This is a genomic window from Streptomyces sp. NPDC002463 (assembly GCF_042889835.1).
In the GTDB taxonomy this organism is placed as follows: Bacteria; Actinomycetota; Actinomycetes; order Streptomycetales; family Streptomycetaceae; genus Streptomyces; species Streptomyces nymphaeiformis.
Genome location: NZ_JBIARL010000003.1, coordinates 54,918 through 112,588 on the forward strand (window position 1 = coordinate 54,918; position 57,671 = coordinate 112,588).

Genomic DNA, 57,671 nt, shown 5'->3' on the forward strand with positions numbered 1-57,671 from the left:
GGGAGCGTTCGCCGAACAGGTCGCCCAGGGCCTCGGCCTCGTGGTCGTCGTAGCCGCGCCGGGCGGGTTCGACGCGGATCTGGCAGCGCAGGGCCATGGCGTGGACCCGGGTGCCGCCGGTGGCGGTGATCCGCAGCCGGAACACGAGCGTGGGTCCGGCCGCGTAGGCGTCGGCGCGGACGTCGGTGCAGCTGAAGGAGAACTCGGTCACGGCCGACTCCCCTGCGGCTCGCGGGCCAGACCGCGGACGCGGGCGAACAGGTCGTCGAGGTCCGCCCGCGCCTCCGCGCCTCCGTCGAAGCCCTGCCAGCGCAGGCGCATGCGGCCCACCAGTTCGTAGCAGAGGTCGACCGGGACGAGGAAGCACTCGGTGCGGCCCTCGTGGCGGCGCAGCAGCAGGGCCTCGACGTCGGGTTCGAGGAGGGCGCCGAGCCGAGTGGCGTCGAGTACCGACCGCCAGGCCCCTTCGTCCGGTTCGCTCTCGGTGGCGCCGGCGGGGCTCGGGTAGAACGCCACCGGCCGGTCGAGGGCGGAGTTGCGGAAGAAGAACGCGACCGAGACCGGGATCCGCAGCGACTCCCAGGCCCGGTCGTCGATCCGGTGGTCGGGGTCGCCGAGGAATCGGCCGGGGACCGCCCGGAACCGCCCCGGGGAGGCTGCGGAGCGGTCCATGAGCTGCGCGCACGGGCCGCAGGCGCAGACCAGGGCCCGCTTGTCCGTGTCGACGAGATGCGGGTGACGCTCCTCGGCCGCCAGCGGGGCGCCGCACAGTTCGCAGCGCTCCTCGCGGGGTGGGCGGGGAGTGGTGAACCGGCGCAGACCGGTGGTCGCCGGGGGCCGCACGGCGCTGTTCGGCGGCCCGTTCACAGGGCGGCCGACGAACGGCCGTCCGCGCCCGCGGGCGACGGACGGGTGCCGATCTGGAGCAGCGCCGGTTCACGCGGGGTGCGGCTCTCCAGCTCCACGCCGGTCACCTCGGGGGCGAAGCAGGCGAGGGCGTCCGCGGCCGCCTGCCGGACGGACTCCTGGGTGCCGGAGCAGCCGCAGCCGGTCGAGGCGGTGACCCGCAGCCGCAGCACGCCCGTCGCCGGATCGAATCCGGCGTTCTCCACGGGCTGCGGCAGGGCGGACAGGGCGCGGGCGATACGGGTCTGCGCGTCCTCGGGGTGCAGTCCGTGCAGGTTGAGGAGGCTCGCGACGAGTTCGTCCGCGAGCAGCGGGCCCAGCGGGTCGGCGGGCGGACGGGCGGCGGGGCGCCCGAGGAGCTCGACGACGCGGGCGATGCCGCTGCCGTAGAACTCCATGAGGACGCGGACGACTTCCTCGGCGGCGGCGCAGGCCTCGGCGTCGCCGCTCTCGGCCAGCCGGTCCAGGACCTCCTCGACCCGCCGGCCCGCCTGTTCGGCGGTGGTCGCGCTCATCCGGCCAGACCGCTCAGGCCGGTGGGCACGTGCATCTGCTTCACGGTCCTGCCGTTTCCCGTGTACATGTGGACGCCGCACGGCAGACAGGGGTCGAAGCTGCGCACGGCGCGCATGATGTCGATGCCCTTGAAGTTCTCGGGCGTGTTCTCCTCGAAGATCGGGGTGTTCTGCACCGCGTCCTCGTACGGACCGGGGGTCCCGAACGTGTCCCGCGTGGAGGCGTTCCACGGCGTCGGCGGGTAGGGGTGGTAGTTGGCGATCTTCCCGTCCCTGATGACCATGTGGTGCGAGAGGACACCCCGTACGGCCTCGGTGAAGCCGACGCCGATGGACTCGTCCGGCACGTCGAACTTCTCCCACGTCTGCGTGCGTCCGGCGCGGACCTCCTCCAGGCCCTTCTCGGCGCAGTGCAGGGCGACGGCGGCCGCGTACGCCTGGAAGTAGGTCCGGGCGCGGTTGCGCTCCAGGGCGTTGCTCCACTTCGGGATCTTCCACTCGAAGGTGGTCTCCGGCTTGGTCATCGTCCGCGGGAGGTTGATGACGACGCTGTGTCCGGTGGCCTTGACGTAGCCGATGTCGACGAGGCCGGAGAGCGCGGTGGACCACAGGCGGGCGATGGGGCCGCCACCGGTGTCCAGGGCCAGGTGGTCCTTGCCGTCGAACCAGCGCGGGGACATGACCCAGCTGTACTTGTCGTCGAAGTTGCGCTTCTGCGGGGCCGGGATCGTGTGCTGGTTCCACGGGTGGCGCGGGTCGACCGGGTTGCCCAGCGGATCGTGGGTGACGAACTGCTCCTGGCCCTGCCAGTCCTCGTAGTACGAGCTGCCGAGCAGGATGCGGATGCCGAGGTTGATCTCGGTGAGGTCGTTGGTCACCAGCTTGCCGTCGACGACGACACCGGGGGTGACGAACATCCGCCGGCCCCAGTCGGTCATGTTGGCGTAGGTGAAGTCGCAGTGCTCGGGGTCGTTGAGCGCTCCCCAGCAGCCGAGCAGCACACGGCGGCGGCCGACCTCCTCGTAGCCGGGCAGCGCCTCGTAGAAGAAGTCGAAGAGGTCGTCGTGGAGGGGGACGACCCTCTTCATGAACTCCACGTAGCGCATGAGGCGGCTCATGTAGTCGGTGAACAGCTGCACGGACGCGACCGTGCCGACACCGCCGGGGTAGAGGGTGGAGGGGTGGACGTGCCGCCCCTCCATGAGGCAGAACATCTCCCGGGTGTAGCGGCTGACCTGGAGCGCCTCGCGGTAGAACTCGCCTTCGAGGGGGTTGAGGGAGCGCATGATGTCCGCGATCGTGCGGTAGCCGTGCTCGGCGGCGTGCGGCGCCTCGGTGCGCTCGGCCAGCTCCAGGACGCCGGGGTTGGTCTCGCGGACCATCTTCTCGCAGTAGTCGACCCCGACCAGGTTCTCCTGGAAGATGTTGTGGTCGAACATGTACTCCGCGGACTCGCCGAGGTTGATGATCCACTCACCGAGGTGCGGCGGCTTCACGCCGTACGCCATGTTCTGCGCGTACACGGAGCAGGTGGCGTGGTTGTCACCGCAGATGCCGCAGATGCGGCTGGTGATGAAGTGCGCGTCGCGGGGGTCCTTGCCCCGCATGAAGACGCTGTAGCCGCGGAAGACGGAGGACGTGCTGTAGCACTCCGCGACGCGCTTCTGCTTGAAATCGATCTTCGTGTGGATGCCGAGGCTGCCCACGATCCGGGTGATGGGGTCCCAGGCCATCTCCACAAGGCCGGAGCCGTCACCCGTCGTCTTCGCAGGAGATGCCATGGTCGCTGTGGTGCCCTTCGTCAACTCTTCGACTACTCGAACAGTGGGATGGATGGGGGGTACTGCAGGGGTGGTGCGATGGCGTCACGGTCACCAGGGCGGCCGGTAGCCGGTGGTGATGCGCTCGCCGGTGTGCCGCCACTTGGGCTCCTTGTCCACGGTCCTGGCCGTGATGGTCCGCAGGCGGCGGATGACGGAGCCGTACACGCCGCTGGCGGTGCTGGAGACCTTGCCGCCGGGAGGTTCGTCCATGAACGGCATGAACTTGTCCGGGAATCCGGGCATCGTGCACGCGATGCAGATGCCGCCGACGTTCGGACAGCCTCCGACCCCGTTGATCCAGCCGCGCTTGGGGACGTTGCACTTGACGACGGGGCCCCAGCAGCCGAGCTTGACCAGGCACTTGGGCGAGTCGTACGTCGAGGCGAACTGGCCCTGCTCGTAGTAGCCGGCCCGGTCACAGCCCTCGTGCACGGTCGCGCCGAACAGCCAGGTCGGCCGGAGCTTGTCGTCCAGCGGGATCATGGGCGCGGAGCCGACGGCCTGATAGAGCAGGTAGGTCAGCGTCTCCGCGAAGTTGTCCGGCTGGATCGGGCAGCCGGGCACGCACACGATGGGGATGCCGGCATGCGACTTCCAGTCCCAGCCGAGATAGTCCGGGAGGCCCATCGCGCCGGTCGGGTTCCCCGCCATGGCGTGGATGCCGCCGTACGTGGCGCAGGTGCCGATCGCGACCACGGCGAGGGCCTTGGGTGCCAGCCGGTCGATCCATTCGCTGGTGGTGATGGGCTGACCGGTCTCCGGGTCGTCGCCGAAGCCGCTCCAGTAGCCCTCCTGCTTGATGGCCTCGTTCGGGATCGACCCCTCGACGACCAGTACGAACGGGTCGATCTCGCCCCGCTCACCCTTGAAGAACCACTCGATGAACGTGTCGGCGCCGCCCACCGGACCGCACTCGAAGTCGATCAGTGGCCAGTGGACCGCGATCCTGGGCAGCCCTGGCAGCCCCGCGAGGGCGATCTCCTCGATGCTGGGCTGCATGGCGGCGGTCAGGGCCACCGAGTCGCCGTCGCAGCTCAGACCCGCGTTGATCCAGAGGATGTGGATCGGCTTCTCTTCGCTGCCGGGTGCGGCACCCTGGTCCTCGACCGGGGCCGGCTCTACTGCGCTCATGGGTCGCCTCCTGAGGAGGGATGGGGCGAAGGCCTCATGTCGGGCCTGGGTCTTGCTTAACAGTCGGCCGATCCGGCCGCGCCCGCACCTGGGCCGTTCGGGAGCGGCGCTCGGGGGACCTCCTTCCGGACGAAGGCCCGGCGCCGTGCGTGGTAGCTCGCGGCGGGATCGTCGAAGATCGTCCGCATCCGGGAGAGCTCCCGCTCCCGGTGGGCCGCAAGGGGAGCGAGGGACTCCCGGCGCTCGTGCTCCGCCTTCTTCGCCGCGATCCGCGGCTGAAGACCGCCACGGGATGCCAGGCGGAGGGCCAATCGGGTGATCTCGGCGGCGAACTCCCCGGGTCCGCAGTCGACGACCCGGTCGACCAGACCCATGTCCAGCGATGCCGCCGCGGACACCGGCCGGGCCTCTTCGGTGAGGCGCGCGGCCAGGGCCTCGCCCACCTTCCCGGGCAGGGTGCGGGTCCAGTACTCCGATCCGTACAGCCCCATGCGCCGGTAGTGGGGATTGAGCACCGATCCCGCACGGCACCAGACCTCGTCGGCGGCGAGGGCGAGCATCACCCCGCCGGCGGCGGCGTTGCCGCCGATCGCGCTCACGACGAGCCGGTCGGTCGTGGTGAGAACCGCCTCGACCAGGTCGTTCATGGCGTTGATGTTGGCCCAGGACTCGGCGGCCGGGTCGGCGGCGGCCTCGATGACGTTCAGATGGATGCCGTTGGAGAAGAAGTCACGCTGCCCGCCGAGCACCAGTACGGAGGTGGGGCGCCCGCGGGCGGTCTCGTACGCGTCCAGCAGGCGGCGACACTGGTCGGTGCTCATCGCCCCGCCGGGGAACGCGAAGGACAGGACACCGACCGGTCCCTGCTCGCGGTACCGGATGTCGGACCAGGTCCGCCGGCCCGGCACCGGGTCGGCGGGGGCCGGCAGTTCGGGGAGCTCCGGCAGCCGGCCCGCGAGGGCAAGGGTGGCCGGGAGCTTGCAGGCACGCGGCCTGCCGGGGCCGGTGCGGGCGCGGAGCTCGGGGAGCCACACCGCGCCGTCCGCGGTGGCGCGGCAGACCGCACCCGCCCGGGTGGCAAGGAGGGCACCGGGCCGCCCGCGCAGACCGTCCTCCGCGTGGCCGCCGTGCAGGAACCACTCGGCCCCGAGCAGCCGGTCGGGTACACCGGGCTGCGAATCGGCGGCCCGCAGGGTGCGCAGAACGGTGTCGGTGGTGTCCTCGCCCCACGCGATCCGGCGCTCCTCCTGGCGGAGAGCGGGACGGACGCGGATCTCGCCGGTCTGGGAGCGCGGTGTCGCCCCGGCGGCGACCCTCTCGACGGCGAGGAGCACGGCGGCCACGGCGGCGTCGGACAGCTCGTTGCGGTACAGATCGCTCTTGCCGACCTCCGGAACGGGGAAGGTCGCGGACGCCCAGACGTCGCCCGCGTCCATCTCGTCGTCGGCCTGGAGGACCGTCACGCCCCACTCCTCGACCCCGTCGTGGATCGCGTGGTCCAGCGAGGACGGGCCCCGATCGCCCACGGGCCCCGGGTGCACGATCAGGCAGAGGTGCGCCGTCCACACGTCGCGGGGCACGACGGCCTTCAGCATGGGAGCCACGACCAGATCGGGCGAGTGGCGCGCCACGGCCTCGCGCACGGCCGCCCCGTCGGGGGTGACCTCGACGGGAACGGTGTGCCCGCGGTCGCGCAGCTCGACCAGGACGCGCTGGGTGAGGCTGTTGAAGCTGCTGGCGACGAGCAGGATGCGCATGGACGGGCCTTTCCGGGTTGTGGTCGGTGCGGCGCCGGGAACCGCGGTCCGCCAACCGCCTGCGATCATCGGGCAGCACGAGCCGGGCAGCGGCGTGACGGAGCCCGCACCTCACCCGTTCGAGGTGTGCGTCCGACCGATTGGCGGGCCCTGGCACGGCGAGCCGAGCCGCGACGGTACGGCCGGGCGGCAGGGACGGTCCCGATGCGGACGGGACGCCAGAGCAGGAGAGTCCGACACGCCGGAGGTCCTCCCCTGCCGAGCACGAGGTGCGACCACTCCCCGGGCACGGTGCTCATCCGACCGCCCGGCCTGGGAAGTTGTGACGGCGCTGGTGGCCGGGGGCTGCTCGCCGGCGCAGTGGAGGCACTTGCTCGCAGCCGCGGGCAGGTCCCTCCGAGAGGCAGGCCGGGCCCGCGTGCCCCGCACGTCTGCACAGCGGGAGCAGCGCTCGGCAGCTGAACGCAGGCCCTCCGGCTGGTAGCGGAGCCACGGCGCGATGACGCACGGACGGCCGCAGCCCGGGGCGTCGAGCTGTCGATCGCGCCCCATGCTCCGGTGCCGGGCGGTGACGGCCGGTCCTGACCGCTGCATACGGATGGGTGCGGACGGCCTGTCGTCGGGCGAGAGGGCGAGAAGGCGTGGATGTGTACGAGGCCGTGGACAGTCGCCGGGCCGGTTCCCAGGGAGGTGCTCGAACGAGTGCTGGCCGCGGCTGCACGAGCTCCGTCGAGCGGGAACCTCCAGCCATGGCACGTGTACGTCATGACCGGCGAGCCCTTGGCCGGACTGAAGCGGCGCGCGACGGCCAGAGCACTGGAGGTTCCGCGCGTCTTCGGACTGCGTCCGGTTCCGGAGGGCCGGAAGAGGCCCCGCCCGTTCGGGTGCGGGGCCTTCACGCGGTGCTCGGTCTCCGATCGCGGAGCCGATGCGGCGACCAAGTCAAGCGGGGCGGAATCCAGTCATCCGCAGACATGTCTGATTGCTGACGCAATCTCGACTGCAAGCCCCGTGGACAACTGCCCCCAATGGCCCGGTGCCCCCTAACTCGCCGCTACAGCACCGATTTAGGACACTATCTCCCATTCATGGGTAACGTGACGTTACTGGTGCGTCACCTAAAATGAGACTCCATGTGTGACCTACTTCACAATGAACTCACGCTCGACGGTGGATATTTGCAATATCGAACGCCCCATCCGCAGGCGCGACACAAGCGTCGACCTCCGTCAGCTCGCCGTTGGCCGTGCCGTCCAGGCACAGGCGCCCTCCCTTGTCACGGAGGTCGATGACGAACTTCGTGACCACGCCCGACCGCTTCAGTGCGTGGATGCGCCCGTCGATGTAGCCGAGGCCGTTCAGCACCTTCCTGACCTGGGCGGGATCAGGCTGCTTGAGCTGCAGGAGCACCTCGGCCACGCGCTGTTCGTGCTGGACGCCGGCGCACCAGTCGCGGGCGTCCAGCTCCGCCTCGGGACCCGCCGTGGGAGCGATGGGCTCGACCGCGCCGCCCGGCGGCGGCTTCACCGTGGCACCGGGCGGCGGCTCCACCGGAGCGGTCGGCGGCTCGCCCTCCGGAGTGGGCGGCGCCTCCCTCTTCGTGCCAGGCGGGGGGCACTCCCGCGCCACCTCGTCCAGCATCTTGATGAAGGCCGCGTCCTTCGTGGCCGAGACCGCATCGACGGACTCGGCCCGCCCTCCGGGGCGACCCGGCTGCTCGGAGCCACAGGCGGCCAGGGTCAGAGCGGCGAGAGCCGTCACCGCCAGAGTGCGCCGACGGCGGCGCATTACGGGGTCAACCGCCCTGATCCGGGCTCGGGTTCGCTTCATGTACCCAGTCTTGGGGCCGGGCCGCACGCGCCACATGAGTACGCGTACTCAACCTCGGGCGGCGGCCGGGGATCTTCACTGCTGCAAGGATGCGCAATCAACTACCTCTCGGTATAGGCCACTTGTGGTCGTGATCACGCCGGTCTACGGTCCGCAGCGATCAAGCAACACACCTACGACACGAGGGGGGAACTCGTGCGCAAGACAGCCCTGCCTGTCATGGCCGCGCTTTCCGTGGCGCTTCTGCTCCCGCAGCAGACCGCCGGAGCCGCCGTCATCCAGCAGCCGCAGGCCGCGGCCGCCACTGTCGATCCGCCGCTGGCCGACGGGGAGATCCAGCAGGTCGGTCCCGGCCTGTACTCCACCGCGGAGAAGTCCTTCGAGCTGTCCGAGACCGATGTGGCCGAGGGCCTCATGGGCCGTACCCACACGGTGACCGAAGGCGCGGACGGAGTCGCCAGGCCGGAGTCGGCACCCGCGACCCGTCCGGACCAGGGCGTCTTCGGCCCCGGCTGGGAAGCCGGGTTCCTGGGAGGCCAGCTCAACCGCAAGCTGGAGCAGAAGACCGACTCCGTCGTGGTCACCGACCTCGACGCGAAGGTCTCCGTCTCGTACGCCCTGAAGAGCAGCGTCGACTACCCGAGCGGCGGCGGCGTCAAGAAGTACGAGACGGCCACCGGCGACAAGATCACCGAGACCACCACGTACAACGAGGCGACCGGCACGCTGGTGACCACCGCGGTCGAGACCCTCGCCCCGGCCACCGGCACCCCGGACACCGACGTGACCGGCGACGAGGACGCCGGCGCGGCCATCGGGGTCGCCAACCTCACGGCCACCTACAACTGGAAGCAGGTCGCTCCGGGCACCGACAAGTGGCGTGTGACCAGCCTGGGCAACCTGGCCGACGGCGCCACCGACACGGTCTCCTACGACACCAAGGGTCGGGTCGCCACGGTCAGCGAGCCCGCCACCGCCGACGCTCCGGCGCAGTCGCTGACGGTCAAGTACTCGACCGCCACGACGGCCACCGGCACGGCGCTCGGCGAGTACACGGGCCGCGCCAAGGAGATCACCCTCACGTCGGGTGCCACCACGCAGACGCTGGCGCGCTACTCCTACGACGCCTCGGGCCTGCTGCGCAACGTGACCAACCCGGTCGAGGGCACCGACCCGGTCTCCTCGTACGCCTACGACTCCACGGGTCGCGTCTCCGACATGGCCTCGCCGACCAACGGCGAGTGGGACCTGACGTTCCCGGCCGAGTCCGCCGTCCCGAACGCCGCGCCCGTCGGCACCGACCTGCCGTCCTCCACCGAGCCCCTGCAGGGCCCGGCCGGCGACGGAACCGCGACCACGCCTCCGGCCGGGGACTTCACCACCGGTGAGATCAACGACCCGCAGGCCTACCCGCGCTACTGCAACCGCGCCACCGAGTGGATGTGGTACCTCAACCGCGGCTGCGTCGCGTGGGCCGCGCACTACGGCTGGCACTGGCCGTACTTCCGGTACACGCCGACCGGCTTCCGCGTGGCGGGCATCATCTACGACGGATGCAGCACCCCCGGCCCGAACATCAGCCGCCCCGGCGGCTTCAACTTCCGGGCCGCGTGCGACACCCACGACTACGGCTACGGCCTGATCGGCAACACGTACAAGGGCTACAAGTACTACCTGGACCGCAGCAAGAAGTCGAACGTCGACAACGCCTTCTACAGCACGATGAAGACGCACAGCTGCAAGGCGTACAACATCCTGGTCCGCTGGAAGTGCAACTCCTACGCGTACGTCTACCTCAAGGCCGTGGCCTGGAAGGGCAACCCGAAGAACGGTGCCAACAAGACCTGACCACAGGTCAGCGCACCTTCTGACGACGTACAGCACAACCTCCTGACGGAGCACGCCCCTTGGGCGTGAACGGGCCGGGCGGCGGACACCCCTCGCCGCCCGGCCCTTTCCGCCAGGGCCCTTCACCACATCGCCACCCCACATCTCCCCGGGCTGTGCCATGTCCGCTTCCCCACAGGCCTGCACATGACGCGCCCCCTGCTCACCGAGGCAATATGAAGAGAACGATCTGGGCGACGGTCGTCACCGCGATGACGGCCGTGACCCTCGGCGCCGCGATACCGGCCCACGCCGTCACCCCTGCGAGCACCGCGACAGCGGCCGAAGCCGCGGCCGACCCGGTCGACCCGCCGCTCTACGACCAGACCGCGGGCGGTGGCAAGGTCCGCGTCAACGTCGTCACGGAGACCCTCGCGGACGTCGCCGACGCGGCGACCGCCGGCGAGACGAAGCAGGCGTTCGAGACCGTGCCGGTGGTCACCCTCAAGGTCGACCGGGCCGGCCTCGACCAACTCGCCGCCAAGCCGGGCGTGGTCAGCGTCACCGAGGACAGGGTCGAACCGCCGACCCTGGACCAGAGCATCCCGCTCATCGGCGGTGACGACGCCGTCGCCGCGGGCAAGACCGGTGCGGGCCAGGCGATCGCCGTCCTGGACACCGGCGTCGAGGTCAGCCACCCGTTCCTGAAGAACCGGGTCGTGGCCGAGGCCTGCTTCTCGCCGAGCGATGCCGAGAGCGGCGTCGTCAGCCTGTGCCCGAACGGCGCCGACACGCAGGAGGGCACCGGTTCCGCCGACACCGCGGCCGGCCCCTGCGCGACCATGGCCGCCTGCGACCACGGCACCCACGTGGCCGGTATCGCCGCGGGCAACGGCGCCGGCATCACGGGCGCTCCCAAGCACGGTGTGGCCCCCGGCGCCAACATCGTCGCCATCCAGGTCTTCAGCGAGTTCACCACCGAGGAGTTCTGCGGTGGCATCGCCCCCTGCGTGGGCAGCTACCAGAGCGCACAGCTCAAGGGCCTTGAGCACGTGCTGAAGCTCAAGCAGGCCGGTACGCCGATCGTCGCGGCCAACCTCAGCCTCGGCAACGGCCGTTACACCACCGCCTGCGACACCGATCTGCGCAAGCCGATCGTGGACAGTCTGCTGACGGCCGGCGTGGCCACCGTGATCGCGGCCGGCAACAACGGGCACACCGACGCGGTGAGCATGCCCGGCTGCATCTCCTCCGCCGTCACGGTCGGCTCGACCACCGACGACGACGAGCTGTCCTCCTTCACCAACCGGGGCCCGCTGCTCGACCTGTTCGCCCCCGGCACGAGCATCGTCTCCTCCGTGCCCGGCGGCGCCTACGCCTCCAAGAACGGCACCTCCATGGCCGCGCCGCACGTGGCCGGCGCGTACGCGGTGCTCAAGCAGGCCTTCCCCACCAAGAGCATCGCCGACCTGACGGCCCTGCTGAAGAGCAGCGGCCGGGGCATCGTCTACACCGGCGCCACCACCCCGCGGATCGACCTCGGTGCCGCCGTCAGCGGCGGGGGCACCACCCCGAAGCCGGCCGGGATGACCGACTTCAACGGTGACGGCGCGGAGGACATCGCGATCTCCGACCCCCAGGCCACCGTCGGCACGGACGCGAAGGCCGGTCTGATCCGCATCGTGTACGGAGGCGGCAAGGGCACCGCGGAGATCAGCCAGGACCTGGACTGGGTGCCCGGCGGCTCCGAGGCGGACGACTACTTCGGCGAGACCCTGGCCACCATCGACTGGAACAAGGACGGCTTCACCGACCTCGTCGCCGGAACCCCGAGCGAGACCGTCGGCACCGCGACCGACGCCGGCTTCGTCGACATCCTGTACGGCGCGGCCGGAGGCCTGGGCACCGGCACTCTGAAGGCCACCCACCTCGAACAGGGCACCGGCACGGGTGCGATCGCGGCGTCGGCGTCCGAGGCGGGCGACCGGATGGGCCACAGGATCGCGGCCGCGGTGAACGACGCCGGCCGGCCGTACCTGGTCATCGGCCTGCCCGGCGAAGCCCTCGGCAGCGTCACGCAGGCGGGTTCCGCGTTCTACGTGTACGGCACGACCAGCCTGGCGTTGAGCCAGTCGACGGCCGGTGTTCCCGGTGACCCCGAGGCGGGCGACCTCTTCGGCTGGTCCGTGGCCGCCGACCAGAACTACATCGCCATCGGCGCCCCCAACGAGGCTCTCGGCACCACGGCGAAGGCCGGCGGCGTCGTCATCTTCGACGCCAACCGCTTCGACTCCACCGGCCACCCCCTGCCGCTTGCCGGACTCGACCAGGACAACGCGGCCATCTCCGGCGGTTCCGAGGCGGGCGACCAGTTCGGGTACGCGGTGGCCATGGCCCCGTTCCGGGCCAGCGGCGCCGCAGCCGCCACGGAGTCGATCCTGGCGATCGGCTCGCCCGGTGAGAGCGTGACGGTCGGCACCGAGGACCGTGCCAACGCGGGCCGTGTGGTGCAGATCCGCATCAAGCCCGACGGCACCTGGAGCTACCTGCGAGAGCTCAAGCAGGGCACGGCGGAGGACGATGTGTCCGGCACCTCCGAGACCGGCGACCGCATGGGCGAGTACCTCACCGCCGTCAACACCGCCCCCGGTTCGGTGAGCACCGTGGCGTCCATGCGGCTCGCCGTGGGAACGCCCGGTGAGGACATCGGCACCGTCGCCAACGCGGGCGCGATCCACACGTTCTCGCTGGCCGGCTCGGCCGGTCCGAACGACCGTTGGATCGAGGCCGGCGACGGCGACGGCATCCCCGGTCCCCCCGGCGCCAACCAGTCCCTGGGCAAGAGCATCCACTTCACGGCGACCAGGCTGTACGTGGGCATGCCCTCCGGGCCCCTGGCCACGGGCGCGCTGTACGCACTGCCGATGTCCAACGTGACGCAGGGCGGCACGGTCGCTGCCACCACCACGTACAAGCCCGGCTCCGGTGGCCTCCCGGCCAACGGCGTGGCCTTCGGCTACTCGGCACGGTAGACGGCGGCCGATGCGAGCAGCCCCCGAAGGCACCGGCCTTCGGGGGCTGTTCTTCGCCCGCAAGCACATCGTCCTCCTGGAGACGGAGAACGCGTGGCCGGCAGTCCGGTCGGCGCACTGCCCAGCGCCTGGTGCGCCACGACGAGGGGCGAACGCATGTGCCCCTTCCGGCGCGCCACCGCGGGGTTCGCCGGCTGCGTGAGCCGTCCCTCCCGCGTGTTCGTGGCGCCGGTGGCCCGGGAAGGCCGACCATGTGGTCATGACCTCTTCGCCCCGTCCGCCGCACGTCGGTGACCGACCGGATCCGACCGGGGGGACCACCTCGCTCGGTGGAGAGTCCGCCTCTGCCCGCGGGTACCTGCTGGACAACGCGCGCGCCGAGGCGGGCGAGCGATTCGTCTGGCTGGCCGAGCTGTTCGACGGTGTGACGCGCGGGCACTTCGACCGGCTGGGGGTCGGGGCCGGTTCGCACTGCTGGGAGGTGGGGGCCGGTGGCCCCGGTATCCCGGAGGCGCTCGCGGCGGCCGTCGGTCCGACCGGGCACGTGCTGGCCACGGACATCGACCCGTCGTGGCTGAAGGCAGGCGACGGGTACGAGGTGCGCCGGCACGACGTCGCGGCTGATCCGCCCCCGGAGCCGGGGACGTTCGATCTGGTGCACGCCCGGCTCGTGCTGGTCCACGTACCCGACCGGGCTCGCGCGTTGGCCACGATGGCGGCAGCGCTACGGCCCGGCGGCCGACTGCTGGTCGAGGACGCCGACACCGCTCTGCAGCCACTGGCGTGCCTGGACGACAGCGGTCCGGCGCAGCGCCGGGCCAACCGGCTGCGCGACGCGGTCCGGGAGCTGCTGGCGGGCCGCGGCGCGGACCTGCGCTACGGCCGGACACTGCCGCGGGCATTGCGTGAGGCCGGTTTGGTGGATGTCGCCGCGGCGGGCTTCTTCCCGGTCGGCGGGCCTGCCTGCGACCGGCTGGAGGCGGCGACCATCCGGCACGTGCGCGGCGAGCTGCTCGCCGCCGGCCTGGCCGACGACGCCGAGATCGACGCGCACCTGGCCGCCGTCCACACGGGCGAACTCGACCTGACACTCGCGCCGCTGATCTCTGCCTGGGGACGTCGTCCAGCCGAGCCCTCTCCGGACCGCGCGCCCCGGGCCCATGACTCGCGCCGGGCGGCCGACGTCCACTGACCGTCCTTCGGCAGGCGTCCCTTCGCGTACGAGTTCGTCGCCTTCGGCCTGGCCGGTGGCCTCGCCGTGCCCGCCGCCGGAGGCACTCACCGGGGGCCGGTCATCGGCGGCGTGATCCTCATCCGCCTCGACCAGTGGCCGCCGGCCTGAGACCGGGGCCTTGAACCCATGCCCGTTCTCGGGACACGCTTCGTGCCGGCCGTCTCCGTGGCCGCGGGCGGTCCCGCCGCGCCGGGCAGCAGGAGACCGAACAGATGGGAGAGGTCCGCATGACCACGCGCACTCCGGAGGAACTCGCCGTCCCCGTACGAGGAGGCGACCTCGCCGTGACCCGATGGCCGGGCGAAGGGCCCGCGGTCATCGCCGTGCACGGCATCACGGGCAACAGCCTGACCTTCGGCGCCGTCGCCGAGCGGCTCGGCGACATCGATCTGTACGCCCCGGACCTGCGCGGCCGGGCCCACAGCGCCGGTCTGCCGGGTCCCTACGGCATCCAGGCCCACGTCGAGGACGTCCTCGCCGTCCTCGATCACCTGGGCCTGCGTCAGGCGCTGCTCCTCGGCCACTCCCTGGGAGCCTTCACCACCGCGGTGGCCGCCGCGCGGCACCCGGACCGCTTCCCGCGCGTGGTCCTCGTCGACGGTGGCCTCGGATTCCCGATTCCGGGCGGCGCGGACCTCGACGAGGTGATCGAGTCGGTCATCGGCCCGGCGATGCGCCGGCTCAAGACGACCTTCCCGGACGGCGACGCGTACCGCGCGCTCTTCCGTGAGCACCCGGCCTTCACGGCCCACTGGGGCCCGCACATCGAGGCGTACGTGGACCGCGACGTGGCCGGCGAGCCCCCGGAGATACGCAGCAGCTGTGTCCTGGACGCGATCCGTGCCGACGGCGCGGGCCCCATCGGCGACGCCGAGACGCTGGCCGCCATCCACCGGCCGGAGGTGCGCGGCACCATGCTGTGGGCGGAGCGAGGGGTGATGAACGAGCCTCAGGGGCTCTACGACGAGGGACGTCTGGCCGCGGGCGACCTCTCTCCGGACCGGATCACCACCCGCCGGGTCGACGACACCAACCACTACACGATCCTGTTCGCGGAGAACGCGACGGCAGCCATCGCGGAGGCGGTGTACGCGGAGCTGAAGCAGATGTAGCACCGGACCCGACGCGACACACCGGGCCGGACGTGCGTCCGATTCCGCGGAACGGCGCACACCCGGCCCGGTGCGCGACCGGCGTCAGCACGACCGTCTGCCTGCAGACGGGTTGTTCCGGAGGTCTGATCCTGTGGCAGATGGTGACGGTGTGGACACGCACCGCTCACAGGCATCACACTCGCCTCAGCCCCTCGGCGGGGACCCAGACCTCAGGACGGAGACGCGATGCTTCGGCGCACGATCCAACTCACTCTCTCGATTGTCATGGTCATGGTGGCAACGCTGGGTGGGATGCTGTCCACGGCCGGATCCGCCCAGGCCGACGAGTGCTACACCTGGGGCCGCACCCTGTCCGAGGGCATGTCGGGCTCCGACGTGACGCAGCTGCAGATCCGCGTGGCCGGACACGCGGCGTACGGCGAGGTCATCGCCGTCGACGGCTCCTTCGGCCCGGCCACGAAGGCCGCCGTGACCCGATTCCAGCAGGCGTACGGGCTGCCCGCGGACGGCATCGCCGGTCCCCAGACGTTCAGCAAGATCTACGCCCTGCAGGACCCGGACTGCACGCCCGTCCACTTCACCTACGCCGAACTGAACAAGTGCAACTCCGACTGGTCCGGTGGAGCGGTCAGCGCCGCGACGGCCAAGGCCAACGCCCTGCAGACGATGTGGAAGCTGGAGGCCATGCGCCACGCCCTGGGTGACGTGCCGCTGACCGTGACCAGCGGATTCCGCTCGTACGCCTGCAACAGCGCGGTGGGTGGCGCCTCGAACAGTCGGCACCTGTACGGTGACGCCGCCGACCTGACCGGCAGCCCGTCGCTGTGCACGCTGGCCCAGCGGGCCCGCTACCACGGCTTCGGCGGAATCTTCGGCCCCGGCTACCCCGACCACAACGACCACACCCACGTGGACGGACGCACCAGCCGATCCTGGTCCGCGCCCAACTGCGGCGTCTGACCCATACGTACGACACGGACAGCGGGCTCTCCCCCGGACCGGCTCCGGCCCGGGGGAGAGCCCGCACCGCCCGCGAGGCGCGCGGCCGGCACGGTTCCGGTCCTCCGGACGGGCACCGCTCGTCCCCGCCCCGAGCAGACCTGCCCCACCGCTCTCTCCCCCTCCCCGCATCGAGTAGGAGTGCCCTGATGTCCTCCCGCATCCCCTGGCGCGTCCGTGCCGGAACGGCCACGCTGGCGGTGCTCGCCGCTGCCGGAGCGTTCGCCGCGCCCGGATCCGCCTCGGCCGCCTCCCCGCCCGGGGCCGGCCGACAGGCCGTCAGCTACCACGGCTACCGCATCGAGGTCCCCGCCGACTGGCAGGTCGTCGATCTGGCCGAGAATCCGCAGGCCTGTCTCCGATTCGACAGACCCGCCGTCTACCTGGGCGAGCCCGCCGAGCAGAGCGACTGCCCCGCACACCTCGTGGGCCGTACGGCAGGCATCGTCGTGGAGCCCCTCAGCGCCCGCTCCGCCGGACAGGCGACGGCGGCGACCGCAAGGACCCCACGCGGCAAGGCCACCGCCCCGACCGCCGTGTCCAGCAACGACACCATCCAGATCGCGGTCGAGGACGCCGGTGTACTCGTCACCGCCGCCCACACCCCGGCGACCGAGAACCTGGTGAGGGGCGTTCTGGCCTCGGCCGAGCTCACCCCGGATGCCCGGCGCACCGAGCTGCCCCGCGCAGCCCGGCGGCCCGGCGCCACTTCCCTGACCGCGGCCGGCCCGCAACCCGGCAGCTACCTGGGCAAGGGCTTCGACACCTGCGCCGCGCCCTCCCAGGCCGCCATGAACGCCTGGCAGGCCGGCTCGCCGTACAGCGCGGTCGGCGTCTACATCAGCGGCTCCTTCCGCGGCTGCGCGCAGCCGAATCTGACCGCGAGCTGGGTGACCAGTCAGACCGGCAACGGATGGCGGCTGATCCCCATCGACGTCGGCCGCCAGGCCCCGTGCACGAGCTTCTCCCTGAAGATGTCCACCGACCCCGCCACGGCCAAGTCCCAGGGCGTGACCGCGGCGGCCGCCGCCCTCACCGCCGCGGCGAACCTCGGCATCCCCGCGGGCAGCGCCGTCTACAGCGACATCGAGGGATACGCCTCCACGGCCTCCTGCAAGGCGGCCGTGCTGTCGTACCTGTCCGGCTGGACCGAGCGGCTGCACAGCGGCGGCTATCTGTCGGGCTTCTACTCCAGCGCGTCCTCCGGCATCAAGGACGCCGCGAGCGAGTACGGCAACAGCGCCTACACGCGGGTCGACCACATCTTCTACGGCTGGTGGAACGGCGCCGCCGACACCAACACCGGTTCCTACGTCCCGTCCACCTACTGGGCCGGCCACCAGCGCATCCACCAGTACGCGGGCGAGGTCACCGAGTCCTACGGCGGCTACTCGATCAACATCGACCGCGACTACCTGGACGTGGGCACCGGCACACCGCCCGCGCCCACCTGCACGGGGACGAACCTCGACTTCACCACGTACCCCACGGTCCAGAGCGGATCGACCGGCGACCAGGTCAAGGCGGCCCAGTGCCTGCTCAAGGCCGCCGGATACGACCCGGGCGCCCCGGACGGGGTGTTCGGCACCTCCACGACCACCGCGACCAAGAACTTCCAGACCGGTACGGGGCTCACCGCGGACGGAGCGATCGGGCCGAAGTCCTGGACCGCCCTGCTGTCCCGCGGATCCACCCCCACCGTCCAGAACGGCTCGACGGGAGAAGCCGTCACCCGACTGCAGCGCGCCCTGACCGCCGCGCTCGGCCGGACGGTGGCCGTCGACGGCGCCTTCGGTCCGGGCACCGACCAGGCCGTGCGCGACTACCAGTCCTCACGCGCCCTGACGGTCGACGGCATCGTCGGCTCCGGCACCTGGGGCGCCCTCCAGTCGGGAAGGTGAGGAAGGCGCCGTGAGAGGGAGGAGGCCTGCACGGTTCAGGCCTTCTCCCTGCTCCGCTTCGAGCTCGACCGGCGCCCGTGGACCAAGGTCGTCATGGGCGTCCGGTCCTGGTGACCTCACCGTCCTCGGGCTCCGTCCAACCGGCCGGGCGAGGTCAGGAAAGCGTGCTCACGACCTTGCGGACCTCCGTCGCGACGGACGCGGGCAGCCGTGCGTAGTGGTACGCGTCCAGCTGGGACTGGCCTTCCTCGCTCGCGGTGTACGTGAGGAAGGACCTGAGCGCGGGCAGCGTCTCCGGCCGATTGCCCGTGTCGCAGACGATCTCGTAGGTCACGAGGACGATCGGGTACGCGCCCTCGGCCTTGGTCCGGTAGTCGAGCTTCAGCCTGAGGTCCTTGCCTTCACCGGCGATCTCGGCCTCGGCGATGCCCAGCGATGCGCTCCGGGGAGTCGGCGCGACCGGCTCGGCGGCGCCCGTGGCGATGCGGACCGTCCCGATCCTTCGTTGCACGGCGAAGGACAGCTCGAAGTAGCCGATCGCGCCGTCGGTCTGCGTCACCGCCTGGGAGACGGCGTCCGAGCCGCTGGCCGACTGACCGCCCTGGGCCTGCCACTTCTTGTCCGCCGGGTACGGCCAGGACCTCCGGGCCGCACCCTTGAGGTAGGCGTTGAGGTTCTGGGTGGTACCGGAGTCGTCCGCGCGGTGCAGCGGGACCACGGGGATGTCCGGCAGCGTCGCATCGGGGTTGAGACGCTGGATCGACGGGTCGTTCCAGCGGGTGATCCGCGCGTCGAAGATCCGGGCGAGGGTCGGTGCGTCCAGAACGAGATCGGTGACCCCCGGCACGTTGTAGCCGATGGCGACGGGCCCCCCGGCCATGGGCAGGTCGACGGCCTGTCCCCCGGGGCACACGTCCTTGGTGAACTCCACGTCCTCCGCGCTCAGCGCCTGGTCCGTGCCCCCGAACGCGGTGGCGCCGCGCTGGAACTGGGCGACGCCCGCCCCCGATCCGAGCGGGGCGTAGGCGACCTGGACACCCTTGCAGGCGAGCTGGTACTGCCGGATCCAGCGCTCCATCGCGTTCTGCTGGGCCGACGAACCCGACCCACGTATCTGCCCGGACTCGGCGCAGTCGATGCTCGGCGCGGCCTCCGTCGACGACGGCTCGTCCGCGCCGTCGGAGCTGCCCGCGCAGCCGGCGAGCAGCGCGCCGCCCATCGCCACCGCGGTGGCTCCTCTCCATCGGCCGGACCGTCCCGAACGCCGGAAACCCACCGTGATCCTCCTTCGGCCATAACGCGGATGTCGCGCAGATGATCACCGATGTTCGGGAGGAGAGATGACTGCATGGTGAACAGGGGCAGTCATCCGGTCGACGTGCAGGTGAGCGGGGCATCGTTCCCCGACCGCGGGCAGGGGAGGCACCCCCGTGCCCGCGGTCGGGCCGCCTCGATCAGGCGCAGGTGAGGATGGGTGCGGCCCAGTCCGCGTGGTCGTAGTCCTTGCCGTCGCCGGCGTCGGTGACCTGGAGGGTGAGCTCGTAGGCACCGGTGAGCGGGGCGTCCAGGTGCACGGCGCCGGCGCTGCCGGTCAGGGTGGAGCTCTCGGCCACCTTCGTACCGTCCGCGAAGACCCTGAAGACCACCGAGCCCCGGCTGCCCGCCTCGTCGTCGACGCCCACGTCGGTGCTCAGGCCGGTGCACGTGCCGCCCAGGTAGTACGTGACGGTGGAGGCGGCGTGGGTGCCGAGCCCCTTGGCGTACGGCGTACCGCCGATGGCCAGGGTGCGGCCGTCGCCGGCCGCCTGCTCCCCGTTGCTGCGGTCGCGCTCCACCGGGCCCCAGCCGTTGACGGCACCTGCCCAGGGCAGGTCGCCGAGGTCGTGCCTGCCGGCCGACGGGCCGTCGCCGCAGGCGAGGCGCGCACCCGCCCAGTCGGCATGGTCGTAGTCCTTGCCGTCGCCGGCGTCGGTGACCACCAGCCGCAGGTCGTTCGCGCCCGTGAGGTCGACGCTGAGGCGCCTGGCGGGATCGCTGCCCCGGAGCACCCCGCTGTCGGCGGCCAGGCTCTGGTCGCGGTACACCCGGAAGACCACCGAGCCGTTGTTGCCGGACTCGTCGTCGACGCCGACGTCGACGGTGAGGTTCCGGCACGTCCCGCCCAGGTGGTAGCGGACCTCGGAGGCGGCGTGGGTGCCCAGGCCCTTGGCGTACACCGTGCCGCCGACGGTCAGGGCACGCCCGTCGCCGGAGCCGCTCTCGCCGTTGCTCCGGTTGCGCTCCACCGGGCCCCAGCCGTTGGTCGCCGAGGTCCAGGCCAGGTCGCCGAGCTGGTGCAGGCCGGCGGGCAGCGCGATCGGCGCGCTCGGGGTCACCCGGTACATCACGGTGCCGTGCGGGGGCACCGAGGCACCGACCGTGCCGGTCGTGGTGGTGGTCTGCTTGGACCACAGGTCCTTGAGCGTGTACGAGGGCGCTCCGCCGATCCCCGCGGCCGCCGCGGTGGTGGCGACGGTCTGGGCCTGGCCGGTCTCGTTGGTCAGGGTGATCGCGCGGCTGCCGTCGGCCAGCGGCTTGCTCATGACGACGAGGCCGCCGCTGCTGGACAGCACGGTGCCCTGCACGCCCAGCGGGTCCTGGTCGACCGCGATCACGTCGGTGTTCTTCAGGATCGCCAGCGTCGCCGCACTCGCGGTCCGCAGGTCGCTGCCGATGAGCAGCGGCGCGGACATCTGGGCCCAGAGGCTGAAGTGGGTGCGGTACTCGGTGTCGGTCATGCCGCCGTTGCCGACCTCCAGCATGTCCGGGTCGTTCCAGGCGCCCGGCCCGGCGTACGGGGCGAGCGGCTGGTTGGCGTGCGCGATGCCGATCATGCTGGACCAGGTGTCGGTGATGTCCCCGGTGGTGCGCCAGGAGTTGCCGACGTCCTGCGCCCAGTTCCACGGCTGGTTCTGGCCCCACTCGCAGATGCTGTAGAGGATGGGCCGGCCGGTGGCCTTCAGGGCGTCGCCCATCGCCCGGTAGCGCTGCCGTGCGTCGACGCCCTGGTTGTTGCAGTTGTCGTACTTGAGGTAGTCGACGCCCCAGGACGCCCACAGGTCGGCGTCCTGCCGCTCGTGGCCGAGTCCGCCGGGGAAGCCGAGGGTGTCGCAGGTCTTGCTGCCGGCACTGGAGTAGATGCCGAACTTCAGGCCCTTCGCGTGGACGTAGTCGGCCAGCGCCTTGATCCCGTTCGGGAAGCGCACCGGATCCGGCACCAGGTTGCCGGAGGCGTCGCGGTCGGGCAGGGCCCAGCAGTCGTCGAGGTTGACGTACTGGTAGCCGGCGTCCTTCAGTCCCTGGGAGACGAAGATGTCCGCGATGCCCTTGACCATCGACTCGTTGAACTCGGCCCGGCAGTGGGTGGAGTTCCAGTTGTTGAAGCCCATGGCGGGAGTGCGGGCCAGCGTGTTGTCGACGGCCGCCGCCGGTGGGGCGGCGGCCAGTTGGAGGCCGGCCGCGGCCGTCGTGGCGAGCGCCCCGCCGCCGAACAGCATGGCCAGCGAGGTGGTCACCGCGGTGAGGGCGTGTCGGATCCCGCGTGTGGACGCAGTCAAGTGGGTTCTCCTGTCTTGGAGGTTGTCCGGCCGGAGCTGATCTACGCGGGCAGGCCGACGGCGCGAGCGCGGTTGCGGCGCTGCTGGATGACGACGGCGGCCACCAGGAGCAGCCCCTGTGCGACGTTCTGCCAGAAGGTGTTGATGCCCTGGACGGTGAGCCCGTTCTGGAGGGCGCCCAGCAGGGCGACGGCGAGCAGGGTGCCGCCGATGGTGCCCTTGCCGCCCTTGAGGGCGCAGCCGCCGAGCGCGGCCGCGGTGATCGACTGGAGTTCCAGGCCCTCGCTGCCGGAGACCGGCTGCCCGGAGCCGGTGCGCGCGGTGAGCAGTACACCGGCGAGGGCGGCGACGGTGCCGGTCAGCGCGTACGCCGAGATCAGGTACTTGTTGAGGTTGATGCCGGCCAGGCGGGCGGCGGTGTCGTTGCCGCCGAGCGCGTAGACGTTGCGGCCGATGTCGGTGTACGTGAGCAGGACGTGCACCGCGGCCGCGACCAGCGCCAGGATCCAGACCATGGTCGGCAGCCCGGCGATCCTCCCCCGGCTGAGGAAGACGAAGACCGGGTCGCCGAGGACGTAGCCCTGTGCCCGTCCGTCGGAGACGAGTTGGGCGAGTCCCTTGTACGCGGCGAGGCCGGCCAGAGTCGCGATGGTCGGGTTGACCCGGCCGTGGATGATCACCGTGCCGTTGAGCAGGCCGACGGCGGCGCCGGCGAGCAGGGCGGCGCCGATGCCCAGCGGGGCGCTGGAGCCGGTGGCGGTGAAGACCATCGCACTGACCACGGAGGCGAGGCCGGCCTGGGAGCCGACGGAGATGTCGAGGCCGCCGCAGATGATGACGACGGTCTGCACCACGGCGAGCAGCCCCGCGATGGTGGCCGCCTCTCCGATCACCCGGATGTTGTCCCAGCCGAGGAAGTTCGGGTCGAGCGAGCCGAACAGGGCGATCACGACGACGAGGGCGCCGAGGAGGCCGACGTTCTGCCCGCCGATCGAGGCGAGGAGCGCGCGCGGGCCGCGCGGGGTCGGCTCGGGTCCGGTCCCGCTCGGCGGGCGCCGGGTGCTCGGGGCGGTGGTGGCGCTCATCGGGCGGCTCCGGTGGCGGTGGTCGGGGTGTCGGTGCCGGCGCCGCCCTGGGGAGCGGCGGTCAGGTCGTCGGCCATGGCGAGGGCGAGGATCGCCTCCTCGGAGGCCTCGGAACGGCCGAGTTCGCCGGTGATGCGGCCGTTCTGCAGCACGAGGACGCGGTCGGCGAGGCCGAGGACCTCGGGCAGTTCGGAGGAGACCACCAGGACGGCCACACCCTCGCGGGCCAGGTCGGCGATGATCTGGTAGATCTCCGCCTTGGCTCCGATGTCCACGCCGCGGGTGGGCTCGTCGAGTATCAGCAGCGCGGGCCTGCGGGCCAGCCATCGGGCCAGCACGACCTTCTGCTGGTTGCCGCCGGACAGGGCGTGGACCTCGGTCTCGACGGAGGGCGCGCGCACGCGAAGGCGGTCGGCGAACTCCTGTGCGAGGGCGCGCTCCCGGGACTTGCTGACGAAGCGCCGGCGGCGCAGTCGGCGGAGGCTGACCAGAGCGGTGTTGTCGCGGATGGTGCGGTGCAGGAACAGGGCCTGGGCCTTGCGCTCCTCCGGGGCGAGACCGATGCCGGCGGCGATCGCGTCGCGCGGGCTGCGCAGGTCGAGACGCCTGCCATCGAGCGTGACGGTGCCGGAGCGGATCGGTGTGTCCCCGGCGAGGGCGAGGGCGAGTTCGGAGCGGCCGGCGCCGATCAGTCCGGCCAGGGCGACCACCTCGCCGGCCCGTACCTGGAGCGTGACGTCGCGGACGTCGTCGGTGGTGAGGCCCCGGACGTCGAGCACGACGCGCTCGGTGGCGACCTCCTGCCGGGCGAACAGGCCGGCCAGGTCGCGGCCCACCATCAGACGGACGACCTCCGCCTCGGTGGTGGCGGAGGTCTCGACGACGCCGGCCACCCGGCCGTCGCGCAGGACGGCTATGCGGTCGGCGAGGCGGAAGATCTCCTTCATCCGGTGCGAGACGTAGACGACGGCGACGCCCTCGTCACGCAGCCGCCCGATCAGGGTGAACAGGGCCTCGGTCTCGTGCTCGGAGAGGGAGGAGGTCGGCTCGTCGAAGGCGATCGCCCGGGGCGGCGCACCGCCGGTCAAGGCGCGCAGGATCTCGACCAACTGTCGCTGAGCGGCGGTCAGTCGGGAGCCGGGGAGGTCGGGGTCGAGGACCTTGGCGAAGCCGAGCCGCGCCAGGTCGGCGGTGATCCGCCGGCGCAGCTCGGCCCGGTCGAGGCGGCGCCCGGCGCGGCGGGGCAGCGAGCCGGCGTACACGTTCTCGGCGACGGAGACGTGCGGGATGATCTCCGGCTCCTGCGGGATGATCCGGATCCCGGCCCGGCGCGCGTCGATCGGCGAGGCGAGGGAGAGCGGCGTCCCGTCCAGCAGGACCTGCCCCTGGGTCGGCCGGTGGTCTCCGGTCAGGATGCGCAGGAGGGTGGACTTGCCGGCGCCGTTCTCGCCCATCAGGGCGGTGACCTGGCCGGGCGGGAAGTGCAGGGTGACGTCCTGGAGTGCGTGGACGGCGCCGAAGCGCTTGGAGACGTTCTCGGCGGACAGGCCGGCGGCCTGGGTGGTGGTCATGGGGCCTCCCTGATGCGAGGAGGGGCAGGACGGGAGCGAGGGCGCGTCAGCTGCAGGAGACGCCGGCGGTCTGCCAGGAGGTGGCGTCGACCATCCGGGTCGGGGCGAACGCCTCCGCGGGGAAGTCCTTGCCGTTCTTGAGGCGGTCGTACATGGTCTGGACGGCGAGCGCGCCGACGTCCTTGCCGTTGATGAACAGCGCCGCCCTCATGCCGGACGGCTTGCCTGACTGCCATTCCTTGCAGGCGAGGTAGGCGCCGAGGCCGACGCCGATGATGTCCTTGGCGTCGATGCCGGCGTTCTGCAGGGCGGTGACGCCGCCCTGGACGTTCTCGTCGTTGCAGCCCCAGACCACCCAGTGCTTGACCCCGGGGTTGGCGGTGATCGTGGCCGCGACCTTGTCCTGGGCGCCGGTCGGGGTGTTGTCGGTGGCGACGTCGATGTTCTCGACGCTCGCGCCCGCGCCGGCGGAGAAGGCGGCCTTCGCGGCCTTGACCCGGTCGCCGCAGACCGTGACGTCCTGCTTCCAGGCGGAGAGGGTCCGGGTCTCGGCCGGCTTCCAGCCCGCCTTCCTGAACTCCTCGGCGGCCCGCTTGCCGACCTCGCCGCCCATCTGCGCTCCGCTGAAGCCGATCCGCGGCACCAGATCGCCCTTCGCACAGGACGCGGGGGCCGGTCCGGTGGTGCAGATCTGGTCGTCGGAGGTGAGCAGGGCGACCTTGGCGTCCCGGGCCGCCTGGACGACCTGCGGGCCGACCGCGGGATCGGGGACGACGATGATCAGGCCGTTGCTCTTCTGCGCGATCGCGGACTGGACCTCGCTGACGGTCTTGTTGGCGTCGTTGCCCAGGTTGACCACCTTCAGGTCGACCCCGAGCTCGGCGGCCTTCGCCTTCGCGCCGGCGGCCTCGCCGATGAAGTACTCCTGGTCGCCCTGCTTCTGAAGGTATGTCAGGGACATCTTGCCCGCCACCGTGTGGACGTCACCGGACGAGCCGGACGGCGCCTGGCCGCTCGAACACGCGGAGAGGCCGAGAACGGTGACGAGAACCGTCGCGGCAGCGGGGGTCACGCGGGCGCGCAGGGTAGGCATTCGAGGGCTCCTGAGGGTAGGAAGTAACCAGCGAGTGCGACACAACCAATCAGAATCACGCGCAATCAAACGATTCGGTCACAGGAAACGCCGCGATCATGCAACCGTCAATACCCTGCGCTCGAATGGGTCATGTGGCCGTGAAATAAAGGAGGTTGGGGGAACGACACAGCGCCGCTCAGGCGTCCGGGAAGACAGGCCGACCGGACCGTCGAAATGGTAGATCCTGTTCGAAGTGCCACGACAAGCGGTAGTCGACGCCGAAGCCGGTCCGGTCGGTGGCCGGGGGATCCACCCTCTCCCCCATGCCACCTCCACTGCTGCACCGGCACTGTCCCGAACTGGCGGATACGGCGACGGCGGCTGGGGCGGCAACAAGGTCCGCAAACTGGAATGGCTGCTGCCGGAAGCCCGGCGCCGCGGCGCGCGGACCATCCCCACCGTCGGCGGCCTCGGCTCCTGCACACCAAGCCGAGGCTGATCCTGGCCGCGCCCTGGCTCTTCGCCCGACACACCCACGGCCTCACTCCGCCGTACTACCTGCCGGCGGGCGGCTCCTCCCCGCTCGGCACGCTCGGCGCCGTCGAGACCGCCCTGGAACTGGGCACCCAGGTCGAGACCGGGGAGCTGCCGGAACCGGCACGGCTCGTCACCCCCGTCGGATCCGGCGGCACCTCCGCGGGTCTCGCCCTCGGGCTACGGCTCGCCGGGCCCGGGGCGCCGATCTGGACGGTGCCGGGCCCACCCCCGACGCGATCCGCGTCGAGACGGCCTGGCTGGGAAACGGCTACGCCCACCCCACCGCCGCCGGCGACCGGGCCCTCGCCCGCGCCTCGGCGCAGGCCGGCCTGACCCGGGAACGCACCTACACCGCCAAGGCACTCGCCGCCCTGCTCGACCTCGACGCGGCAGACCGGCTGGACGGCGGCCCGGTCCTCTTCCTGCAGACCCACGGACCACGCTGAGAGCGAGGCCCGGTCGTACGGACCGAAGTCAGGCCAGTACCCGGAGAGACGCGGGCCTCGCCCTGAGGGTCACCGGCAGGGTCGCGTCGACCTCGCCGTCCGCGCCGTACGGGAGGGGCCGGTCGGCTTCGATGCGGACCTCCTTGCCGCGCAGGATCTCGACCTGAGGACGGTCCACGTGCGCGCCCGTCTTCAGTTCGTTCATCATGGCGAAGAAGAGACGCTTGGGCGCCTCCTTGATCACCACGACGTCGAGCAGGCCGTCGTCGACCCGCGCGCCCGGTGCGACCTTCCTCCCGAATCCGTAGAAGCCCGAGTTGGCCGCGACCACGGTGTAGCCGGTGCGCTCGTGCCGGATCCCGTCGATCGTGATGCGGTACGCCGCGGGCTTCCAGGCGAGGACGGCCCGGAGGCCGCCCGCGTAGTAGGAGGCCGCGCCGCGCAACAGACGGGAGGCGTTGGCGTGGCGGTTGGCCACCGCGTCGACACCCGCGTACACGCTGCCGAGGACGTGGATCCCCTGGTGCTTGGCGGACTCCACCTCGATGGTGTCGACGGCCCTCGGTTCGCCGTCGAGCAGCACCTTGGCGAGGCCTTCGGCGTCGGTGGGAAGCCCCAGGGCGCGCGCGAAGTCGTTGCCGCGGCCCGCGGGGACCAAGCCGAAGACCGTGTCCGTGCCGCTGAGCGCACCGCCGACGGTGCCGGCCATGCCGTCACCGCCGACGGCCAGCACGACGTGCCCCTTCGCCCCGGCGTCCCGGGCGATTTCCTGTGCGTGCTCCAGGCTGCGGCTGTAGACGGTGTCGAGCCGCGCGCCCGCCTCCCGCAGCAGCCGGGCCAGCGGGATCAGGCTCGCCGTGCCGCTGGAACCCCCTGCGGTGGGATTGACGACGGCGGTGAACTGTCGCATGGATCTGGCCTCCGGGCGGCAGAAGAAGGGGTTCGGGAAGGAGGGGTTCAAGAAGGCGGTGCTCAGCGGACGGGGATCAGGACCCCGGGGCTCAGCACGCCGGACGGGTCGACCTCGGCCTTGACCGCCTGGAGCATGCGGACACCGAGGGGGCCGATCTCGCGGGCGTACCAGTCGCGGTGGTCGGTGCCGACGCCGTGGTGGTGGCTGATGGTGCCGCCCGCAGCCAGGATCGCGTCGTTCGCCGCCTGCTTCACCGGCGCCCAGTGCGCGACGGCGTCCTCGCCCTGCGCGGAGACGACCGTGAAGTACAGCGAGGCGCCGTTCTCGTACGTGTGCGAGATGTGGCACATGACGAGCGGCGGGGTCCCGGCCTCGGTGAGGGTGCTGGTCAGCGCGTCACGTACCGCGGTGTAGAGGCCGGGGATCGCGGACCAGAACGCGGCCGTCTCCAGCGTCTCGGCGAACGCGCCGGCGTCGAGGAGGGCGTCGCGCAGGTAGGGGGCGTCGTAGCGGCCGTGCTCCCACTTGTCACCGGCCTCCACGCCGATGAACTCGCCGTCGCAGGCGAGGAGGACCTCGCGCGCGGCGTCGCGGCGGGCGGCCGTGTCGGCCTCGGTGCCCTCGAAGCCGACGATGGCCATGCAGCCGGGGTTCTGCGGGAGTTCGGTGGTGCCGATGGCGTCCGGCTGCGCGAGGCCGATGAAGGTCTCCGACTCGTCGGAGAGACGCAGCACGGTGGGCCGGGGGCCGTCCTGGGCGAGGCGGCGCAGGGCGGCCGTACCGGCCTCGAAGGAGGCGAAGCGCCAGCCCTCGTAGATCCGCTTCTGCGGCAGCGGGCGGATGCGTACGGTCACCGCCGTGATCACGCCGAGGGCGCCTTCGGAGCCGAGGATCAGCTGGCGCAGGTCGGGGCCGGCCGCCGAGCGCGGGGCCCGGCCGGTCTCCAGGGTGCCTTCGGGGGTGGCGACGGTCAGGCCGACGACCATCTCGTCGAAGCGGCCGTAGCCGGCCGAGGCCTGGCCGCTGGAGCGGGCCGCGGCGAACCCGCCGACGGACGCCCATTCGAAGGACTGCGGGAAGTGGCCGAGCGTCCAGCCCTGCTCGTTGAGCAGTGCCTCGCACTGCGGGCCGCGCAGACCGGGCTGCAGGGTCGCGGTGCGCGACACCTCGTCGACGGCCAGGAGCTGGTCGAGCCGGCGGAGGTCGAGGGCGACGAAGGGCCGCTTCGCGGTGGGCGCGAGGCCGCCGACGACGGAGGTGCCGCCGCCGAACGGGACGGCGGACAGGCCGTGGTCCGCGCAGGCCCGCAGGACGGCGAGGACCTCGTCGTGGCTGCCGGGAAGCACGACGGCGGCGGGGATGTCGTCGACCTCGCCGGCGCGGATGCGCAGGAGGTCGGGGGTCGACTTGCCCCGGGTGTGCCGGACGCGGCTCTCGGCGTCGTCCCGCACACCGTCCGGTGCGGAGACGGCGGCACGCAGGGCGGCGCTCGCCTCTCCGGCCAGTGCCGGGGCGGGCACCTCGATGTCGGCGAGGTCGGACGGGCCGCTCTCCCGCGGCGTGACGCCGAGCAGGTCCCGCAGCAGGCCGGTCACCGATTCGGGCAGGGGCGCCGCCTTGGCCGGGTCGCCCCAGCCACTCCACAACATGTCCACTTCGAGAGGTTCCTCACGGTCTGTTTCACGGACGGCGCTGCCGCTCGGCCCGCACTGGCATTACACTGTGACAGATGACGCCCATTCGTCACAACCATGCGGACGCAGATCCCGTGCTCGACGCAGCACGCGACTGCGTACTCGCCGTCGGCGTACGGCGAACCACCCTCACCGACGTCGCCCGGCGGGCCGGCGTGTCCCGGATGACGCTGTACCGGCGCTGGCCCGACGTACGGACCCTCGTCGGCGACCTGATGACCCGTGAATGGATCGCCGTCGCCGCCGGCGCCATGCCGCCCGCCGACGACGACCGGCCCGAACGGACCCGGATCGTCGAGGGGTTGGTGGCGGGAGTCGCCGCGTTCCGGTCCCATCCGCTGTTCCAGAAGATCCTCGACGTCGACCCCGAGCTGCTGCTGCCGTACGTCCTCGACCGACGGGGCGCCAGCCAGGACGCCCTGCTCGGGCTCCTCGTCACGGCGCTGGACGAAGGGCACGAGGACGGTTCCGTACGCCTCGCCCACCCCGACCTGCAAGCCCGGTCCCTGCTGCTCGTCGTCCAGTCCTTCACGCTCTCGATGCGCACCATGGCCGACGAGAACGATCCCGAACTGAGCGAAGCCGCCTTCCTCGAAGAGCTGCGCACCCTGCTGGAGAGGACCCTCGCCCCATGAATCCCACGAGCAGCACCGCCCTGCCCGGCTCCTCGCTCGACGCCGTGCGGCGCCGGCGCGAACTGGACCGGCTCGCCGACGGCGACGTCGTCGACGTACTCGTCGTCGGGCTCGGCGCCACCGGCGCCGGAGCCGCGCTCGACGCCGCGACCCGCGGACTCGGCGTCGCCGCGATCGACGCCCACGACCTCGCGTTCGGCACCTCCCGCTGGAGCTCCAAGCTGATCCACGGCGGACTGCGCTACCTCGCGTCCGGGCAGCTCGACGTCGCCCACGAGAGCGCCGTCGAGCGCGGCATCCTCATGGAACGCACCGCCCCCCACCTCGTCCGCGCCCAGCCCTTCGTGCTCCCCCTCACCCCGCTGGTCAGCCGCGGCCAGGCCGCCCTCGCCCGCGCCGGGTTCGTCGCGGGCGACCTGCTGCGCGTCGGCGCCCGCACCTCGCGCCGCACGCTGCCGCAGCCGCGCACGCTGTCCGCCGTCGAGACCCGCCACCTCGCCCCGGCGCTGCGCCCCGTCGGCCTGCGCGGCGGACTGCTCTCCTGGGACGGACGGCTCTCCGACGACGCACGCCTGGTGACCGCGATCGCCCGCACCGCGGCCGCCTACGGTGCCCGCGTCCTCACCCGCACCCGGGCCCTGGAACTCCACGGCGACGGCGCGCTGGTACGGGACGAGACCACCGGCCAGGAGCTGCGCATCCGCGCCCGTACCGTCATCAACGCCGCCGGCGTCTGGGCGGGCGGCCTCATCGACGACGTACGTCTCCGGCCCTCGCGCGGCACCCATCTCGTCCTGCGGTCGGAAACCCTCGGCCGGCTCTCCGCCGGACTGCACATCCCGATCCCCGGTGAGACGAACCGCTTCGTCCTGGTCCTGCCCCAGGGCGACGGACGTGTGTACGTCGGCCTCACCGACGAGCCCGTCGACGGCGACGTCCCCGACGTGCCGGAGGTGCCCGAGACCGACATCGGCTTCCTCCTCGACGTACTCGGCTCCGCCCTCGACGTCGCCGTCCGCCGCTCCGACGTGGTCGGGGCCTTCGCCGGCCTGCGGCCCCTGCTCGACACCCGGGACTCGGAGGGCCGCACCGCCGACATCTCGCGCAAGCACGCCGTGCTCACCTCGCCCGACGGCATCGTCACCGTCGTCGGCGGCAAGCTGACCACCTACCGCCGCATGGCCCAGGACGCCGTCGACGCGGCCGTCGCCGCCCGCGGCCTGACCGCCGGCGCATGCCGCACCGCGTCCGTCCCCCTCGTCGGCGCGGCCGCCCCGCAGACCCTCGCCGGTCTCGACGTCCCGCCCCGCCTCGTACAGCGCTACGGCTCCGAAGCCCCGGCCGTCCACGCCCTCGGGCTCGAAGACCCCGCCCTGGCCGAGCCCGTCGTACCCGGCCACCCCGTCACGGGCGCCGAACTGGTGTGGGCGGTCCGCCACGAAGGCGCCCTCGACGCCTCCGACCTCCTCGACCGCCGCACCCGCATCGGCGTGGTCCCGGAGGACCGCGCCCTCGCCGAGGAAGCGGCCCGGGACGCCCTCGCCCGTACGGCCCCGGTGCGGTGAACGGACACGGGGCCCCTGCCCGACGTTCCGGCAGGGGCCCCGGTCCGTGAGCCAGGCCCCGGCAAGGCGCAGCGGGCCTGGCGAACGGGTGCGCGGACGGCAGGAAGATCTCCTCGGCTGAGGCGGGTCGCGGGCGCATGTCGGCGTCCGCGCAGGGAAGACGCTGGAGGTGGAGGAGCGCCTTTGCGGCACGCTCTCGTGGATTACGGGAGGCCGACATGGCTCGGTCGGTCGGTATCGACCTGGGAACGACGAATTCGGTGGTCTCCGTACTGGAGGGCGGCGAGCCGACGGTTATCGCGAACGCGGAGGGTGTGCGGACGACGCCGTCCGTGGTCGCTTTCGCCAAGGGCGGCGACGTGCTGGTCGGGGAGCTGGCCAAGCGGCAGGCGGTGACGAACGTGGACCGCACCGTCCGGTCGGTGAAGCGGCACATGGGCGAGCCGGACTGGCGGTTCCCCGCGAGCGGCGAGGTGGACGGCCGCCGTTTCACCGCGCAGGAGATCTCGGCGCGGGTGCTGCAGAAGCTGAAGCGGGACGCCGAGGACCACCTCGGCGAGGACGTCACGGACGCGGTGGTCACCGTACCGGCGTACTTCGACGACGCGCAGCGCACCGCGACCAAGGAGGCGGGCGAGATCGCCGGTCTCAAGGTGCTGCGGATCGTGAACGAGCCGACCGCGGCGGCGCTCGCCTACGGACTGGACAAGGAGAACGACCAGACGGTCCTCGTCTTCGACCTCGGCGGCGGCACCTTCGACGTGTCGCTCCTGGAGATCGGCGACGGCGTCGTCGAGGTGAAGGCCACGAACGGGGACACGCATCTCGGCGGTGACGACTGGGACCAGCGGGTCGTCGACCACCTGGTGAAGCAGTTCAAGAACGGGTACGGCGTCGACCTGTCGAAGGACCGGATGGCGGTGCAGCGTCTCCGCGAGGCCGCGGAGAAGGCGAAGATCGAACTGTCCTCCGCCACGGAGACCACGATCAACCTGCCCTACATCACGGCCTCCGCCGAGGGCCCGCTGCACCTGGAGGAGAAGCTCACCCGGGCGCAGTTCGAGAAGATGACGGAGGACCTGCTGGAGCGCTGCAGGGCGCCGTTCCAGCAGGCGGTGAACGACGCGGGCATCGACGTGGCCCGGGTCGATCACGTGATCCTGGTCGGTGGCTCGACCCGCATGCCCGCGGTGACCGGGCTGGTGAGGTCCCTGACCGGCAAGGACCCGCACAAGGGAGTGAACCCGGACGAGGTCGTGGCGGTCGGTGCGGCCCTGCAGGCCGGTGTCCTCAAGGGTGAGGTCAAGGACATCCTGCTCCTCGACGTGACCCCGCTGTCCCTCGGCATCGAGACCAAGGGCGGCATCATGACCAAGCTCATCGAGCGCAACACCACGATCCCCACACGCCGCTCGGAGGTCTTCACGACGGCCGAGGACAACCAGCCCTCGGTGACGGTGCAGGTGTACCAGGGCGAGCGCGAGATCGCGGCGTACAACAAGAAGCTCGGCATGTTCGAGCTGACCGGTCTGCCGCCGGCCCCGCGTGGCGTCCCGCAGATCGAGGTCGCGTTCGACATCGACACCAACGGCATCATGCACGTGACCGCGAAGGACCTGGGCACGGGCAAGGAGCAGAAGATGACCGTCACCGGCGGCTCCTCGCTGCCGAAGGACGAGGTCAACCGGATGCGCGAGGAGGCCGAGCAGTACGCGGAGGAGGACCACCGCCGCCGCGAGGCCGCCGAGACCCGCAACCAGGGCGAGCAGCTCGTCTACCAGACCGAGAAGCTGCTGCGCGACAACCAGGACAAGATCCCCGGTGACGTGAAGTCCGAGGTCGAGACCGCGGTCGCCGAGCTGAAGGAGAAGCTCAAGGGCGAGGACGCCGCGGAGATCCGTACGGCCGTCGACCGGCTGAACACGGTCGCCCAGCGGATCGGCACCGCGATGTACGCGCAGCAGCAGGAGGCGCAAGGGGGCGCCGGGCCGAGGTCCGACGGCGCGGGAGAGGCCGGCGGGGACGACATCGTCGACGCCGAGATCGTCGACGAGGACAAGCGGGAGGACACCGGCAAGTAGGACGAACGGCAAGCGGGAGGGTGAGGGCAAGCAGGACGAACGGTAAGCCGGGACGACAGCAGCCGAACCACGTGTCCGAGGTGCGAGGCGATCGAGCCATGACCGAGAAGAAGATCATCACGGTGATCGGAGCGACCGGTAAGCAGGGTGGTGGACTCGTGCGGGCCGTCCTCGCCGACCACGCGAGTGAGTTCGCGGTACGCGCCGTCACCCGCCACCCCGACGGGGAATCCGCCCGGGAACTGAAGCGCCTCGGCGTCGACGACATCGTCCGGGCCGACATGGACGACCCGCCCAGCCTCGCGCCGGCCTTCGAGCACGCGTACGGCGCGTTCGTGGTCACGAACTTCTGGGAGCACATGTCAGCGGAGCGGGAGAAGACCCAGGCCCAGGCGGTCGCACGGGCCGCCTCCCACGCGGGAGTACAGCACGCGATCTGGTCCACCCTGGAGGACACGCGCGACTGCATCCCCCTCGACGACGAACGGATGCCGACGCTCCAGGAGCGCTACAAGGTGCCGCACTTCGACGGCAAAGCGGAGGCCGACCACTACTTCACCGACGAAGCGGTGCCGACCACGTTCCTGCGCACCACCTTCTACTGGGAGAACCTGCTCGGCCCCTTCGCCCCGCACCGCGGCCCGGACGGCGCCTTCCAGCTCACCTGGCCCATGGGCGAGAGCCGGCTCTCCGGCATCGCGGTCGACGACATCGGCAGGACCGCCCTCGCCATCCTCCGCGGTGGTGCCGATTTCGTCGCCGCCACGATCAGCATCGCCGGCGAGCACCTCAAGGTCGCCGACATGGCCGCGGCACTCACCACGTCCCTCGGCGAACCGGTACGGTACCGGCCCCTCAGCCCGGACGAGTGGCGCGCGCAGGGCCTGCCCGGTGCCGACGAGACGGGAAACATGTTCCAGTACTACGCGGACTGCGAGCACCGCTTCACCGCGGCCCGGGACCTCACAGCCGTCCGTGACCTCAACCCGGCCCTCCAGGACTTCGCCACCTGGCTCGCCGCCCACCACGACAGACTGCTCACTGCCTGGGCGTGACCCGACGTGACTGCCGCTGTTCCGGAGACGATGGCGGCCTGGGTCGTCCCCGCCGACCGCCCCGGGACGATCGAGCGCCGGGAACTGCCTGTGCCCGCCCCGGCGCCGGACGAACTGCTGGTCCGGGTCCGCGCGTGCGGCGTGTGCCGTACCGATCTGCACGTACGCGATCACGAACTTCCTCCGCACCGGGATCACATCGTCCCCGGACACGAAGCCGTCGGGAACGTCGTCGCCGTCGGCGACGAGGTCACCAGGCCGGAGGTCGGTTCCCGGGTCGGCATCCCGTGGCTGCGGCGTACGTGCGGGACATGCCCGTACTGCACGCGCGGCCGGGAGAACCTGTGCCCCGCCTCCCGCTACACCGGCTGGGACGCGAACGGCGGCTACGCCACGTACGCCACCGTGCCCGCCGCCTACGCGTACGAGCTGCCCACCGCGTACGCGGCCGAGGAGCTGGCCCCGCTGCTGTGCGCGGGGATCATCGGCTACCGGGCCCTGCGCCGCGCAGAGCTCCCCGAAGGAGGGCGGCTCGGCATCTACGGGTTCGGCGCCTCCGCCCACCTCACCGCGCAGCTCGCCGTCGCCGAGGGCGCCACCGTCCACGTCCTCACCCGCTCCCCCGCCGCCCAGGCCCTCGCCCTGGAGCTCGGCGCCGCCTCGGCGCGCGACGCCCCGACGGGGCCGCCCGAGCCACTGGACTCCGCGATCCTCTTCGCCCCGGCCGGCGACCTCGTCCCGTCGGCCCTGGAAGCGCTGGACAGCGGCGGAACGCTTGCCATCGCCGGCATCCACCTCTCCGACATCCCGCCCCTGAACCACACCAGGCACCTCTTCCGGGAACGGACCGTCCGCAGCGTCACCGCCAACACCCGCGAGGACGGGCGCGCGTTCCTCGCCGCGGCCACCGCACACCACCTCCGCCCGACCCTCTCCCCCTACGCCTTCGCCCACTCCGACCGTGCCCTGGACGACCTCGCCGCGGGCCGGGTCCACGGCGCGGCGGTACTGCGGATGCCCGGGGCCGAGAGGGCGGGCTGCCCCGGAGGCGTTCTTGCCTGATCCCGGCCGCATACCGCCGCCCGAACCGCCTCCGTACCTGCCGGTCCTGGCGCCCGGCGCGCGAGAACGTTGTCGCGGCCCACCGACCACCCCCTGTGAGGAGATCCCGTGCTCGAAGGCTTCGGCGAGGCGCTCGCGGACCGGGAGTACTACCTGCCGCTCGCCGGCGCGGCCGACCCCGGGCCGCGCTTCGCTCCTGGCGAGGTGCCGCCGGGCATGCACGGCTCCGCCCAGGGCATCTGGACGGTCTGGGGCAGTCCTCGGACCGGGCTCGCCGAACAGGGCTGGAAGATCCATGTCTCGGCGCGGCTGGACCGGGCGCAGCACGTGCTCGACACGGTCGCCGGGATCTGCTTCTCCGAAGGCGTGCCGTTCAAGCACCTGAGCGCCCGGCTCTTCTTCCTGTTCCTCCATCACAAGCACGCCGCGCGGGCCCAGGCGGGCAAGTTCTGCGCCATCTACCCACCGGACACGGCGTCCGCCCGCCGTCTCCTTGAACGCCTGCGCGACGCGCTCGACGGGGAGGAGGGACCGTACGTCCTCACCGACCGGCGCTTTCGCGACTCGCGGACGGTCCACTACCGCTACGGCTCCTTCGACGGCGCCCGCAGCCGGCTCCGGGCCGACGGCACCCGGGAGGGGATGGTCCGCGACGGCTCCGGCCGCGAGGTCGTGGACTCGCGGCTGCCCGCCTTCCACCTGCCCGCGGGGATCACGGACCCCTTCGTCGAGCAGGAGGAGCAACCGCACGCGGGCCCGATCCTGATCCGCGACTACGAGGTGATCCGCGCGGTGCGCCTGAGCAACGCCGGCGGCGCCTACCAGGCCCGCGACCGGCGGACCGGCCGCACCGTCTTCCTCAAGGAGGCCCGCGCCCACAACGGCCTGGTCTTCGACGGGACCGACGCGCAGCAGCGGCTGCGGCACGAGTACGACGTGCTGCGCGCACTGCACGCGGCGGCCCCGGGGGTGGGCCCGGAGCCGCTGGACCACTTCACGGAATGGGAGCACGACTTCCTCGTCACCGAGTACGTCGCGGGGCAGCCGCTGGTGGGCTGGCTGAGCCGGTCCTCCCCGCTGGCCCGCGCCGACCGCACGCCCGAGTCCGTCGCCGCGTACTACGAGGCGTGCCGGCGGCTGCTGGCCGCGCTGGACGCCTCGCTGGAGCGGCTGCACGCCGCCGGCTACCGGTTCGGTGACCTCAGCCTGGGCAATGTCCTGGTCACACCGTCGGGCGGGGTCCGTCTCGTGGACTTCGAGGCGGCCTCGGCGGTGTCCGCGGCCCCGTCCGGGATGGGCACTCCGGGGTTCACGCCGCCGCCCGGCCTGCGCCGGGCCGACAACGATCCGCTGCTGCAGGACCGGTACGGCGCGTCGGCGGTCGCGCTCGCCTTCCTGGCACCGTTCAACGAGACCGCCGAGCACGCGCCCGCCAACCTCGCCCTCCTGCGCCGCGATCTGGCGGACGTCGCTCCGCCGCAGGACCTGTGGCGGCGGGCGACCGCCTTCCACCTGACGGAGGACCCGGCGCGGGACCAGACCGGTCCCGGCCGCCCGCCCTCCCCCGTCGAGCTGGACACCGATCCGCGCGCCTGCCTCACCCGGCTGGCCGAGGAGGTGGCCGCGGGTCTCCTCGAGATGGCTGACGCCGACCGGCCGGACTGGGCCTTCCCGCCCTCGCCCGAGGCGTTCCGGACCAACAACGTGTGTCTGGCCTACGGCACGGCCGGGGTGGTGCACGCCCTGCACCGCGCCGGGGCCTCGGTGCCGGAGGAGATCCGCGAACGGCTGCGCCGCGACACGCTGGCGCTGCGCGACGCACTGCCTCCCGGACTGCTCGTCGGCTCGGCCGGCATCGCCCGGGTGCTGGCCGGCCTCGGCCGGCTGGACGAGGCCGTCGACCTGCTCCGCGGCGCCGACGGGCACCCGCTCACCGCCTCCTGCGGCACGCTGGCCGGCGGGCGGGCCGGGGTCGGCCTGAGCTGGCTCTCCCTGCACCGGCTGACCGGGGAGAGCAGCCACCTGGAACGGGCCGCGGCGGCGGGGGAAAGCCTGCTGCGCACCGCCGACCTGCCGGCCGCCCTCGGCGAGCACGACGCCCGCGGTCTGCTGCACGGCCGCTCGGGGCTCGCCCTCTTCCTCCACCGCCTGGCCCGCGACACCGGCGAGGCCCGCTTCCTGGAGGCGGGCCGCCTGCTGCTCCACCAGGAGCTGGACCGGACCTTCCCGCTGGCCGACGGCGCCCTGTCCCTCTCCGACGACGCACGGTTCACCCGTGCCATGCCGTACCTGGCCACGGGCGCGGCCGGTCTCGCGGCGGTGCTCACCCGCTATGTGGCCACCGCGCCGGACGAGCGCTGCGCCGCGGCACTGCCGCGGCTGGTCTCCGGCATCCGGGTCTCGTGCGCCACGAAGGAGGCGGGCCTGTACCGGGGGCTGGCCGGACTGACCTGGTTCCTGACCGAGCACGCCGAGCTCACCGGCACGGACGCCGTGCGCGGGGACGCCGTGCGCGCCGCGACCGGCCTGCTGAAGTACGCCGTCCCGTACCGGCGCGGTGTCCGCTTCCTCGGAGCGGGTTCGCAGCGGTTCACCGCCGACCTGTCCAGTGGCGGGGCCGGTGTCCTGCTGGCCCTGCACCGCCTGTTGTCCGGCCCGCTCCTGACGGGGCCCCACCATGCGCGTCCCCGGCTCCCGGTAGCCGTCTGACGGCACCGGACGGGCCTCCCACGACCCCCTCGGCACGGCGGCGACCACCTCGTGCCGAGGTATGCAGTGACCCACCGATACGCCCCCGACAGAGATAAGGAGAGCACCCATGTGCCAGATCCTCGCGCTCCAGGCCCTGGAAACCGAGCAGGAGGCCGACGCCTTCGCCCCCTGCTTCAGCGTCGCCTGGAGCATCAGCGACATCTTCCCCGAGCCGATGTAGCGAGCCGGCACCGGCGAGGGCCGGGACCGGTGGTGCTGCCACCGGTCCCGGCCCTCTGCGTTCGCCTGCCCGGCGGCCCCGGGTCACTGGAGTCCGAGGCGCCGTGCGGTCTCCTCGGTGTGCCGCAGGCGTGCGGGGGCCTCGTCGCCGAGTGCCGCGACCACTCCGGCGACGACGGTCTCGACCACGGCGAGGGTGGGTACGAGGCTGTCGTACGGTGAGGGCGTCGTGACCAGGCTGGGAAGGACGACCTCGGCGTGCGCGGAGACCGGGGAGAGCCATCGGTCGGTGAACAGGATGACCTTCGCGCCTTGTTCGAGGGCGAGTTGGGCCATGGTGACCTTGTCCTCCTCGTAGCGGCGGTAGTCGAAGACGACCAGGACGTCGCGGCGTGTGAGCGTGCCGAGCGCCGCGGTCCGCTCGACGTCGCCCGCGGGCAGGAGCCGGATGTCGCCGCGCAACTGCATGAGGTGCAGTCCGAGGTACTGGGCGAGGAGATGGGTGAAGCGGCCACCGGTCAGGGTGATGCGCCGTCTGCCGTCGGCCAGGAGTGAGACGGCGTGTTCCAGGTCGTGCGGCGGGAGTTCGGTGAGGGTCTGCCCGACGGCGGAGCTGAACAGCCTGCTGCCCTGTTCGAGAAGGGATGCTTCGCCGGCCGGTGCCTCGTCGGCGCGGGTGCGGTCGGCGGATTCGTACAGGGACAGGGGTGAGGCGTTGCGTTCGTCGAGTTCCTCGCGCAGCGCGGTCTGGAAGTCGGGGAAGCCCCGGTAGCCGAGCCGGTTGACGAAGCGGATGACGGTGGGGGCGCTGACGCCCGCCCGTTCGGCGAGGACGGCGACGGTCTCGAAGCCGGCGGAGGGGTAGTTGGCCAGAAGGACGCGGGCCACCTTGCGCTCGGCCGGGCTGAGGTCGCCCAGCTTGTGCCGGATCACGTCGGCGAGTGCGCCGGAGGCCATCGCGGGTTCCTTTCTCGGTCGTCGGCGGGCGTGCGCCCGCGTGCCGAGCCTAATGCCGATCAACCGAGCGGCGATCGCGGCCGCCGCGCCCGGGGCGACGGCGGGTGCTCCCGCACCGGGCAACGGCGCGGTAAGCCGGTGCGGGAGCGTCGGGGGCAGCGTCAGTCGCTGCGGCTGTCGCCGAGGTCGGCGATGAGGGAGGCGAGCAGGGCGACCCTGGCCGGGACCGTACTGACGTCGAGCCACTCCTCGGGGGTGTGGTCGGCGCCGCCGACCGGTCCCAGACCGTCCAGCGTCGGGACTCCTGTCCCGGCGATGGTGTTGGCGTCCCCCACGCCGCCCGTCGCCGTGGCGCCGAAGGTCAGGCCCAGGCGTGCGCCGATGTCCTGGGCCCTGCTGAGCATCCGGCGGGAGGCGGCTGTGTCTTCCATCGGGGGGCAGGACGCGAGTTCCTCGACGGTGACGCGGGTGCCGGGGACGACGGGCCGCGAGGCGGCCTCTTCGAGGGCGACGGTGGCCGCCCGCATGCCGCTGTCCGTGGCCGAGCGGATCTCGACGAGGAGTTCCGCCTCGGGGCAGACGATGTTGAAGCGGCTGCCCGCGCGCACGACGCCCACGTTGAGGGTGACGCCCTCCCACCTGCCGTTCAGCGCTTGGACGGCGATGACGAGGTGGGCGGCGGCCAGAGCCGCGTTCGCTCCGCGTTCGGGTTCGATGCCCGCGTGTGCGGCGCGGCCGGTGACGGTGAGCCTGAAGTCGGCCACACCCTTGCGCGCGATGACCAGGTCGCCGTTCTCCCGGGCGCATTCGAGGGCGAGGGCGTAGTGCGCCCCTTCGGCCGCCCGCCGGGTGACCGGCCGGCTGGCGGGTGAGCCGATCTCCTCGTCGGGCGTGGCGAGGAAGACGAGTTCCGCGTAGTCCTCGATGCCTGCCGAGGCGAGGATCTCGAGGGCTGCGAGGCCTGCGACCAGGCCTCCCTTGTCGTCGCTGACGCCGGGTCCGTGGGCGAGGGGCCCGCTGAGGGAGAAGGGGCGTTCGGCGGCGGCCCCGTCGTCGAAGACGGTGTCCATGTGCGCGGCGAGCAGGAGTCTGCGGCCTCCGTCGGCGACGGCGAGGCGACCTTGTCTGCGGCCGATGAGCACGTCTCCGGTGCGGTGTCCCTGGGCCGGTGGCAGCGGGACGCGTTCCACGGAGAAGTCCAGACGCTCCAGGTGGGCCCGGACCAGGTCGGCGACCCGGTTGACGCCGTCGGCGCTGTACGAGCCGGAGTCGATCGCGACGAGTTCGGCCAGGTCTTCGAGGTACCGGGCCTGGTGTGCGTGGGACAGGGACAGCAGCGCTTCGTCGAGGGGCTGCTGCCGGGGCGGGGCGCTCACAGGACCTTCGACAGGAAGGCGCGGGTGCGTTCCTGCTCCGGTTCGGCCAGGACCCGCCGGGGGTCACCGGATTCGACGACGACGCCTTCGTCCATGAAGACGGCCAGGTCACCGACTTCGCGGGCGAAACCGATCTCGTGCGTGACGACGACCATGGTCATGCCGTCGTCCGCGAGCCGGCGCATGACGTCGAGGACGTCGCCGACGAGTTCGGGGTCGAGCGCCGACGTCGGTTCGTCGAACAGCATCAGTTTCGGTTTCATGGCGAGGGCGCGGGCGATGGCGACGCGCTGCTGCTGGCCGCCCGAGAGCTCGGCCGGGTAGTGGCCCTCCCGGTCGGCGAGCCCCACCTGCTCAAGCAGCGCCCTCGCCTCGTCGCGGGCCCGGTCCCTGGCGGTGCCGACGACCTTGACGGGGGCCTCCATGACGTTCTCGAGGGCGGTCATGTGCGGGAAGAGGTTGAACCGCTGGAACACCATGCCGATGTCGCGCCGCCGGGCGGCGACCTCGCGCTCGCGCAACTCGTGGAGGCGGGTGCCCTGTGGCCGGTAGCCGACCGGTTCGCCGTCGACGGAGAGCCGTCCTCCGTCGATCTTCTCCAGATGGTTGATGCACCGCAGGAACGTGGACTTGCCGGAGCCGGAGGGTCCAAGGAGACAGCACACCTGGCCGCGTCCGACCGTCAGGTCGATGCCCTTGAGGACCTGGAGCTTCCCGAAGTGTTTGCGCACGCCCTCGGCGTGCACCATGGGCGTGTTCAACGGCCCTCCTCCTTGTGTGTGCGGCCGCGCAGGGCGGTGAGGGGTCCGGCGCACAGGCGTCGCAGGGGGGAGGGCTCGGCGCCGCGGGCCGTGCCGCGCCCGTAGCGGCGTTCGAGCCACGCCTGCGGGACGCCCAGGGCGCTGACCAGAGCCAGGTACCAGAGCGACGCCACCACGAGCATCGGGATGACCTGGTAGTTCTGCCCGTACACGTCCTGGATGTTGGACATCAGGTCGTGTGCCGCGATCACCGACACGAGGGCGGTCATCTTGAGCATGTTGATCGTCTCGTTGCCCAGCGGCGGGATGATCACCCGCATCGCCTGGGGCAGCACGATCCGCCGCATGGTGAGTGCCGGGCGCATGCCGAGCGAGTGGGCCGCCTCGGTCTGCCCCGGGTCGACGGACCGGATTCCCGCGCGGACGATCTCGGAGGTGTACGCGGCCTCGTTCAGGCCGAGCGCGAGCAGGGCCGCGACGGACGGGGTGAGCAGGGTGTTGGTGTCGGCCTGGAGGAAGGTGACGCCGGTGAACGGGACGCCGATCATCACGTGCTGGTAGAGGGCACCGGCGTAGCCCCAGAAGATGATCTGTACGAGCAGCGGGGTGCCGCGGAAGACCCAGACGAACAGCGACGAGAGACCGTACAGGACCGGGTTGTCCGAGAGCCGCATGACGGCTACGAGGGTGCCGAGGGCGAGACCGAGGGTCATCGCGGCGGCGGTCAGCCACAGGGTGGTGGCCAGGCCGTCGAAGATGAGCCCGGCGAACAGGTAGTGGCCGACGACGTCCCAGTGGAGGTTGCCGTTCTTCGCGAGCGAGCCGATGAGGCCGGCCAGCGCGGCGACGGCGCCCACCGCGGAGAGCCGGCGACCCCAGTGGTGGACGGGGACGATCTCGAACGCGTCGGGTGCGGGGGTCGCGCCGGTGTGCGGTGTGCCGACGTGGGTGGTGGTGGTCATCTCTAGTCCACCGCCGCGTTCTTGGTGGCTTCCTTCACGGCGATGGAGGCGACGCCGTACTTGTCGCAGATCTTGGTGAGGGTGCCGTCGTCGATCAGTGCCTGGAGCGCCTTCCTGATCGCTTCGGTCAGTTGCGGGAGCTGTCTGCGGACCGCGATGCCGTTGGGCGAGGCACGGTAGCCGGCCGGCGCCTCGGGGTCCTCGGCCAGGTCGAAGGCCTTGCCGCCGTCGGCGGTCTTGGCCGACCAGCCGGCGGCGGGTTTGGTGACGACCTCCGCGATCACCTTGCCGGAGCGCAGGGCGAGTTGGGCGTCGGAGTCCTTGGGGAAGGTCTGGATGTCGGCCGGCTTCCGGCCGGCGGCCCGGCATGCGGCCTGGTGGGCCGTGAGCAGCTCGTACTGGTTGGTCGCCGCCTGGACGCCGACCTTCCGGCCGCAGAGGTCGTCCAGCGTGCTGATCTTCGCCGGGTTGCCCTCGGCCACCAGGATGCCCGAGCCGGAGCGCGAGTAGTCGACGAAGTCGACGACCTTCTGCCGCTCCTTGTTGTCGGTCAGTGCGGACATCGCGGCATCGAACCTGCCGGCCTGGAGGGCGGGCACGATGCCGTCGAACTTCGTCGGGGTGAAGGCGAACCTGACGCCGAGCTTCGCGCCCAGGGCCTGGCCGAGGTCGTAGTCCAGGCCGGTCAGGTCGCTCTTCCCCTCGGTGACGAACATCGCGAACGGGGGGTAGGGGACGTCCGTGGCCACGCGCACGGTACCCGCCTTCTTGATCTGCTCGGGCAGGGCCTCGTGAAGGGCCGCGTCCCGCGTGACCGTGACCCCGGCGACCTCGCCCCCGGCCGCGGGCCCACCACCGCCGGCACCGCTCGCGCCGCAGCCGGAGACCACCGCCAGAGCCGTGCAGGCCAGCACGGCTGTCGCCCCGCGGCGGGGCGCAGAGATGTACATCAACGTCGTTCCCTCTCGGACGTCCGAAGCGAGCGGAATCAGCTCCGCCGACGTTTCAGAAGTTACACATCAATGTTTCGAATGGCTAGATGTAACGTCTATTACGTACCGGCAGGTGCCATGTCACGCTCCGGGCCGTCGGTGTCCAGGCCCTCGCAGGCGGCGTCCATCGAGGTGTAGAGGAGTTCTTCGATCTCGGCGGCCGCGGCGGCCAGGCGTCGCCCCTCGGGGGTGAGGCCGAGCTGGAGGTGGCGGCGGTCCTCGGCGTCGGTGCGACGCTCGACCGGTCCGGCCACGACGACGCGTTCGACCAGCCGGCTGGGGTTGGTGCCGCTCTCGCCGATCAGCACGTCGTGCGAGGGGTCAGGATCGGGGTCGGGACCCGGCCGAGCACGTCGACGTGGTCGGCGATGAGAGCGGCCTGCACGCGGGCGCCGAAGGAGGCGGCCGGGGTGTTGGCGAGAGGCAGAGGACGCGAGAGCACTTGCCCAAGTCACGCCGCTTCCATGGTTCCTGACGCCTGGAATCACTCCTGGTACTACCGCGGTCGACGGACCGGCCGAGCTTGGCGTGGCCCTGGAGCGCTGCCCGGAAGTCGGCCACGACGCATTCGCCTGGTTCACCGGCCCTGCCGGGAACGCCCTCCCCGTGATGCGGGAGAACCGACCCTCAGCGGGATCATCCGGGTGAAACGCAGGGAGGGTTCGGCACCGAGTTCCCTGTGCAGCAGGACGCGGAACGTGTCGTAGCGCCGGACGGCCTCGGTCACGTTCCCCCCGGCGAGGTGTGCGGAGACCACCGCCCTGTGGGCGCTCTCCCTCAGCGGCTCCATCCCCACGCTCGCCAGCGCGACCTCCAGGGCGAGCGCCGGGCGGCCCTGACGGGCCAGGCGTTCCGAGAGGGCGTCCAGGGCGAGGAGGCGCAGCTGGCGGAGCCATTCGCGTTCGAGGACGATCCATTCGTCGTCCCAGTCGGGGAGCAGATCCGCACCGACCAGCAGGTCCAGCAACCCGCGCGGGTCCGGGAGCGGGTCCCGGGAGTGCAGGACCTTCAGCGCGGTGTCGGCCAGCGCGTGGGCGTCCACGTCGACGGCGTCTGCGAGGTCCATCGTCTCCCGGGTGCAGCGCAGGAGCGGTCGGTCACCGCGCGGCAGCTTCCACAGCGTCGTCCGCAGGCTTCCCCGGGCCCGCTCCTCCGGTACGTCGGGCCAGAGGGCGCCGGCGAGGACGGAACGGCTGGCGCGCCCGTGCACGCCGACGAAGGCCAGCAGGCGTTGCGCGTTTCCGCACAGTTCGACCGGCGCGGCGTCGTACTCGAGACGGAACCGTCCGAGCAGCCGCAAGCGGGCACCCGCGGACGGGAGGGAGGCGGAAGGGGACGGAGACGACATCATCTGCGGCTCCCGCTGGAATACGTGCGCCTGGCGGTTTCGAAGGCCACAGTCGCTCTCAATAGTACGTCTCGCAACCACATTTGGCGCGCCGGGGACGTCTCCACGGGTGGCGCGAGCGGGGCTCCCGGGTGCACGCTGAAAGAGGGGATGCTGACGGCCGCACGCCCGCACGCAGGAGGCGAGAGCAATGGCCGAGAACATCATGAAAAGTCAACAGAACGACCTCAGTTCACTCATGGAGCGGGCGTCGAAACGCGACTCCACCGTCCCCTTCGACGGCTACAGCCGCGACGACGGGAACATCCCGGGAAACATCCTGATCGTCGAATCCGGCGACTGCGTCTATTCCTTCGCCAAGTCCGACATCATGGACCGGGAGACCCTCGGCGAGGACCGGATCAGGGTGTACGTGCGGCAGGGCGCCACGGCATTCCGCCTGGGCCGGATGCGCGCCGGTGAACCGCAGGACGCCTTCATGGTCGCCATGGAGAGCATCGCACCGCCGACGAGCCCCGGAATGCCGGGAGAGCCGAAGCCGGCGGGCGGACCGGGCGGGCTCGCGAACGCCGAGGCGATGGAGCACCTGGCCCCTCCGTCGGCAGTGGACATGCCGGGCGCGCCGCGCTACGTGGAAGCGGGCACGGGACAGGCGCAGGCACAGGCACAGACACAGGTGGCCCAGCCCCGCGTGCTCGCCCCGCCCCTCTCCACCGTCGGAAGCTACTGGACGAACAGCTGCATCGCCGGCGACACCTTCGCGAACAACTGCGCCCACTTCCTCTCTGACGCCTTCATCCGCGCCGGGTACACGGAACTCTCCGCCCCGAACTCGTACATCAACGCCCGGTGCTACACCTATGCCCGCCGGCCCATCAGAGCGCGGGAGATGTGGGCCTGGTTCGCGTCGAAGGCGGTTCGCACGAGCTCCACGCCGACTCCGTACACAGGATGGTGGGCTGTCTTCCAGCTCGACGAGAGCGTGTACTGGGGCGGCCACGTGGCGCTCTTCGACTCCAACTCGTGGACGTATTACGGCACGGGCTGGTACGGCGCGTGGCGCCAGTACATGTACCAGTGGTGAAGGAACCGCACCCGACGCACCGGGTGCGCCTCCCCGGCTTCGTGAAGGACGACGACGTCGGCCTCGGCGATGTCGTCGAGCACGCGACGCAGTCACTCGGCATCAGGCCGTGCACCGGCTGCGCGGAACGCGCCCGCAGGATGAACCGGTGGCTCGTGTTCTCGCGGTGGCACGGCGACAAGGAGTCCCCATGAGCGTCGAAGGCATCAGAGCCGAACCGGCCGGCACCGCCCCCGAGGGGGACGCGACGGTGGGAGGGTGCCCGACCTGCCAGGCGCACCACTCCCCCGCGGCGTCGCCACGGCCGTTCGTCTACGCGCTCGGCCAGATCGAACTCCGCTTCCCGAACCAGGGCGTGGAGAAGGAGCTGGCCCAGAGCATCAGCCGCGCCGACACGGCGGGGCTCACGGACCGCCAGGCACTGAGCACGGTCCTGAACCTGTCGGAGAACCGCTACCTCGCGCGGCAGGTGTGCTACGTGTTCACCGTCCAGGGGGTGGACGCCTACATCCTCGCACCCCGCGACCCCGCGGACTACGCCCTGCTGGCCGAGGCCGTACGCCCCGACCAGCAGGCGACCGCCCTCGACTGCATCATCGGAGTGCGCGGTGCCGTCGACCCTCCGGAGCCCTGCGGCGGCCTGTCGCTGCCCGTGGTGACGGTGGACCAGGTCTACTCCTTCGCCGTCTCCGATCTCCTCGGCGCCATCGAGAAGCCCGAGAGCATGGCGGGTGAGGCCTTCGACCGGGCGGCGGAAGACCTTCTCAGGACGGTGATCCGGGTGTCGGGCAACGCCGGCGCCACGGACAAGGACCGTGCCCTGACCTATCTGCTGGTCCGCTACTCCGGCATCTACCAGACCACCTTCCAACGGTCGATGGACGGCTTCTCGCTGTCCGCGATCGACGTCCGCCCGTCCGCTGTCGACGGTTCGCGACGGGTCATGGACGTCGTGCTCTCGTACACCAGCCGGAGCAACGACGTCACGGAGAAGCAGTTCGTGTCCGTCGATGTGACGGACGAGTTCCCGTTCCGCAGACACGGCATCTCCGATTACTGCGACCACCATTGACCTTGCCCCGGAAGGAGAAGTGCCATGAGCGTTCCGGGATTCGCCGATACCGCGCCCGACTGTGTCGGCGCACAACCCAATTTCTGGCAGCAGCTGGCCTGTCCCAACGAATGCAAACATTCCTGCACGGAGGAGTGCAGGCTCCCCGGCAGCCCGCGGTGCAAGCGATGCAGGCAGGAGTGCCTGGACGAGTGCTACTTCGTACCGTGCTGCGACAGATTCCGGCGCTGCGACGAGGGCGTCGTCGAAATCAGGACGGAATGCTACCCGGAGTATCAGCCGAAACGCGACAGGTCCCCCGAGAAGTCCCCTTGGACACCGACCGATGATTTCTGCACGCAGTGACCGGGCAGTGCTTCAGATGGTGAAGGTGTCGAGGTAAGAGATTCGGCGGGACACACCGCGCGGGCTCTCGACCTCGTCGACCTCCATGACCAGCAACCGCTGGCGTCCCGGCCCGGGCGGGGTCGACGCCAGCGGTACCGTGCCCGTCCAGCGCCCCAGGGCACCCGTCGCCTCCACGAGGGGCAGGGTGACGCCCGTCGGGAAGGTCGTCCCGGGCGTCCCCACGGTCCGCCACTGGGCCGGGTCGTCGACCGACGTGTTGCCGAGCAGTTGCTTGCCGACGACCATCGTGGTCGTGAAGTTCCCCTGCGTCGTCGGGGGCAGCGGGCCGGTCACCGTCACCGAGGCCTCCGTGCCGACGGCCGACACCGTGACCGACGCACGTCGGAGGACGGGGATCTGGACGAACCCGGCGTCCACCCCGGGGGACAGCCGCAGGTCCTCCGGCGTGCGCAGCGCGTCCCGCTGGAGGCGCGCGACGCGGAGCCGCACGAACGGCTGATAGACGCGCTGGGCCTGGAACCGGACGTCCGCGTACCAGAGTTGCCGCTGTTCGTCGTACCCGACCGGATACCCGATGGCGTGTCCGGGGGACACCTCCACGTCCACGCCGTCGAGCAGATCGGAAGGGCGCGGGAAGCCGATCGTCGGTGCTTCGCCCGCCTGACGGACGGGGTCGCGCCCCCACGTGGTGGCCCACTGCTGGGACGCCGCGTCCGGCTGGGTGTTCTGCCCGAGGACCCGTACGGCCAGCAGTTCGCCCTCGCCGGACACGTACCAGGGGCGCTGCAGGTAGACCCGTACGACACCGCCCTGCCGGACACTCACCCGCGTGCCGCCGGTCGACTCGTCCTTCCACTGGAAGGCGGGCACCACGGAGTGGACCGCCGGTGCGGGAGGCCGGACGGTCGCCGGGACGTGCAGCGTGACCGGGGAACCGGCGCGGGTGACCGGCGGCACCACGAACGAGACCTCGACCTCGGCCCCGTCGGCGATCGCGCCGCCCGCCGTGCGGGCGACGCGGCCGGTCTCGTGGTTCACGGTGAAGTCCCGGTCGGGGGTGTAGGTGCGGCCGGGCTCGGCGGGTGTCCCCTCGGCCGTCAGGGGGGCGGCGGCGTCTCGGACGACCACCGTGCCCGGGACGAAGGAGGTCGCCACCTGGGCCTCGTCGAGCGCGGTGAGCCGGACCGTGCGACGGTCGGTGAAGTAGGGGATGAAGGACGAGGTGCCGACGGGGGTGAACCGCATGGCGCGGTGCCGGGTGTCGTGCACGTCGTGGCGCGAGCGGAACGGGCTGACGGCGGTGGGTGCGGTGCTGCCGGGCCCGTCGGCCGCCGAGCGGATTCCGTCCTCGCCCTGGTGGAGTACGGCCCGGCCGGTGGAGTAGGTGGGCGTGCTCTGCGCCGGGTCGTCGGCGATCTCGTTCCACATCGCCTCGACGTGCACCGAGAGGGTCGACGGACCGTGGACGGTCAGGGCGGGGTCGTCCAGGACGTACGCGGTCTCTTTCGGCCTGCGCTCGACGGCCGGCCGGCCGAACGCCGGGGGATCCACGGGGCAGCGCACCGCGTGGACCAGTCGGAGCGTCGTCGTCGGCGTGAGCTGGGCGACATGTCCGGCGACGGCCCGGGCACGGGCGTCGTCGCGCTCCTCGGCCGACCGGCCCTCCGTCTCGGTGAACCAGTGCCACAGGCCGAGCAGCTCCTCGTCCCCGCGCGTCAGCATGCTGCTCAGCAGCGCGGTGACGTCGGCGGCGGGCGGCAGCGTCACCCGGATCAGCCGCCCCGCGGGGTTGAACACCGGTGGCGGGGTGGCGCCGGAACCGCCCGGGACCACGACGAGCCGCACCGGCAGCTGCTCGTGCCAGCCGTTCCCGTGCGGCCACGCGGCCAGGAGCTCCGAGGTCTGCGGCAGTCCGAGCAGCGTCACCCCTCGGGACAGGGGGTCGGGCAGCCACGGCAGGCTCATGGCATCGACGTCGACGTACGGGGCACCCCCGGCGCCGGGGTCCCGCGGACCCGTCACCGCGCCGCCGTCCAGCCGGCTGAGCAACGCGTGGACGGCGGGGTCCAGACGGTGCTGCCCGACCACGTCGAGCACACCGTGCCGCTCCAGCGTCTGCACGGCGGCCTTCGGCGCCAGCAGATGCCGTTCACACGTGGACGGTCCGAGGCCGGGCGCGGCCGGGTCCGCGTTGTCCGTCCGTACGACGAGCACGGTGAGCGACTCTCCGGGCGTCACGGGACGCCGGGGTACGAGCACGGGGGCGGGCACGGGTTCGTACCGTGTGTAGAGCAGCGGCGCGGTCGCCGGCTCGCCGGCCGTCGGCCGGTCCGTGAAGGGCAGGCTGCGGCCCGCGAGGTCGACGAGACGCGCCCGGAAGCGGTACGAGCGGCCGTACCGCAGCGACGGCAGCGTGCCGTCGGCCGGCCGTACGGTCGAGGAGAACGGCAGGCCGGCGTCGGTCGCGGGAGCCGGATCGCCGAGCTGTTCGGAGACGTCCAGCATCTTGCCCGGGGGTTCCGCGACGAGGCTCCAGCCGTTCCAGCGGAACAGCGACTGGTGCAGGCGGGAGACGCGGTGGTCCTGGGCGTCCCTGCCCCGGGTGAGGGCGTCGGCCACCGAGCCCTCGTCGTCGATGGGCACCGGCTCGGCGACGCCCCGCACGGTGTAGTGGCCGGCGCGCCGGCAGAGCGGATACCACTGGCCCGACTTCTCGTCGAACACGTCCACCCGGTATCCCTGCAGCACCCTGCCCGCGTGCAGGGTGATGTCCTTGCCCGGTTCGAGGGCCGTCTGAAGGTCGTCGTTCAGGTCCTTGGACTCCTTCAGGACCGTGCGGAAGGCGACCTGGCGGTCCTTCTCGGTGACGAAGACGCCGTCGGAGTGCAGCGCGGGCGCGAGCAGCACCGGTGGCGGCTCGCTCCGCGGGAGACCGGCGAGCATGGTGGCGTACGACCGGAGCGCGAGGGCTCCCGCATCGACGTCGACCGTGTGCGCCGCGTACCGGTCGGCATCGTCGAGCGGGACGTGCAGGGCGGCCTCCGTACCGTCCCGGCCTGCGAGGAACAGCCGGCCCCCGCGCACGACGCACCGGGTGAACGGGCGGTCGTTGCGCAGCAGCGCGAGCGACTCCGGGTCGGCCTGGACGGCCACCGCGCCGTCCAGTTCCTCCGGCAGCGGGACCTTCACCCGCCGGGTCAGACCGATGAGGGACATCAGGCCTGGATGTTCGGCGAGCGCCGCGAGGATGCCGTGGAAGTCACGGTCCGGGGGCCCCGCACCGGGCAGGGCTCCCGGGCCGCCCGGTGCGGGCGGAGCCTCGAACGGCACGTGGAAGTCGGCGACGCGCAGCCAGCCGAGGGGGTCCTCGCGGGCTTCGTCGGCCAGCACGCCGTACCGCATCAGCGTGGCGAAGGGGTCGGCGTCCGCGGAGCGTGCGGCCGGGCCGCCGTCCTGTGCGCCGACGGTGCGTACGAGCTCGTCGACGGCCTGCCAGTCCTCGCTCCGTACCGGCCGCGAGCCGGGATCCACGGGCACCGGGACGGCGGGACCGTCCACGGCGGTGAACAGGCGCCCGTACTCCTCGCGCAGCGAACCGGACACCGCCTGGACGGGGTAGGACTGGACGGGATCGGTGGTCACGGCCTCGTCGAAGCGGTACGGCGTGACCGGGGTGGACGGGGTGAACAGCGCGCGCCAGAGCTCGGGCCGGGGAATCGGCTCGACGACGGCCGGGCGCGACGTCGTCTCGCCGGTCTCCTCCACGCGGAACGTGACGTCCAGGGTGTAGGCGAGATCGGGCCAGTCGCGGACCCGGGGGAAGGCGTCGAGGGTGAGGGCCGCGGTGCCCGCCCGGCCGGCCGTGATGTCGGGGAGCTGGAAGCCGAACACCAGCGACAGACGGGCGGATCCGTCGTCGGTGCGCGGTGCCTCCGGGTCCGGGAGCAGCGTCCACACCACCGTCGCTTTGGGGGTCATGCGTCCACCATCGCCGCGAAGGCGGCGCACCTTTCCTGCCAGGGTCGCGGGTTCGGGAACGCCTTGGCGAAGTCCGGGTCGTCACCGCCGCTGAAGGAGCGCTCCAGCGACATCGCCACCGACTTGGAGAAGAAGGCGACCCGGACCCGGACGGTCACCGTGGCCGTCCCGCGGAGGGTCTTGGGAGGCTCGTACGTCAGCCCGAGATAGAACTCGACGGAGATGTTGACGATGCCGAGGACGTCGAGCTCGCCCACGGCCCGGAAGAAGCCCGTGACGGCGGACTTCTTGTCCTTCAGCATGATGTAGACGCCCGCCGTCACACACACCGAGCCGCTGGCCACACCGACGTCGAGGGCGGCCGCGGCGCCGAACTCCACCTGGCCCTCGAGCGCGACGACCTCACCGGTCGCGACGGTGAGCTTCAGGAATCCGCCGCCTCCGAAGAGGGACACCGTGAGCAGGAACGGGTGCTCCCGCGAGGACACCGCGAAGGAGGCGCGCACCGGGTCGCCGTTGAACGGCAGCACGACCTCGGTGGACAGGGTGAGGTTCTGGAGCATGAAGACGCCGACGCCCAGGCCGGGTATCGCCAGGCTGTAGCCGACCGCGACCCCGGTGGGGTCGACGGCGATGCGTGGCCCGTTCGCCGGCGACGGCAGGTACTCGCGGAGCCGGTCGAGGAAGCGCAGGCTGCCGGCGAACGTCACCTGCCCGACCTTGACGTCGAGGCTGGGCGTGGTTCCCGGCTTGCTGGTGAAGACGAGGCTCTTGACGTGGATCTTCAGCACCTCGGCGAACGTCAGGTCGAAGGCGTTGAGTTCGCCGTGCACTTCGGAGCGGGGTGCGGTTCCGTCGAAGCGCAGCACCGTGGTGCTGCGGATGTCGAGGGTCGTGTCGGCGGTCGTCGTGAGCGAGCCGGCGGTCGTGGTCTTCACGTCGGGATGCCAGGTGAGCGTGGTCCGGACCTCCTCCGGGGGCCTGCCCGGAGGGTGCTTGACCTCGGTCACCATACGGGGCACCTTCTCGCCGTCCCCCGCGCTCACGTCCGGCACGGACTTGACGAGCGCGGTCAGGTCGACGACCCCGAGGAGCCGGGTCGGGAACCCTCCTCCCGCGGGCGGGTGGGTGAAGAAGCTCTCCGGGTCGAACGTCCCCGACTTGAACTTCTCCAGGTCCCCGCCGACCAGGCCCACCGCGCTCGACAGACCGTTGACCGGAAGGTCGAGCTTCGCGAGACCGCCGGAGCTCGTCACGGGCGGTGCGAAGCCCACGGAGGTGTCCAGGCGGGCGTAGACCTGGTGGGTGGCGGCCAGGCCCTCCTTCACGTACTTCTCGTCGAGCCGCAGCAGACGGGCGGCCGTGCCGGCGCCGTCGGCGTCCGCGGTCCCCGCGGGGGCTGCCGCCGAGCGTGACGCGAGGGCGTCGAGCGCGGGCAGCCGCGCCTCGACGGCGAGGAGTCGGGGCAGGGCGCCGAGGCGACCGGCCGCCTCCAGGTCCGGCTGGGAGGCGCTCGACGTCTCCGCGCCGATGCGCAGCGCCGCCACCTCCACGGTGGTCGACTCCTTGTCCGCGCCGGTCGCGGGAGCCAGCTCGAGGCGTCCGGAGGCGGGCAGCACGATGTCCTTGGCCTGCGGGTTGAACGCCTCCACGGCCTGGCCGAGATTCCCGTGGGCGCGGTCGCCCTCGATGAAGACGAGCGGGGCGGTGAACGCGACCGTGTGACGGCGTCTGTCCTCGGCGGTCAGCGCGAACCGCAGCCGCCCGTCGGTCGCGCCCGGCCCGCGTACCCAGAACCCGACGTTCGGCGTCAGCTTGTCGGTCTTGTCGCTGACGTCGACGACGAGTGGACCGTCCAGTCGGACCCGCTCGAAGGGGAACGCCCGTCCCTCGTTCGGCAGTGCGGCGACACCGTCGTAGGTGACCTCGGGCAGCATCACGGTCATCAGGCTCGTCTGCACCAGGCCGAGGTCGAGCCGTCGTTCCGTCTGCGTCGCGATGTGCACCGGAAAGCCGAAGGGCCACAGGTAGCCCCGCTGCACGACGTTGACCGTGGTGTCACGGCCGATGACCGACTGGTGCCGGTACAGGATCACGCCCACGCCGGGAACGCCGATCCAGTTGCCCGTGAGGTCGACGCTCGCGCCGAGCGCGCTGATGGTCGTGTCCTTGGCCAGGACGGGGCGCCGGTCCATGGCGGCGGCGATCTGGCGTCGCGCCGTCGCCGACAGGGAACTGGGGAACTCCTCGGCGGACGAGGTCTCTCCAGCCGACCTGACCGGCACGGGCAGCCGCAACGGAGGCGCGTGCGGACCCGGGTTCGGCGGGAGGGCCAGTCGGGTGTGCCAGATGCCCGTCGCCCCCGTCGGGCCGGCCACCGGCTCCGTACTGTGCAGCCAGACGACCTCGTTCGCCGCCACGGGTGCGAGGGGCAGCCCCCACACGCACTCCAGCCGCGCCGAGGCCGTCGACAGTCCGGCCCAGCCCAGCAGCCCGGCGGCGGTGAACGGGATGGACGACCCGGCAGGCACGCGCAGCTCGACCTGACTGATGCCGGACAGCCACGCCTTCTTCACGCCGGTGGAGGCGCCCGCGAGGGTGGTGGCCTCTTCGAGCATCGCCTGCGGAGGGATGCTGATGAGGAGCGCACCCGGCTGTGTGGGGCTCGCCGTCGTCAGCTGCTGCCCCGCCCCGGTCCCGAGCCGTGTGATGCCCGAGAAGCGGAATTCGAGCACGAGCATGTCCTCGCGTCGCAGCAGGGTCACCACCCGCTGGGTCATGTCGGGGTCCGAGAGGGCGTCGAGGTCGAGTTCCTCGACCGTCTCGAACCCGGAGGCGGCCAGACCGACGGCCTCCCGGCCCCTGTCCGGCTGATCAGCGTATTCCTGGCCGGTCATCTCGCTGCTTCCCTCGGGCACACCGCGGCAGCACGCCGCGGAACGTTTCGCACGTTACGAGCGGGGCGTCATCCGGGCGTCAACGCCGAGAGGCCACCCGGTGGCAGGGCGGCCGTCGCGCCGTCGGCCGCCCGTCGTCCTACCATGGAGGGTGGTGGTGAAGAGCGACATCCCGGTGTCGGGAATTCCCTGCAGGACGGCAGATGAACCCCTCTTCCTCCCTCCCACCTCACCCCGTCCACCTGCGGCTGCTCGGTCAGTTCCGGCTGGAGTCCGACCGCGGGCCCGTCGAGGTCTGCGGCAACGCGCAACGGCTGCTGGCCTTCGTCGGTCTCCGGCGACGGGCCGGACGTTCCGTGGTCGCGGAAAGCCTCTGGCCGGACGCGACCGAGGCGCACGCACGCGCGAGCCTGCGTACGGCTCTGTGGAAACTGACGCGGGACGACCACGCGCTGATCCGGTGCGCCCCGGGCACGATCGCCATCGCCGACGAGGTGAGCGTGGACGCACAAGCACTCTCGGATTCCGCGCGGGACGTCCTGTACGGGACGGGGCCCCTCGATGACGACCGGTCGCTCCTCGCACTGGTGAACCGCGGGGATCTCCTTCCCGACTGGGACGACGACTGGGTCGTCCTCGAACGGGAGTGGCTGCGCCGACTGCGCCTGCACGCCCTCGACACGCTCTCTGAGCGGCTGGCGCGGCAGGGCCTGCCCGCCCTCGCCCTGGAGGCGGCACTCGCGAACACCCGCATCGAACCGCTCCGCGAGAGCGCCCACCGGGCGGTGGTCTCCGCTCATCTCGCCGAGGGCAATCTGAACGAGGCCCTGCGGCACTATCACGCCTTCCAGCACCTGCTGCGCACCGAGCTCGGTGTCGAACCGTCCGTGCGGTTCACGCGGATGATCCCCCAGGCACAGCGATGACGGCGGGGTGACGGAACGCGCCGACCCTGGAAGACGGGCGGGACTCGACTCGGAAGGAGACCGGTGGTGAACACGCTTCCGTACACCCGGAGCAAGAACCGGATCGTCGAACTGATGGAGCAGCCCGCGGAGCAGCGTGACGCCGACTGGATGCAGGACGCGGCTCAGCAGGCGATCCTGTTGGAACTCGCCACGCTCCCCCCGTATCTGTGCGGCATGTGGTCGATCGACACGTCGACCGGGGACGGTTCCGTCTTCGACACCCTGCGCGAGATCGTCTTCGACGAGATGTCGCACTTCGGTCTGGCGTGCAACCTGCTCACCACGCTCGGCGGGACTCCCGTGCTCGACGACGCGTCGGTGGTGCCGACGTACCCGGGGCATCTGCCGGGAGGCGTGCGGCCCGAGCTCAAGGTCTTCCTCAGCGGGCTGACGACGGACGCGGCGGAGATGTACTCCCTCATCGAGCAGCCGGACCAGCCGCTCGCGAAGGACGCGGCGCCGCACGTGTCGATCGGGGCCTTCTACACCGCGCTGCTGGAAGCGTTCCGTGCGCACCCGGAGCGCATCACCGGCAAGCGGCAGATGACCCTGGACTTCGGTCACGGCGCGGGGAACCCCGTCGTGCCCCTCGACACGATCGCCGCCGTCGAGACGGCCATCGGTGTGATCAAGGAACAGGGCGAGGGCACGTCCGCTTCGCCCGAGAACCCGTATCCCGGGGAGGAGGGCGAACTCGCCCACTACTTCGCCTTCCGGGAGATCTTCCACAAGCGCAGGCTCAGGAAGAACCCCGACACCGGGAAGTTCGAGTTCGAGGGAGCGGAGATCCCGATGCCGGACGCCCTGCCGATGGGCATCGTTCCCGCCGGAGGCTGGCCCCGGACGGGGCCTTCCGCACCGGACACCGAGACGACACGGCTCCTCGACGAGTTCAACCAGGCGTACAGCAAACTGCTGCGTCTGCTACAGGATGCGTGGCGGCAGGACGACAAGAACGAGGCGCTGGGGCGGCTGTTCGAGGCGATCGGGCAAATGTCCGCCCTGCAGGACCCCGCGCAACAGCTGATGGCGCGCCCGCTTCCCAGCGGCGGAAAGAACTACGGGCCGGAGTTCCTCCTCGTGACTCCCTGACGGTTTCGCGCCTCCCGCACGCGCCCCTGCCGCGCGAGTGAAAAGGGCACCGGATCGGCGTCCCCGGGTGGTTCGCAACCGCGCCCCGCGCGGTGGCCGGGGTTAGCGTCGGACGCGTTCCGATCCCCCATCCGCCCGGCAGGGGGCCCCTTGATGCGTCCGCGGGCGGAGAACGGCGACGATCCGATGAACGTCCCCCTCCCCTCCCGGGCCCGCTGATGGCAGCCGCCCCCCTGCCGCAGCTGGCGACCGATGTCCGCGACGGGCTGATCCTCCTGCTCCCGGACCTCCCGGGGCTTCCCGACACCGCACGCCCGAAGCGCCTGGCGCAGGCGCTCGGACTGCCCTCCGACGCGCTCACCCCGGAGGCTCTGCTCACGCGGCTCGCACTGCCGAGCGCGGCGGCGCCGGGGGACCTGTGGCCGGTCCTCGTCGACCTGCTGCGGACGGCGGTACGAGGCGCGACGCGGGCGACGCCGAACTGGTCGCTGGTGATCGAGAACGTCCTGAGCGCCGGACCGACCAAGGTGGAGCCGCTCGGCACCACACTTCCTCCGGTGCTGAACCTCACGTTCAGACTGAGCGACGCCCTCGGTCTGGTGCCGGGGCTCGCCGTGCGGGACGGCATCGGCCTCGTGCTCTCCCTGTCCACCGCCGTACCCGAGAACTCCACCCTCGCCTTCCGGGCCGACGGCCTGGAGCTCGCGCTCGCGGACCACGAGCTGCTGAAGCTCCTCGCCCCCGACGGCCTCTCCCTCAAGGGGAGTCTGGGCGTCCGCCTCGACAGCAAGGGGCTGCGGCTCGAGGGCGGCAGCAACGGCAAGGGCATCGCCCTGCCCCTGGACCGGGCCCCCGCCGGGCTGCGCGCGCCCTCGCTGTACGTGGCCTCGCGCGACGGCGGGCTCCAGCTCACCACCTCCTTCCGCGCCTCGCTGCTCGGTGTCGCGGACGCGGCAGTGGACGGGGTGGGGCTCGACATCCGTCCGACGGCCGGCGGGTACACGCCGTCGGTGGTGCCGCCGAAGGGTCTCGGACTCACCCTGGCCCTCGGCCCGGCGAAGGGCGGCGGCTTCCTCGGCGAGCAGGACGGGCAGTACCGCGGCGCGCTCTCGCTGAGCCTGGGCTTCGTCGAGGTCAAGGCGTTCGGAATCCTGCAGCCCCGCCCGCCGTCGGTGCTCGTGGCGCTGAGCGCCGAGTTCACCCCGGCGATCGAGCTGGGCCTCGCGTTCACGCTCAACGCCGTCGGCGGTCTGGTCGGCGTCGGCCGCGCGCTCGACCGGGCGGGCCTGGCCGCGGCCGTGCAGTCCGGCCACCTGGACGACCTGCTCTTCCCCGCGGACGCCGCCGCGGCGGCGCCGCGCATCCTGACCACGATGGGGACGGTCTTCCCCGCACGGGCCGGGAGCACGGTCGTCGGGCCGATGTTCCGGGTCGGCTGGGGCCGTCCGGTCTCGTTCGTCACGGCCGATGTCGGCGTGGTGCTCGAACTGCCCAGCGGGGTGGTGGGCCTCCTCGGCCGG

At 71.8% G+C, this 57,671-nt stretch carries 43 protein-coding genes and 1 pseudogene (2 of these 44 cut by a window edge); 20 read left to right on the forward strand and 24 right to left on the reverse strand.

Features of this window, described 5'->3' with window-relative positions:
• From ACFYX3_RS08275 to ACFYX3_RS08300, 6 genes are all read right to left on the reverse strand, one after another.
• Positions 1-211, reverse strand: partial view of a DUF6084 family protein gene (locus ACFYX3_RS08275; RefSeq protein ID WP_389009619.1) — the beginning only. 428 nt of this gene lie to the left of the window's left edge; 211 of the gene's 639 nt are visible here — the first part of the coding sequence; its start codon is at positions 209-211; the stop codon falls past the left edge of the window.
• A complete protein-coding gene (locus tag ACFYX3_RS08280; protein WP_389009622.1) occupies positions 208-867 on the reverse strand; it encodes a DUF5947 family protein in 660 nt (219 codons plus the stop codon). The genes ACFYX3_RS08275 and ACFYX3_RS08280 overlap by 4 nt, the downstream gene beginning before the upstream one ends.
• A complete protein-coding gene (locus tag ACFYX3_RS08285) occupies positions 864-1,421 on the reverse strand; it encodes a hypothetical protein (RefSeq protein ID WP_389009625.1) in 558 nt (185 codons plus the stop codon). The genes ACFYX3_RS08280 and ACFYX3_RS08285 overlap by 4 nt, the downstream gene beginning before the upstream one ends.
• Entirely contained in the window at positions 1,418-3,202 is a 1,785-nt protein-coding gene (locus ACFYX3_RS08290) for a nickel-dependent hydrogenase large subunit (protein WP_389009628.1), read from the reverse strand. The genes ACFYX3_RS08285 and ACFYX3_RS08290 overlap by 4 nt, the downstream gene beginning before the upstream one ends.
• A 90-nt stretch (positions 3,203-3,292) precedes the next feature.
• Positions 3,293-4,375, reverse strand: a complete 1,083-nt coding sequence (locus ACFYX3_RS08295; protein ID WP_388858106.1) for a hydrogenase expression protein HypE — start codon at positions 4,373-4,375, stop codon at positions 3,293-3,295.
• 56 nt (positions 4,376-4,431) lie between these two features.
• Complete coding sequence (locus tag ACFYX3_RS08300; protein WP_389009631.1) at positions 4,432-6,132, reverse strand: hydrogenase maturation protein; 1,701 nt, start codon at positions 6,130-6,132, stop codon at positions 4,432-4,434.
• A gap of 641 nt (positions 6,133-6,773) precedes the next feature.
• Here ACFYX3_RS08300 and ACFYX3_RS08305 point away from each other — a divergent pair.
• Positions 6,774-6,951, forward strand: a pseudogene (locus ACFYX3_RS08305) (nitroreductase family protein); the annotation flags it as partial.
• 339 nt (positions 6,952-7,290) lie between these two features.
• On the opposite strand, the gene ACFYX3_RS08310 reads toward ACFYX3_RS08305, so the two are convergent.
• The gene (locus ACFYX3_RS08310) at positions 7,291-7,962 is read right to left on the reverse strand and encodes a hypothetical protein (protein WP_389009634.1); all 672 of its coding nucleotides are present in this window, start codon (positions 7,960-7,962) and stop codon (positions 7,291-7,293) included.
• Between the two features lie 195 nt (positions 7,963-8,157).
• On the opposite strand from ACFYX3_RS08310, the gene ACFYX3_RS08315 reads away from it, so the two are divergent.
• The 6 genes from ACFYX3_RS08315 to ACFYX3_RS08340 all read left to right on the forward strand — a co-directional run bounded on the left by ACFYX3_RS08315 (position 8,158) and on the right by ACFYX3_RS08340 (position 18,070).
• Positions 8,158-9,810, forward strand: coding sequence for a phospholipase A2 (locus tag ACFYX3_RS08315; RefSeq protein ID WP_389009637.1), 1,653 nt, complete (start codon positions 8,158-8,160; stop codon positions 9,808-9,810).
• A gap of 215 nt (positions 9,811-10,025) precedes the next feature.
• Positions 10,026-12,821, forward strand: a complete 2,796-nt coding sequence (locus ACFYX3_RS08320; protein WP_389009640.1) for a S8 family serine peptidase — start codon at positions 10,026-10,028, stop codon at positions 12,819-12,821.
• A 259-nt stretch (positions 12,822-13,080) separates the two neighbouring features.
• Positions 13,081-14,013 (forward strand): methyltransferase domain-containing protein, encoded by a 933-nt coding sequence (locus tag ACFYX3_RS08325; protein ID WP_389009643.1) that lies wholly within the window; start codon positions 13,081-13,083, stop codon positions 14,011-14,013.
• 269 nt (positions 14,014-14,282) lie between these two features.
• The gene (locus tag ACFYX3_RS08330; protein ID WP_389009646.1) at positions 14,283-15,167 is read left to right on the forward strand and encodes an alpha/beta fold hydrolase; all 885 of its coding nucleotides are present in this window, start codon (positions 14,283-14,285) and stop codon (positions 15,165-15,167) included.
• Between the two features lie 228 nt (positions 15,168-15,395).
• Positions 15,396-16,130: a D-Ala-D-Ala carboxypeptidase family metallohydrolase gene (locus tag ACFYX3_RS08335; protein ID WP_389009649.1), complete on the forward strand. Its 735-nt coding sequence runs from the start codon at positions 15,396-15,398 to the stop codon at positions 16,128-16,130.
• Positions 16,131-16,318: 188 nt separating this feature from the next.
• Positions 16,319-18,070 (forward strand): glycoside hydrolase domain-containing protein, encoded by a 1,752-nt coding sequence (locus tag ACFYX3_RS08340; protein ID WP_389009652.1) that lies wholly within the window; start codon positions 16,319-16,321, stop codon positions 18,068-18,070.
• Between the two features lie 154 nt (positions 18,071-18,224).
• Here ACFYX3_RS08340 and pstS read toward each other — a convergent pair whose 3' ends face one another.
• The 5 genes from pstS to ACFYX3_RS08365 all read right to left on the reverse strand — a co-directional run bounded on the left by pstS (position 18,225) and on the right by ACFYX3_RS08365 (position 25,415).
• Positions 18,225-19,289: a phosphate ABC transporter substrate-binding protein PstS gene (gene pstS, locus ACFYX3_RS08345; protein ID WP_389010527.1), complete on the reverse strand. Its 1,065-nt coding sequence runs from the start codon at positions 19,287-19,289 to the stop codon at positions 18,225-18,227.
• A 235-nt stretch (positions 19,290-19,524) separates the two neighbouring features.
• Complete coding sequence (locus tag ACFYX3_RS08350) at positions 19,525-21,666, reverse strand: NPCBM/NEW2 domain-containing protein (RefSeq protein WP_389009655.1); 2,142 nt, start codon at positions 21,664-21,666, stop codon at positions 19,525-19,527.
• Between the two features lie 41 nt (positions 21,667-21,707).
• Positions 21,708-22,751: an ABC transporter permease gene (locus ACFYX3_RS08355; protein ID WP_389009658.1), complete on the reverse strand. Its 1,044-nt coding sequence runs from the start codon at positions 22,749-22,751 to the stop codon at positions 21,708-21,710.
• The gene (locus tag ACFYX3_RS08360) at positions 22,748-24,322 is read right to left on the reverse strand and encodes a sugar ABC transporter ATP-binding protein (RefSeq protein ID WP_389009661.1); all 1,575 of its coding nucleotides are present in this window, start codon (positions 24,320-24,322) and stop codon (positions 22,748-22,750) included. The genes ACFYX3_RS08355 and ACFYX3_RS08360 overlap by 4 nt, the downstream gene beginning before the upstream one ends.
• A gap of 46 nt (positions 24,323-24,368) precedes the next feature.
• Positions 24,369-25,415: a substrate-binding domain-containing protein gene (locus ACFYX3_RS08365; RefSeq protein ID WP_389009664.1), complete on the reverse strand. Its 1,047-nt coding sequence runs from the start codon at positions 25,413-25,415 to the stop codon at positions 24,369-24,371.
• 393 nt (positions 25,416-25,808) lie between these two features.
• Between ACFYX3_RS08365 and ACFYX3_RS08370 the strand changes: the two genes are divergently transcribed.
• Positions 25,809-26,267, forward strand: a complete 459-nt coding sequence (locus ACFYX3_RS08370; protein WP_389009667.1) for a pyridoxal-phosphate dependent enzyme — start codon at positions 25,809-25,811, stop codon at positions 26,265-26,267.
• Between the two features lie 141 nt (positions 26,268-26,408).
• Here ACFYX3_RS08370 and ACFYX3_RS08375 read toward each other — a convergent pair whose 3' ends face one another.
• Both ACFYX3_RS08375 and ACFYX3_RS08380 read right to left on the reverse strand, forming a co-directional pair.
• A complete protein-coding gene (locus tag ACFYX3_RS08375) occupies positions 26,409-27,290 on the reverse strand; it encodes a diacylglycerol/lipid kinase family protein (RefSeq protein WP_389009670.1) in 882 nt (293 codons plus the stop codon).
• A gap of 62 nt (positions 27,291-27,352) precedes the next feature.
• Positions 27,353-28,948, reverse strand: coding sequence for an FAD-binding oxidoreductase (locus ACFYX3_RS08380; RefSeq protein WP_389009673.1), 1,596 nt, complete (start codon positions 28,946-28,948; stop codon positions 27,353-27,355).
• A gap of 74 nt (positions 28,949-29,022) precedes the next feature.
• On the opposite strand from ACFYX3_RS08380, the gene ACFYX3_RS08385 reads away from it, so the two are divergent.
• From ACFYX3_RS08385 to lanKC, 6 genes are all read left to right on the forward strand, one after another.
• Positions 29,023-29,622: a TetR/AcrR family transcriptional regulator gene (locus ACFYX3_RS08385; RefSeq protein WP_359514877.1), complete on the forward strand. Its 600-nt coding sequence runs from the start codon at positions 29,023-29,025 to the stop codon at positions 29,620-29,622.
• The gene (locus ACFYX3_RS08390; protein ID WP_389009677.1) at positions 29,619-31,187 is read left to right on the forward strand and encodes a glycerol-3-phosphate dehydrogenase/oxidase; all 1,569 of its coding nucleotides are present in this window, start codon (positions 29,619-29,621) and stop codon (positions 31,185-31,187) included. Before ACFYX3_RS08385 ends, ACFYX3_RS08390 begins: the two co-directional genes overlap by 4 nt.
• A 218-nt stretch (positions 31,188-31,405) precedes the next feature.
• Entirely contained in the window at positions 31,406-33,268 is a 1,863-nt protein-coding gene (dnaK, locus tag ACFYX3_RS08395) for a molecular chaperone DnaK (protein WP_389009680.1), read from the forward strand.
• Positions 33,269-33,366: 98 nt separating this feature from the next.
• Complete coding sequence (locus ACFYX3_RS08400; protein WP_389009683.1) at positions 33,367-34,323, forward strand: NmrA/HSCARG family protein; 957 nt, start codon at positions 33,367-33,369, stop codon at positions 34,321-34,323.
• A 30-nt stretch (positions 34,324-34,353) separates the two neighbouring features.
• Positions 34,354-35,385, forward strand: coding sequence for a zinc-binding alcohol dehydrogenase family protein (locus tag ACFYX3_RS08405; protein WP_389010530.1), 1,032 nt, complete (start codon positions 34,354-34,356; stop codon positions 35,383-35,385).
• Between the two features lie 108 nt (positions 35,386-35,493).
• A complete protein-coding gene (gene lanKC, locus ACFYX3_RS08410) occupies positions 35,494-38,094 on the forward strand; it encodes a class III lanthionine synthetase LanKC (RefSeq protein WP_389009686.1) in 2,601 nt (866 codons plus the stop codon).
• A gap of 306 nt (positions 38,095-38,400) precedes the next feature.
• Here lanKC and ACFYX3_RS08415 read toward each other — a convergent pair whose 3' ends face one another.
• From ACFYX3_RS08415 to ACFYX3_RS08450, 8 genes are all read right to left on the reverse strand, one after another.
• Complete coding sequence (locus tag ACFYX3_RS08415; protein ID WP_376586710.1) at positions 38,401-39,273, reverse strand: MurR/RpiR family transcriptional regulator; 873 nt, start codon at positions 39,271-39,273, stop codon at positions 38,401-38,403.
• 161 nt (positions 39,274-39,434) lie between these two features.
• Positions 39,435-40,649, reverse strand: coding sequence for a M20 family metallopeptidase (locus ACFYX3_RS08420; protein WP_389009690.1), 1,215 nt, complete (start codon positions 40,647-40,649; stop codon positions 39,435-39,437).
• Positions 40,646-41,398 (reverse strand): amino acid ABC transporter ATP-binding protein, encoded by a 753-nt coding sequence (locus ACFYX3_RS08425; RefSeq protein ID WP_389010533.1) that lies wholly within the window; start codon positions 41,396-41,398, stop codon positions 40,646-40,648. Before ACFYX3_RS08425 ends, ACFYX3_RS08420 begins: the two co-directional genes overlap by 4 nt.
• 8 nt (positions 41,399-41,406) lie before the next feature.
• Positions 41,407-42,372, reverse strand: coding sequence for an amino acid ABC transporter permease (locus tag ACFYX3_RS08430; protein ID WP_389009693.1), 966 nt, complete (start codon positions 42,370-42,372; stop codon positions 41,407-41,409).
• 2 nt (positions 42,373-42,374) lie between these two features.
• Complete coding sequence (locus tag ACFYX3_RS08435; protein ID WP_389009696.1) at positions 42,375-43,322, reverse strand: ABC transporter substrate-binding protein; 948 nt, start codon at positions 43,320-43,322, stop codon at positions 42,375-42,377.
• 101 nt (positions 43,323-43,423) lie between these two features.
• Complete coding sequence (locus ACFYX3_RS08440) at positions 43,424-43,672, reverse strand: hypothetical protein (RefSeq protein WP_389009699.1); 249 nt, start codon at positions 43,670-43,672, stop codon at positions 43,424-43,426.
• Positions 43,666-43,806 carry a hypothetical protein gene (locus ACFYX3_RS08445; RefSeq protein WP_389009702.1) on the reverse strand — a complete coding sequence of 47 codons (141 nt, stop codon included), beginning with the start codon at positions 43,804-43,806 and terminating at the stop codon, positions 43,666-43,668. The genes ACFYX3_RS08440 and ACFYX3_RS08445 overlap by 7 nt, the downstream gene beginning before the upstream one ends.
• Positions 43,807-43,941: 135 nt before the next feature.
• Entirely contained in the window at positions 43,942-44,664 is a 723-nt protein-coding gene (locus tag ACFYX3_RS08450; protein ID WP_389009705.1) for a BTAD domain-containing putative transcriptional regulator, read from the reverse strand.
• A gap of 238 nt (positions 44,665-44,902) precedes the next feature.
• On the opposite strand from ACFYX3_RS08450, the gene ACFYX3_RS08455 reads away from it, so the two are divergent.
• Genes ACFYX3_RS08455 through ACFYX3_RS08465 form a run of 3 tightly spaced genes read left to right on the forward strand, consistent with a single transcriptional unit; the run spans position 44,903 to position 46,868 of the window.
• Positions 44,903-45,796, forward strand: a complete 894-nt coding sequence (locus ACFYX3_RS08455; RefSeq protein WP_389009708.1) for a hypothetical protein — start codon at positions 44,903-44,905, stop codon at positions 45,794-45,796.
• Positions 45,793-45,990, forward strand: coding sequence for a hypothetical protein (locus ACFYX3_RS08460; RefSeq protein WP_389009711.1), 198 nt, complete (start codon positions 45,793-45,795; stop codon positions 45,988-45,990). Before ACFYX3_RS08455 ends, ACFYX3_RS08460 begins: the two co-directional genes overlap by 4 nt.
• Positions 45,987-46,868, forward strand: coding sequence for a hypothetical protein (locus tag ACFYX3_RS08465; protein ID WP_389009714.1), 882 nt, complete (start codon positions 45,987-45,989; stop codon positions 46,866-46,868). The genes ACFYX3_RS08460 and ACFYX3_RS08465 overlap by 4 nt, the downstream gene beginning before the upstream one ends.
• A 357-nt stretch (positions 46,869-47,225) precedes the next feature.
• Here ACFYX3_RS08465 and ACFYX3_RS08470 read toward each other — a convergent pair whose 3' ends face one another.
• Together ACFYX3_RS08470 and ACFYX3_RS08475 are read right to left on the reverse strand one after the other, a co-directional pair.
• On the reverse strand, positions 47,226-51,194 hold the full coding sequence (locus ACFYX3_RS08470) for a hypothetical protein (RefSeq protein WP_389009717.1): 3,969 nt from the start codon (positions 51,192-51,194) through the stop codon (positions 47,226-47,228).
• The gene (locus ACFYX3_RS08475; protein WP_389009720.1) at positions 51,191-54,091 is read right to left on the reverse strand and encodes a hypothetical protein; all 2,901 of its coding nucleotides are present in this window, start codon (positions 54,089-54,091) and stop codon (positions 51,191-51,193) included. Before ACFYX3_RS08475 ends, ACFYX3_RS08470 begins: the two co-directional genes overlap by 4 nt.
• Positions 54,092-54,294: 203 nt before the next feature.
• On the opposite strand from ACFYX3_RS08475, the gene ACFYX3_RS08480 reads away from it, so the two are divergent.
• From ACFYX3_RS08480 to ACFYX3_RS08490, 3 genes are all read left to right on the forward strand, one after another.
• Complete coding sequence (locus ACFYX3_RS08480) at positions 54,295-55,017, forward strand: BTAD domain-containing putative transcriptional regulator (RefSeq protein ID WP_389009723.1); 723 nt, start codon at positions 54,295-54,297, stop codon at positions 55,015-55,017.
• Positions 55,018-55,083: 66 nt separating this feature from the next.
• Positions 55,084-56,151, forward strand: coding sequence for a ferritin-like protein (locus tag ACFYX3_RS08485; RefSeq protein WP_376586693.1), 1,068 nt, complete (start codon positions 55,084-55,086; stop codon positions 56,149-56,151).
• Positions 56,152-56,369: 218 nt separating this feature from the next.
• Positions 56,370-57,671 carry the 5' end (the start) of a DUF6603 domain-containing protein gene (locus ACFYX3_RS08490; RefSeq protein WP_389009727.1) on the forward strand. The gene runs 1,365 nt beyond the window's last position, so the window shows 1,302 of its 2,667 coding nt (coding positions 1-1,302); it begins with the start codon at positions 56,370-56,372; its stop codon lies beyond the right edge, outside the window.

What these genes read in the sequence shown, in the direction of transcription:
- ACFYX3_RS08285 (WP_389009625.1), bottom strand. Translation starts at nt 1,421, where the DNA reads ATGAGCGCGACCACCGCCGAACAGGCGGGCCGGCGGGTCGAGGAGGTC.
- ACFYX3_RS08290 (WP_389009628.1), bottom strand. Translation starts at nt 3,202, where the DNA reads ATGGCATCTCCTGCGAAGACGACGGGTGACGGCTCCGGCCTTGTGGAG.
- ACFYX3_RS08295 (WP_388858106.1), bottom strand. Translation starts at nt 4,375, where the DNA reads ATGAGCGCAGTAGAGCCGGCCCCGGTCGAGGACCAGGGTGCCGCACCC.
- ACFYX3_RS08300 (WP_389009631.1), bottom strand. Translation starts at nt 6,132, where the DNA reads ATGCGCATCCTGCTCGTCGCCAGCAGCTTCAACAGCCTCACCCAGCGC.
- ACFYX3_RS08310 (WP_389009634.1), bottom strand. Translation starts at nt 7,962, where the DNA reads ATGAAGCGAACCCGAGCCCGGATCAGGGCGGTTGACCCCGTAATGCGC.
- ACFYX3_RS08320 (WP_389009640.1), top strand. Translation starts at nt 10,026, where the DNA reads ATGAAGAGAACGATCTGGGCGACGGTCGTCACCGCGATGACGGCCGTG.
- ACFYX3_RS08325 (WP_389009643.1), top strand. Translation starts at nt 13,081, where the DNA reads ATGACCTCTTCGCCCCGTCCGCCGCACGTCGGTGACCGACCGGATCCG.
- ACFYX3_RS08330 (WP_389009646.1), top strand. Translation starts at nt 14,283, where the DNA reads ATGACCACGCGCACTCCGGAGGAACTCGCCGTCCCCGTACGAGGAGGC.
- ACFYX3_RS08335 (WP_389009649.1), top strand. Translation starts at nt 15,396, where the DNA reads ATGCTTCGGCGCACGATCCAACTCACTCTCTCGATTGTCATGGTCATG.
- ACFYX3_RS08340 (WP_389009652.1), top strand. Translation starts at nt 16,319, where the DNA reads ATGTCCTCCCGCATCCCCTGGCGCGTCCGTGCCGGAACGGCCACGCTG.
- pstS (WP_389010527.1), bottom strand. Translation starts at nt 19,289, where the DNA reads ATGGGCGGCGCGCTGCTCGCCGGCTGCGCGGGCAGCTCCGACGGCGCG.
- ACFYX3_RS08355 (WP_389009658.1), bottom strand. Translation starts at nt 22,751, where the DNA reads ATGAGCGCCACCACCGCCCCGAGCACCCGGCGCCCGCCGAGCGGGACC.
- ACFYX3_RS08360 (WP_389009661.1), bottom strand. Translation starts at nt 24,322, where the DNA reads ATGACCACCACCCAGGCCGCCGGCCTGTCCGCCGAGAACGTCTCCAAG.
- ACFYX3_RS08365 (WP_389009664.1), bottom strand. Translation starts at nt 25,415, where the DNA reads ATGCCTACCCTGCGCGCCCGCGTGACCCCCGCTGCCGCGACGGTTCTC.
- ACFYX3_RS08370 (WP_389009667.1), top strand. Translation starts at nt 25,809, where the DNA reads ATGGCTGCTGCCGGAAGCCCGGCGCCGCGGCGCGCGGACCATCCCCAC.
- ACFYX3_RS08375 (WP_389009670.1), bottom strand. Translation starts at nt 27,290, where the DNA reads ATGCGACAGTTCACCGCCGTCGTCAATCCCACCGCAGGGGGTTCCAGC.
- ACFYX3_RS08385 (WP_359514877.1), top strand. Translation starts at nt 29,023, where the DNA reads ATGACGCCCATTCGTCACAACCATGCGGACGCAGATCCCGTGCTCGAC.
- ACFYX3_RS08390 (WP_389009677.1), top strand. Translation starts at nt 29,619, where the DNA reads ATGAATCCCACGAGCAGCACCGCCCTGCCCGGCTCCTCGCTCGACGCC.
- dnaK (WP_389009680.1), top strand. Translation starts at nt 31,406, where the DNA reads ATGGCTCGGTCGGTCGGTATCGACCTGGGAACGACGAATTCGGTGGTC.
- ACFYX3_RS08400 (WP_389009683.1), top strand. Translation starts at nt 33,367, where the DNA reads ATGACCGAGAAGAAGATCATCACGGTGATCGGAGCGACCGGTAAGCAG.
- ACFYX3_RS08405 (WP_389010530.1), top strand. Translation starts at nt 34,354, where the DNA reads ATGGCGGCCTGGGTCGTCCCCGCCGACCGCCCCGGGACGATCGAGCGC.
- ACFYX3_RS08415 (WP_376586710.1), bottom strand. Translation starts at nt 39,273, where the DNA reads ATGGCCTCCGGCGCACTCGCCGACGTGATCCGGCACAAGCTGGGCGAC.
- ACFYX3_RS08425 (WP_389010533.1), bottom strand. Translation starts at nt 41,398, where the DNA reads ATGGTGCACGCCGAGGGCGTGCGCAAACACTTCGGGAAGCTCCAGGTC.
- ACFYX3_RS08430 (WP_389009693.1), bottom strand. Translation starts at nt 42,372, where the DNA reads ATGACCACCACCACCCACGTCGGCACACCGCACACCGGCGCGACCCCC.
- ACFYX3_RS08435 (WP_389009696.1), bottom strand. Translation starts at nt 43,322, where the DNA reads ATGTACATCTCTGCGCCCCGCCGCGGGGCGACAGCCGTGCTGGCCTGC.
- ACFYX3_RS08455 (WP_389009708.1), top strand. Translation starts at nt 44,903, where the DNA reads ATGGCCGAGAACATCATGAAAAGTCAACAGAACGACCTCAGTTCACTC.
- ACFYX3_RS08465 (WP_389009714.1), top strand. Translation starts at nt 45,987, where the DNA reads ATGAGCGTCGAAGGCATCAGAGCCGAACCGGCCGGCACCGCCCCCGAG.
- ACFYX3_RS08470 (WP_389009717.1), bottom strand. Translation starts at nt 51,194, where the DNA reads ATGACCCCCAAAGCGACGGTGGTGTGGACGCTGCTCCCGGACCCGGAG.
- ACFYX3_RS08475 (WP_389009720.1), bottom strand. Translation starts at nt 54,091, where the DNA reads ATGACCGGCCAGGAATACGCTGATCAGCCGGACAGGGGCCGGGAGGCC.
- ACFYX3_RS08480 (WP_389009723.1), top strand. Translation starts at nt 54,295, where the DNA reads ATGAACCCCTCTTCCTCCCTCCCACCTCACCCCGTCCACCTGCGGCTG.